This is a genomic window from Cupriavidus sp. HE11 (assembly GCF_056097175.1).
In genome coordinates this window covers 57,672-114,653 of sequence record NZ_CP184466.1, presented here as the reverse complement: position 1 = coordinate 114,653, position 56,982 = coordinate 57,672, and the positions used below count along the sequence as shown (strand labels likewise).

Here is a 56,982-nt window from a genome sequence, read left to right as displayed (position 1 = left end):
GGCCGTCGCGGCGGCCGAGCGCCGGGTTGCCGAGCTTGAAGCGAGCGTTGGCAAGGCCGTCGAAGTCGCACTCGACGAGATTACCGAAGTCCCCGGGCGTCGGCGCAAGCTCACGCCGGAACAGTACGCTGAGCTGCGGGAGAACCTGCGCAATAACAAGCTGGTTCACCCGATCACGCTCGTCGTACGAGGCGATGGCAAGAAGGAACTCGTAGCCGGTCACAACCGGTTTTACGTCTTCAAGGAACTCGGCCGGGACGCGATCCCGGCGGTGTTCGCCGATCTGGCGGACGTCGAGCAGATCGAGGAAGCGGCGTTCTATTCGAACCTGCTCTCCCCGTCGCTGCCCGACTTCGAGAAGTACCTGGGGTTCCAGAAACACGTCGACCGCACTGGGCAGTCGCAGCAGGATATTGCGGCGGCCGCAGGCATTTCGGCCGGGCACCTGAGCAAGCTGTTCTCGTATGCGCGTTTACCCGAACAAGCCATCGCGGTGGTGGAAGCCGCAAGCGATCGCGGTCGCTTGGGCGTAAACGCGGCTTACGAGATGGCAACGTTTTTGGGGGAGCACCCGGACCAGGAAGCCGCGGTCACGGAGGTCGTGGAGAAGCTGCTGAGCGATGAGAAGGTCACGCAAAAGCAAGCCATCGCCCTCCTCCACGCGCGCGTGCGGCAAAAAGCTGCTGCGCCGGCGGCTGCGGAAACGCATCGGATCAAAGTGGGAACGCGTGAACTGTGTGCGGTGACGACTCGTAATGGGACGGTCACGCTGAAGTTCAAGAAGGCCGAAGACGCACAAGCCTGGGAAAAGCTGGTGCGGGAGTTCATTGAGACCAGCGTCGAGACGAACAACTAAAAAGCAGGATTTCTGCCTTTTACAACACACGAGAGAGTGAAGCGAATGAACTAAAGCGCGCTTTTGACACATCCCTCACCACAAAGACAAAGGCCTGGGCGGGAACCCAGGCCTCTGCTGAGATTCGGACGGGAATCCGAAACTCGATTTGGTGGAGTTTGAACAGATCAAAGCTCAACCTACACGTATCTACGGCGGGAACCGTGAACACGAGTCGCAACGAGTGTTCAGTGTAGCGAGAGATTTTGCCTAGTCAAGCTCCGGAGGGCGTTCGTCCTTAAAAATCGGAGTCAGTATGACTATTGCGCAACGCTACGCGCCGGGCGAGGCTATTGCTCGCCCTTCTCCTCTACCACTCGCGCTTATTGAAGCCCGAGCTGCCGTATTCGACCCGCTGAATTGCCTGGACCTCGGGACTACCGCCCGTCGGGTCCTTTTTGGCATTCTGCGATTCTTCAATTTGTCTCGCCCCTCGTCGTCCATCTGGCCCCGCCGGGATTTGCTACGCGCTGAATCTTTGCTCACCAGCGAGTCGTCCCTCTATCGCGGCCTGGCGGATTTGCAACGGCATGGTTACGTCGTCCGTGAACAGATCCGCATTGCGCGCTCCGGGCGATTCCACGTCTCTCCGGTTCGACTCACAGAAAAGGCGCAAATTCTTCTCGGTCTCGTCGGGCGGTCATCAAGAGAAGATAAGCGTCGAAAAGTTATCCACAAGGAACCGTCTCTCACAGTGGAAGACGGCCAATATAAGGAACATACCAACGGACGGAAGTCTTTACAGAATTCATTCGCAAGCGAGCCGCCCGGAGATATGGGCTCAGCTTCCAAGGTCCCGCTCCCGCTGATCTGGTTACTCAAGCTCGGATTGACTGCCCGTGCTGTGTTCTCGCTCATGGGCATCGCCAAACGTCATGGCAAGCGACTGGAGGACATTGCTACGGCATTCCGTGAACGCCTGTCGACGCTTTCCAGCCGGGAGGCATACGCTTACATCCGATCGCTTGCCGGAAAAGACCTGGACTTTGCTGCGATCGCTTCGAGCAAGGAAGGAGCTATCCGTGCCGCCACCGAAGTGCAGAGTGCGAAGAACCTCTTGAGTTCGATTCTCGCGAAGTCGCATGGGTTGGCGGTCGTGAAGCGTGACGGGACCAGCTTGGGACGAATTGATGCGCATGCCCAGGTCGTCATGGGGCAGGGCGGCTCGTTCCCAGTGAACCTGCGCTTCGCGCTGGCTGTGCAGAGGGGGCAGGTAACCATTCGGCGCTCTTCGCTTGGCTAGCTTGCGCCACAGGTCCGGCCACCGCGGGTAGCCCAAGCTTGACTCTGGGGAGGCGTCACGTCCGGGTTATCACGGGATTCGCTCGGGTAGGAATACCGGAGGCGGGGGCGGAAAGCTGCGTGCGCTTCCGTCCAGTGTGTTTTGCTTGCGGTTTCAGGCTACGTCGGCGAGAAGTCCGCGCTGATGCTTCACTACGAAACTTGGCGGTCCAGCGTGGTCAACGAATGGGCGATGCGGGGGTGCCTGCCGGATGGCGAGGGACGACAGGGCAGGGCGCCCCATCGATGCGAAGCGCTCCGTTCGTGATTAGGTCAATGAGACGTTGCGCATCTAGGAATTGCCTCTAATCAGCGGAAGCGGTGACTCCAAAGCCTCAATGACCGATTTCTAGTAGAAACCCAATGAAATCAATGGGTTATGAAACCAGCGGTTTTTTGACGTCAGGAATGTGATTTGGTGAAATCCTCATTCGAAATTCCTAAGTATTTGATTTTTAAGGATTTCTATTAGAAAGTGGCTTGTTGTGCTTCGGGTTTGGGGTGTTCGCGAGTCGAAAGAGTCGCCGCAGGAATGATAGGACTGGGCCTTGGGGCGGCAGTTTGGCGGTCCGGGATATGGATCTAAGTGCGCGGTGCTGTGAACGAGCTTTGCGGCGTCGTAAGTCCGAGTATTGCTATCCCTTTCGAACCGATTGCTCCTTGGGTTCGCATTGCTGGGTGGCGATGGAGGAACGGTGTTCGGGTAATCAAAGAGTTGACGCCGAACTCTGACCGTCTAGCAGGGCGGCAGAGATTTGGAAACGCGTCAGGGCGGATCGTCCCGTTTGGAAAAGGGTAGGGCAGTCCAACGTACGTGCGGAGATCATTCAAGGTTAGGCTGGAAGAACTGCGCATGCGGTCCGTTCAAATTTGTCGCGATGAGCCAACGGCACGGTCAGACGACGTAGGGGCGGATGCTATCCATTCCCGTACCTCTACGGTCATCCCAGGTCCATATGCCTGAGTATGTGGGGTGAGGCTTGGGGTGAGCGCGACACAGCGCCTGTTGACCCAGTTGGGCGGCCGTTGCCTGCGATCCACAGCGGCCGCGGATGCATCCTGGACCATGCGCACACTTTGCATCGGCAGCGGAAAGCAACATGGTTAAGTCGCTAGAGAAACCCAGGGGAGGCTGGCCTGCCAGGCCAGCCAGTCGAGGCGATGGATGTCGGTTTCTTGGCGGCGGGGCTTACGCCAGCATTTCCGACAATCCGGTGGGTGCGCTACTCGCTAACCGGTGGGCGTGAAAGCTTGCATGTCTGGGTCCTGGCGTCGGGCGCGTCTTCTGCGTGTTTGCGTGCCCGCCATCAGCTCCCGCGCCGCCAGACGTCGAGAGCAACACCGGTGAGAGTTGTTGTGAAGGAAGATCCAATCCTTTGTCGACCGAAATTACGACGGTCGTCGACGAAGGGTGATCGTTGGAAGCTAGCACTGATTGGGAACAACGATATCGATGCCTTCCGGTCTCCTCGCAAGGCGGAGGAACGCATCCGTGTGGAGCGAAGGCAGGCTGGGTCAAACCGCGCGAGAAAGGCTGAGGCGCAGGCTTTGGTGGGGAAGGGGACGCCTTGGGTAAGAGATGTGTGGCGCCGTGGGAGCGCAGGATTCTTCCGCTGCGCGGATTGTTGCTCGCGGCGGGTGGTTTTGTGGACTTTTCCTGTTGGGTGCGGATGGGAAGGCCGCGATGCTGGTGTCGACACGAAGAGACGGTGAAGACATTACGACTACGGCTCAATCAAGGTGGATCTGGCGTGGAACGTTGCGAGCAGTACCGCCGAACAAGCTTTCGCAGGAAAGCCTTTGCCGTCGGCCCCGTGCGTGGAGCGTAGACGTCCCATTCTAGGTCCTCACCCAACTGGGCCGCTGGCGCGTAGGGGCGATACGGAGCCGAGCCGACGTGGGCGAGCTTGTTGCGTACTCAGAAGGAGGTATGGATGATCTGAGGCGTTGTCCGCTCGCGCCTAGGAGTGCATTGGCTCGTCCTCTCTAGGGGGGACTTCCGAACCCTCGCGTCAGTTGACCGGTAAGTCCACAAACTCAGTGCGAAGGACTATGTGCACGTCGCGCGTTGGTGAGCAGGAGACTCCGTCGGCCAGGCCATGAAGCTTGACCATCAGTCTGGGCGAGCGCTCGAGGGCGCTGATCGTCGCGTGGTTTGCTGTCGTGCGCGGAGGCGTTGTGCTAGGGATACCGCGACCACAGCTATGCTCGCTGCATTCCTCGGCAATGCGTCCATCAGCGATCGAGGTATCCGCTCAATGAACATTGGCAGCCGAAGTGCGTCTGTTTGATCAGCTTATGTGTAACAACATGTAACCGACGGGGGATGCTGCGGAGGAATATTGGACATCGCTGTTGGACCCAATGCGCCGGTCCTCTAAAGAAGACAGCTGGAGCAGCTTGCTGGCAATGTGCTTCGACGTTGCCGTCGTTGGCTGTAGCATCCGTAGGCGTGGAAAAGCCCTTACGCTACCCAACGGGCCGATACTCTCGCGACCGAGAGGGTCGAAGCGGTAATGTTGAGAAGCACTTAGAAGATAAGACGTACGCCATACATCAGGTAAACGACTTAAGTCATTGTTTTTATTAAGAAAGGCACTGTTTCAAAAATCTGCAGGTCACTTTTGCACACATAAATGCAATGTAAATTATTTTAATGCGCGGTTTCTGGGCGCCACACTCAGGTCTCTTGGGCACGACCTTGCATGTCTCGACGAACTCGCTATCCCGAGCGAAGCGAACTGCAGTGCCAAAGCTGATGCGCGCCTTATTGCGCTGGACTGGGGGACATCCTCGCTAGGAGCGATGCCCCTTGGCGAGGAAACCGCCTTGCTCGACGCCCGCGTTGCGCCACTGGGGATCAGCAGATCGTCGAGGGCGGTTTTGAAGCAGTCTACCGTTCGGTAGTCGCAGACTGGCTGGTTGAAGCAAAGCTTCCGGCCATTGCTGCCGGGATGGTGGGTAGCACGCAAGGTTGGCTAGAGGCGCCGTATTGCCAAGGGACGGCCGGCCCGCGCGAACTCGCCGGTCGATTGGCCAAAGTCGCGTTAGCTGATGGCGGGGTCTTGCATCTGGTGCCGGGTGTTTCGCTGACTGCTGATTTGCGCCGAATCCTGACCCACCGGGGGTGCGGATTCGGTGCAAATCAATATTCAAGTGGCTTCCTCGGCTGAGCTAGGTGCATCTTTGGGTGTGGCTGCCAGCAACTCGTGGAATCGCTCGTGAGCGACATGCCGCTGGACTTCGTTCTTGAAGCTGTCTTTGAGTTCGCGGTCCAGTATGTGATACCGGCGAGACGCTTCGTTCCAACCACATTGCGAAGCGCTGTTCCGATTGCGCCGTCCCAGGGCTCTTCTCATTCTTCGTCGCCGAGCCAAGCTAACTCCGCTTGCTGTAGTGGAATCTCGAAAAGACTCTCAGCCTAAGGTGAAGCGGCGGAAGTAAATGAGCCGGGCCTCAGGGCAACATTCGCGTCCCATCCAGGAGGGCATGGCACATCCATGTCCTCTTGGCACTTCGCAAATCTGCCGTGGTTTCCGGCCCGCGAGGTGTCCTAGCTCACGATTATCCATTTTTAGCCACATTTCGTTACGGTTTGGACTTTCTATAGTGGACGGATACCCTCCCGGCCCCATATAAGAAGAAGCGCCTTACCGTGAATCAGGAATCACCCAGCGACTCGGAGCCCGGAAGTTTCGACGCCAGTACCCAGCAAGACCTTTACCGGAAAGTCGGCTACTACGACTTGAGCGCATATACCCAACTCACCTCCACTGGCACTAGCCAAGGTTTCGTTCTTGTCCGCCACCATACCCTTGTCGGTACCATTCAGACGACGTTCCGCGCTGGCAAGGCCCAGGCGAGGAGCTTAGATGCAATCGCGTTGGCGCTCGAGAAACTGGACCACCTTGCCGAGATTGCGCCGGAACGCGGCTTGTCGCTAGGGGAGGCCGAACAGTCTCTGTGATAGGAATGCGGCTAATCCGTTGACCTGCTCAAGTGCTCAACTAGGAGTGCCACGGAGCCAGACAGGGCTCGGGCTGCGCTTGTTGCGATGAGAAGTCTCCAGTCTGCCCCGCATCTGAAATCCGTATGGCCTTCAGGCCCATTGGCTCAAATGTGCGACCCATGTGGTCGCACTTCTCGTGCGGTGTACTCGGTCTCCATCAATCCCACTGCCAGCGCCCACGAGACCAAGTGGAACTCAGGCGAACGACGGCTTCGACTCATCCTCGTCTTACCGCCACGCATTTGATCTCGACGAGCAGGCCGGGATGGGCAAGCTCGGAGACGCCTATCGACGTCCATGCGCACGTGCCACGGGGAAAGACTCGATTCTTTACTTCTCGGAATACTGGCATGTGCTTGACCATCTCGACGTGATACGTCGTCATATCAACAACGTCGTCGAACGAACATCCCGCCGCCTCGAGCACCAGGCGCAAGTTCTCCCAGCAGGCTAGGAATTGCGCTTCTGGGTCAGTGATAACTTCGAGTTCTGCAGTGCGTCCGACCTGTCCGGCGCAATAGACGATGGCACCGACTCTCACTGCGGGCACATAGCCGGCGCGGTCTACGATGCGCTGCATCGAAGGGGGAATTACCAGTTCGCGATCTGTCATTTGGATCTGTTCTTTCAAGAGCTAAAAAGCCCTCCCGGAGGGGAGGGCTCGACATCAGCTTGTCAGGCGACGGTACATTTCGTGAAAAAATATCGGTTCAGTCCAGCGAAATCTTGCCGTGGTCGATGACCTCACTCCAGCGCTTGCTCTCCTTGTCCATCAGCCGCGCCATATCCGCGCTGGAGCCTGGATACGGTCGTGCGCCTTGCTCTGCCAGTTGCGTAATGAAGCGCTTGTCTTTGGACGCGACAAGGAGGGCGTCCTGAAGTTTCTTCACGATTTCAGGCTTCGTCCCAGCAGGGGCCATGAGGCCGTACCAGGACTCGACAACCGCATCCTTCACCCCCGCCTCGGCGAAGGTTGGTACGTTGGGAATTGCTGGGTCACGCTTCTCGCTGGCGACGGCCAAGATGCGGACCTTCCCGGACTTTGCATAAGGCAGCACGTTTGGGAGATTCGCAAAGATCAATTGCACTTGGCCTGATAGCAAATCCACTCCTGCGGGGCCGGCGCCCTTGTACGGTACGTGTACAAAGTCGGCGCCCGTTTTGGACATGAACAATTCGCCGATGAGATGATTCATCGAGCCCATTCCGGCCGAGGCCATGTTCAACTTGCCAGGATTCGCTTTCGAGTAGCTGACGAGCTCCGAGACGCTCTTGGCAGGCGCATTGTTCGATACGGCCAGTACGTTAGAGACGGTCGCGAAGGTCGCTACTGGAATGAGCTGTTTGGGATCGTAAGACAATCGCTTGGTAAGCAGAGGCTGCACAGCTTGCCCCATCGAGCCTAGCAAGAGGGTATAGCCATCGGGGGCCGCTTTGGCAACAACCCCAGCGCCAATTGCGCCTCCTGCGCCTGCCTTGTTGTCGACGACGACTGGCTGCCCCAATTGTTCACCTATATGCTCCGCAACGATGCGTCCCATTAGGTTGACGGTGCCGCCAGCTGCAAAGGGCACGACCAGCATGATGGGCTTCGTAGGGTAGGTCTCCGCATGCGCGCCTACGGACAATGCTGTAGCGGACAGGAGTAATGCAATAGACTTCAACATACTAGTGTCTCCTTGGTAGCCGGTTTTAGGCAACCAGTCTGGCAACGGCTTCGTTGAGAGCAAACTGTGCGCAAATCAAGCGGCTGCGCGCTTCACTTGCCCATTGTTGATCCGCAGCGCGCTCCTCTGCGGCACGCTCCAGCAACCGAGAGACATGTTGTGGTCCAACACTGCCCTCGGTAACTCGGGTCTCCACAAAGCGGAGCGGATCGAGTGCTTCCCTGACAGCAGCATCGCCCAAGTTCAGTGCGATACCGGTAGTTTCGACCGCTGCCTCGTCGAGACGAGCGCTGGTAAGTTGATCGGGCGTCAATCCTTGAGCAACGGAATTGCGGATTGCCCGGGCGACAATGTGGTGTACCTGCCGGAATGACAAGCCACGGTCGCGCACGATGACGTCCGCCAAGTTGCTTGCGGTGCACCAGCTTCCCTTGAGTGATTCCGCCATGTGGTCTTTGTGCACGATGAGCGTCTCAATGACCCCCGTGAACAAATCGAGCATTCCCTCGGTCGTGGCGAGGGCGTCGTCGATATGAGAGACGGTACGCATGGCCTGGTCGCCTGTCCCTTCTGCTCGGAACGTTGCCAGTGCGGAGCTTAGCCAATTCACTGCAGGCCCGGCTGCCTTCCTGATGGTCTCCAACGCAACGGGGTTCTTCTTCTGCGGGAAGATACTGCTCGTGCCACAGTAGCTGTCATCGCACTCCACCAACCCGAATTCCGTGCTCGACCAAAGGTGAAGATCGGTAGCCAGGTCGTTCAGATCAGCCATGATGAAAGAGAGCGCACAAATGGCATCGGCCGCATCGAACGCCTCGCGACCGAGTTTCGAATTTTCCACTTGACCATCGAATCCAAGCAACTCCGTCGTGCGCGCTCGGTTGAGCGGCCACGATGTGCCGGCAAGGCCCACCGTTCCAAGTGGATTGCGGTTGACGCGACCGTACGCTTGGGCTAGCCGCACAAAGCTGTCGTGTAGCCGGGAGCTGAAGCTGAGGAGATAGTGCCCAAAAACCCAAGGTTGAGCCTGCTGCATATGGGTGTAGCCAGGCATGATTGTGGCCGCGTGACGGCGCGCCTGATCCGCGATGGCGCCTTGGAATTCGAGCAACCTGTCCATTACGTCCAGAATCCGGTTGCGCTTGTACAGCCGGCGTACGGTGGAACCCTGGTCGATACGACTACGGCCGGTGTGCATTTGGCCGCCGACGTCTTCCCCGATTGCCGAGAAAAGATACGACTCAATTTGCAGGAGGAAACTTCCTTTGCGTGCGTCGACAGGAAAGTCCGATGGCTCGATATTTCGAATCTTCAGCAACTGCTGGAGGATGGCACGACCGGTTTCCGCCGACAGAATGCCTTCTTCCACAAGCATCGTGGTATGTGCGAGATCCACGGCGACGAACTCGTGAAACTGTTTGCGTTCGCGATCGAGCCCGGGCAGGGCGTAGTGCTTAGTTAGGCGTGAGGCCGGAGGCGAACTTAGCCGCGCTTCGGCAAGTAGCGTTTCGTGGGAAGTCGAGGATGTCATGGTATTGAATGAGGGGAGCGGGCCTGCTCAGTAGCGGCCCTACTCGACCCTGCAAAGTCGAATCGGACGACCCCTCATCTGGTGCGTAGAAGCAAGTCGCACCGGGAGAAAGGCTGGAATGAATCTCCGCAGAAGACCATGTGCGGTCGCCTTGCGAGTCCAATTCCATGACGGGATGATGAATTTACGGTGGGGAAGACACAACTACAGGTGCGGTTGGACGCGCATAAGGAAATCTTCTGCTGCACACCGGCGGCAGCGCGTTTGCAATGAGTCGGATCGAAACCTACGGCGCCACGCTGGCCAGGAAGAGAGACTTGATCACCTTTATGAAGTCCTCAACAACCTTCGATCGCGGTTGATGGGAAGGAAGGACAATCGAGAAGTGGAACTGAACGAGGGGGGACAGTGGGCGCCAAACCACACCTGGATCACACGCTCTGCGCGCGGTAAACGGATCCACTACAGTCAAACCGAGCCCGCCTGCTACAAGGCTGCAGGCCACGTGCCCGAGAGAGGTGACAACCGAACGCTTGCATGTCACTCCCGCGGCGGCAAGTTCAGCCTCCAGTCGCATCCTCACCGTACTGTTGGCGCTGAGCGAGATAAGCGGCTGGTCTTGGAGATCCGATATTTTTAATGACTTCTTGCGAGCCAACGCATGGCCCCGAGGGAGCACGCAGACTGCCGCGACGCTTGGTAGCGGAAAGACGTCTACGCCGGGGTATTCGTCTCCGGCCATCTGAACGAAGCCAATATCGATTTGGTGTGCTGCGGCCAGCTCCAATACGCCCAGGGAGTTTCGAATGTCCAATGAGATAGAGACTTCGGGGCGGGAGAGTGCGAACTGCTTGACTCCCTCGCTGAGTAGACTCAGCCCCAGTGTATGCATAGACGCAACTCGCAGGGTGCCGACGCGCGCGGATTTGAGGTCCAGCGCCACCCGCTCGATCTGCTCCATGCCCTGATAGAACCGGTCTACTTCACGGAAGAGGCGCAGGGCTTCCGCCCCGGGGATAAGGCGATTGCCTTCCCGACGAAAGAGGCGAATCTCTAATCTCTTCTCAAGGTCCCTGATGAGCGCGCTTACCGCAGGCTGGCTGATTTTCAGCCGCTCGGCGGCAACGGTCATGCTGCCGGACACCATGACACTACGAAAAGCTTCGATTTGGCGGGGATTTAGTGACATTGATGGCGAGGCGAGCGATTTTTGGCAAGGGTAATCAACCTCGCACCTTGCTGCAAGCGCCATGGCCAGTTCGGCCCTCGCTTCCCGCTGTCTTTTGGGCGGGCAGCCAGGAGCTGCGTTCTTGCAGAACGTCGGCGCGCGAGTAGCCTCGCACGCGGCGCCAACGGTCCATCCTGGTGGCTCAACACGAGTCGATCGCAGTACGCTGAGTGCGATTGCCGCTCAGCTTTACTCAGCCTCTTTCGTGCATACGTGTCGGACACATCGCGTTGCCCTCGGTGCTCCACTGTCACAGCGATGCTGGCGGATGGAATCGGATATTTCTCGCCGAACGCCGACTGAAGCTGATACCAGGTGTAGCTGTGCGCCTCATCGAACGAGTACGCGCCGGAATCCAGCGCTAGAAGGCTGGCCTGGGCGTTCAAGTATTGCGCCAGTGGTTCGACTTCCTTCCAGTTCGCATCCCCGGTGTAGAGATGCATTGCCGCCTCCCGCGCGTTCCTGCCGATAACCGGCAAAACGCCTGCAAAAGCAGTTGAGGTGTTGCGGGTCGAGCTAACGCGCCGAAGAGTGGAACGAGGTATGGAGCCGATTGAGCAAGTCGCCTACTCGGTTGGATTCTCTGATCCGGAGCGTATGCGCCGGGGCGTTCATACGGGTCGTGGGTCACCCTCCGCAGAGCCGGTCGTCGGATGGCCGCTTGAAGAGAGAAAGCAGGGGAATAGCGGCGGAGCACTGACGTGCCGTACTTGCGTTCCAACCTGACGGCTTTGTTGCATTCGCGCTGACGGCAAATAGCCGCACGATCGTGGGTTTCCGGCTCGATGCCACCACCGGCGCACTATCCAGGGTCCCTGGTGCGGCTTATTTTGCGGGTTGGGTGGCACCCAAGTCCATTGCAGTCCATCCGAATGGAAACTATGTCGTCGTGGGCACTGACACCTACGCGTACGACTTCAAAATCGACCGCACCACGTCGTCTTTGAACCCTATGTACGGTACTGGCTGGGACGGCGCGGATCATTCTGCCATCGTGTTTTCTCCGGGCGGCGAATTTGCGTACACGGCCAACAAGGGTAATGGCACCATCGGTATGTTCGGCTTCAACGACGCAATGGGTTCTCTTACTGCCATCGGGAAACTGGTGACCTACGCTGGCCCCAATGCGCTTGCGATCTCGCCTGACGGACGGATGTTGCTCTTTACGAATGCCGCCAATGCGCTCGGCGTGGCGCATGTTGATCCGGCCAATGGCCGGGTTTCGGGCACATTTTTGACGCCTTTGCCTGGGGCATTGCTGGATGGCATCGATGTCGTCACCACCCCGTCGGGGCAGTTCGCTTACGTGCTAGGAAAAAACAGCGGATTGATTGGCGGCTACCAACTGTCAACCGGTACTACAAGCGTTAGCCCGATGCCAGTCACGTGGCCGAGTGGAAGCAATGGTGGGAAGATGCGCGTCGATTCGAGTGGACGCTTTCTCTATGCAGCGACGCTCGATGGCATGCTGAACGGCTATGCCATCGACGCCAGCACTGGATGGCTGACGGCGCTTCCCGGCAGCCCTTTCCCTTCGAGTCAAGGCAATACCGCCATCGCGATCGCCGCGCCGTAGCCCTGAGGAAATGGCGGCCCGTCCGGGCCGCCGGCGTTTACGCCAGGGCTTCGGGCGAACCCTGGCTTTCTCTGGTTGCCCAGACGGAGCTGGGCAATAAAACGATGTAAACGGTGCTGTCGCACCTTGAAAACACCATAGTGAGCTCGATCGCGACCAACCGCGCCCTGGGAAGAGTGTAATCCGAATGAATATCGCGGGAACGCCGTCGTAGGACCGGCCGGGCGCTGTGGCGACAGCGCGTATGCCCGCCCCGACCTTCGTGGGGTAATGAGAAGTGACGCAAACGCCGAAATTCATGTGATCATGCGAACCCGGTAGCGGGCGGGAGTTGCTACCGCTCCCCGAGTCTTTTTACCCGTTGGCCCTGAAGCGGATTATCTGAGAATGGCAAGGAAGTTATTGAGCGCGGCGCCGACTCCAACAGTGTCGACGCTTGCATCGGCTCGCCCGTCGCCCGGCGTTGGGTTATCCGGAGCGAAGCTTGAGGCGCGACTGCGTATGAGGCGGTCAACCGGGTATATCGAGGCAATTCGCACGCTTGATGCCGGTGGTCATACGCATGACCGCCAGGCAGTGGAAGCCGTTGTGGCGGCCATCCGTGATGAATTACCAGATATCACCATCGACCAGTTGCCGGTTGGCATCGTTTCCCAGTGTTTCCTGGGCGAGCCATACGAGGTCCATACCCTCGACCGGGTCGGCAATATTGTCCATCACTACACGCGTTTCGAATCGCTCCCACCGTTGCTCGGTCGTGGCAGGGTGCTGGCTGCCAGCGGAAAGTACGCGTTTGTAGAGATCTACACCGATAAAGTAATCGCCGTCTCTGATAGCGGCGACGTATCCATTGTCAGGGATTGACCATGAGTGCTGGCGAAAGAATTATTCAGGTTGCTGATCTCACGCTTATCACTCGGGGTCTGCAGAGCATCAATCGTGACATCGAGGCGGTATCGACACAGGTTTCCGCGGTTGGCAACGAGTTAAGCGATACGAGATCGGAACTGGCCCGCTTGGAAGAGGCGTTCATGCGCTTCGTCGAAGCCGACGTGAAAGCGAAGGAGTTGGCGCTCGCCGAAACGCGTCAGGTGAAAGTCCGTCAGGCGCTGGAGACGACCTATGGCTACTACGCCGACGTGCGTCGCCAGGCCACAGGGATCCTGCAGGCGGCAGACCTGAGCGTGGTACGCGGTGAGACAATGAAATCCGCGACCGAGGAGTTGATGCTGCAGGCGCCTCGGTACTGGCTGGCGCCGGCGTTGGTGGCCCTGGCTGCCTGGCTCAACGATCAGGAGGACCTGGCGCGTCGCGCCCTGGCCGAAGCACTCAGGCGGGATGACGAGAAGACGTCGTTGCTCTTCGCACTCGTATGCCGCCGAGCCGGTCGTGTCGAAGCATGCAGGGCATGGCTGGAGCGTTATTTCGGCATGCAGAACCCTGCAAGCCTAGATCGCCAGACCGTGGTGTTGGTTGACGCGTTGGCAAGCGGGGTGTTCGGCGGCGAGATCCGGATGCATTGCACCAGGCAGGTCGAGCAATGGGTCGAAGAATTGAGCGAGGCCGTCGGTTTCGTTGAAACGCAGCGCGCGCAATGGGAAACGGGCTTGCGCGTGAAGCTCAAGGAAACGGATCATGCCGCCAAGTACTCGCATCTTTCGCGCTTCAGCCCGACATGGCCGCGCCTGAACCAGTCGCTCAATGAAGCGGCCTTGCACAAGGACGTCCTTGAGCATTTCCGGAGCATCTTCGAGGGCGCGCTGGAAACGGCGCGCAGCGTGGAAGCGGCAGTGGATGGGCTTCTGGACAAGCTGGTGGCGCGATTCGACGATGAAGAACTTCCGCTGCGCCGCGAAGACCATCTGAACCAGCTCATCATTAACCATTCCGGGGATCGGCCGGCGGCGGAGCGCAAGCACGCGCTGGAGACGGCAGCGCTCGAAGAGACGGTCAGCTTCACGCAGTTGTTGACGAACGCGGCGATGAATCCGGAACTTAGCCATGCCACGCGTGCGACCCAGCGATACGCCATCGCGCTTTCCCGCGCATGGGTGCGAAACGCGCATGACGACCTGACCGCATCGTTCCGCAACCAGGTGCCCACAGACATCCAGATTGCGATCGAAGGCTGGGAGGGTATCACCCGCAATGGCGACAACGAGGCCCCCTTGCTCAGCGCGCTCAGCCAGCATCTCGATAACGAGCGTGACAGTGCACTGGCCGCACTCAAGCTCGGCTTCAAGCACTATGCCGCACTGGTCGTGGGTGTGATTGCTATCCTGATGACACTCAGCGCTGGCTGGTTCTCTCTGCTCGTTGGCGTTGTGGCCATCGGCTGGTTCTTCATGGCCAAATCAGAGATTGCCAAGGCGAAGGCGAAGATCATCGAGGAAGCTGCCAAGAAGAAGGAGCAGTGCTCGGCGGCACTCATGGCGGCACTCGCGGAAGTCGTGGAGTGGCGCCGTGATGTGGCGGCGCGCGATGCCTTCGCGGCCCACGTTGGTCATCTGCTGGACAGCATTTCCCCGGAACAATACACGTCGAGCACACACGAAAATACCCGTCGCGTGATGACGCAAGCTGCATAGGAGCCCGCACCCATGGCCCGTAATTTGATGACCGACGCTAGCGCCACGCACGCCGCTTCCGTCGAAGTTCCCAACGTGGATGCCGGGGCAACGCCCCCGGCGCAAGTTGCCTACCCCGTGCCGATTCCGGCCAGCGAGGTACTGGCTGGCGCGTTTCCACAGTGGGATCTTCTCCCCGCAACGCCGTTTTTGCGCCGCGTTCGGTAGAGGGAACGATGACGCCTCCGGATACCTACGCAAGCTGGTCATCCTGTCTCGAACTGTTCGAGGGTGCAAACCAGGACGAAGCGGCGATGCAGGCGATGAACGCCGGCTCGCTGAGCTGGACTGGCGGCGTGGCGCCCTTGTTCGCGGAGCGGGTGAGCGGTGTGGTCAACCAACGTTTGACGCGTATCGCCAACGACATCTCGCGTGACCTGAAATTTGCCGGGGACCACGGGTTGCTGGCGAATGCGCTGCTCAACGCGCGCAACAAGCTCGCGGTGCTTTACCGGTTCTCGCTTTGCGCTCCGTTTCCGAAGGAGTTGGCAGAATTGGTGCAGACGCTGGTTCGCAACTATGCGGAACAGGCGCAGCAGTCGCTGGAGGACTCGGCGCGCACGGACCGGAGTGGTCAGCTAGGTTACATCCTCCGCAACAACAGCCTGCTGCGCTATGCCGAGCAGGTGCCAAACATGCCGTCTTCGGCCAGCCCCGTCGCTGGCCAGGAAAATTCCCCGTTGGTTTCTACCGGCGTCCGCCGACGCAGAACCATTCTCGCCTGACGCTTTGCTTTGCCAGCCCCTCCATGAGTGATACCAAGGAATTCCGCAGCACCCTGACGCGCTACCTGAAGGCCCGTGTCCCGTTTATCTCCATTCGTAGCGCCGAGCGGGCCCGCGTGCTCGATATCCTCAAGGATATCTCCCAGGGTCTGAGCAATGCGCCAATGTATGTGCACACGCTTTCACAAGGTATGCGGGAGCTCGTGAGCAGTCGGTCGGCCAATGATGACCGCTCCGTGCATGGGGCGCTTGATTTCGCCAGTCAGCAGATCGCACAGCGTCAGAACCTGACATTTGTTCTGACGGAAGTCGACGACATTGAGGCGGATTCTGCCTTTGCGCGGCAATTGCAGGATGCCGTGATGCTCGCGGCTGAAAATGGCGGTGCCATTGCGGTGATCACCACCAAGCCCGTCTGGAGCCAACTGCAACGGCTCGGTATGTCGCTCGTCCTTTCGGCGCCAAACGAAGACGAGATGCTCGAGATTATTCAGGAGCAGATCGGCGCCTATCGTGCGGACTATCACATTGAATGGGACGAGGCCGACGAGCGGGAGGCCGCGGCTATCCTGACCGGCGTATCTCGGATCGAGGCCGAGAATATCATCGCCACGCTACTGGCCAATGGCAGTATCGTGAAGTCCGACCTGACCCAATTGACGCATGCCAAGGATCGGATCTTCGCCGACATTTCCGGTATCGAGCGGGTCCAGGTGCGTGGCGCGGAGCTCGACGTGGGCGGTCTGGGTGGGCTGAAGCGATGGCTCGACAAAGAGCGTCCACTATTGACTGCGGACCTTCGCGAGCGCGGCATCCGGCCCCCGCGAGGGGTACTGCTCGTAGGCGTTCCCGGCTGCGGGAAATCGCTTTCGGCAAAGGCCATTGCACACAATTGGAAGATGCCACTGTACCGGCTGGATCTATCTACCATTCACGGTCAGTACCTGGGCCAGAGTGAAGGACGGCTCAAGGACGCGTTGAGCACGGCTGACCACGTGTCGCCATGTGTGCTCTGGATCGACGAAATTGAGAAGGGCCTCGCGGGTGCCATGCAGGGAGCAGGCGACGGCGGGACCTCTACGCGGCTTGTTGGCCAGTTCCTGTACTGGTTGCAGGAGGCACGGTCGCGCGTATTTGTGGTGGCGACCGCCAATGACGTGTCCCGTTTGCCTCCAGAGTTGCTGCGTCGCGGCCGATTCGACGAACTGTTCTTCGTGGATTTACCCACGCCGGAGGAAAGGCGCGAAATCATCAGTATCTACGTCCAGCGAGGCCTGAAGCGTGACGTGGACACCGATTTGATGAGCGAGTTGGTTGACCTGTCGGAAGGCTTTGCGGGTTCGGATCTGGAATCGGCTGTGCGCGAAGTCGTCAAGGAGGCTTATTTGAACGGCGATGCGGCGGTGTCGAACGAGTTGTTCCGCCGTAGTTTCCAGAACGTCGTGCCGCTGTCCAAAACGAGCCCCGAGCAGATCGAGTCCATCAGGGCTTGGGGTCGGGACCGCGCGGTTCCCGCATCTGGCAATCCCATCGGGGGAGCGAGCAATCCGGCACGGGCCCGCCGCGCTGTGCTGGCGTAGTTGGATTCGGGAAAACCCGACGGTGACAAGGCGTCATGGGCTCTGCGGTTACCTCTACGTGTAACCCAGTAAGCGTCGAACCCCCGTTTAGTGGGGCGGGTGTGCGGTACAACACGGGGTTTGCCCATGGTGTCCCAAGCGATCAAACACAAGTCCCGGAATGTCAAACGACGGGTCGCGTTATCGCTGATACTGCCGCGCGCGCCGAAATGAGGTATCTCGGCGGCAAGTAAGTATCCAAATGCCACGCCAGATCACGTCTCTCGGAAGCGGTACCTCCGACCCAGTAGTGGTCGAGTGGCCGTTTGAGTGGCGCTCCACGAGTCGCCCTTACTGCTTTCCCGTAAGAGGCAGCATCCTGCCGCTTATGGGCGAATATCCTGATAAGCGGCGCCACCTGGTATCAGCCGCACTACGTTGGCACTGCGGTCCAGTACGCCGTGGTCGCGGCGCCGAGGTGAGACGCGGGGAGCGCAAGCACGAGAGCCGCTGACGCGGCTCTTTCTCATTGGACGGCTGGTACCTCTATCCGAGCAACAGGTTCCCCGGCGTGGAGGGCGCCCATCGTGCCGTCCTTCAGATGTCGACGTTGTTTGTCGGCTGGGGCGTTGGGGTCACCATCGACTTCAGATCTGGGGGCGAGTATGGAGAGTTGCCCTTTGGAGACCCTGCTCCCCTCACGGCATTAGCCATTCCTGCTATGGCTCCTTCCACGATGGCTTCACCAATGGACCCACCATGAATGGAGCCCATCTGCGCATCGGGAAGGACCTCGCAAGCCGAGAGATCTCGAATCAGTAAGGTCGAAGACATTGTTGGCCTCGCTTCGTTGTTGTTCATGTGCGAACGGACTGGTGGGCGCGCTCAAGGTCCTAGTCATCCTTGCAGGCGCCACCGTCAGCGGCTCAGAGCGGCCCGGTTTCGACGACAACAGCCTTGCCGCTGTCTGAGATCGACGTATTGCCGTCGGAGATGCTCTTCAGCAATTTGAGTGTGTCGGCGATGGCCTCGTTGACCGTTTTCCGGGCGCCAGCGCCTCCGAAAACTTTGCCCATGTCCTTCATGGACAGGACGCGCTCGATCTTCAGTTCGTTGATGTGGATAGTCATGATGAAGCTCCTTTGTTCAGTTCGTCTTCGTGAGCTTTGGTCTAGCGGTTGCTGTGTCCTTGCTCGCTAGGGTATTCGCATAGTGCGTGCCAGCGATCTTGTGTGCGTGCCTGGCCGCAAGTCAGCACGGAAAGTTGGCAACTGGCTACGAGTTGAGCGTCTGAGGTTCGTAGCGACCCAACGGGTCTGCTCAACTGTGTTGGATCGCTGCGGACTTTCGTTCGCCCGCCGTCAAACCCACGTAGTGGCTGTTGCCTTCTTTTCCGACTTCTCCAATCGTGTGCCTCACATATGCCACGCACGCCTGCGGCTGAGCGCCCGCCGGCGGTCTCGACGGATGGTTGAGCAAGCGATGTCTTGAGGTAAGCGGTGACGAAATCCAGGGCCAGCGCCGTCGCGGTCGTCCACGGTAGTGGAGCCGCTGGCGGCCCGGCACGGCTGGACGCTGGAGCTTGGCACCCGCGGCAAGTGGGACCGATCATCCGCAGCGGCGGGCGGTGTGGTGCTGGTTGTCGTCGGAATCATCATCCTGATTGAGCATCTCAGTCAGGCTGGTACGTAGCATGCGTTACGCTACGCACAACGTCGGTGTCGTGGGTCTGGCTTACCGCTCCTCGCTTACTCCGACTCAGATTGCAGTCGCGCTTCCTCCGCTGAGGTTCGCCTGGAAGCGGTTTATGAAGCGTGGACCGAACAGGGGAACGCAGCGAATATCTGCGCGAGTTGGACACCCTGCGAGGCTTCCCGGAGCATGAACACGCGAGGGCTGGTGGTACGTGTGGGCGCAGCTAGGGTATGGCAATCGGGCGCGCCATCAGTGGTGAATCGTCACGCCGCATTCTTCCGCCACCCCTAACAACGTCTGCAGGTCCGGGGGGCCTGGGGGGATAGCCTCGTCGATCCGAGCAAACAGGCGCGATGCGTTTCCGCCATGGCTGGTCACGGAAATCATTTCGCCGCCGCCTATGCCAAACCGAAAGTAGTGAATTGTCCCGGCCGGTACATGGACAAACGTTCCAGCGCCGGCGGTCATCGCTGTGTCACCGTATCCGATTTCTACAACGCCCTTGGTGACGTAAAACGATTCGTCCCAATCGTGGCAGTGCGGTGGTGGTCCGCTGCCTTCCTGACCTTGCTGCAGGAAGACTTCGTAACTCTGCGTGGTGGCACTTGAAGCCAAGACCGTTATTCTCTCGCCTACGACGTTGAGAGCACGAGCGTACTCGGCAGGGACGACCGCAAATGGCTCTGGCTTCATACTTTGCCTCCAGTCAGGTTTCACTGCCCCGGTTGAGTCGAGCCCGCGTACGAACAAGTGTTGAATGACGCGGGCTGGCATTTGCTTTTGCGGTCGGCGTCGGAATTGCTACCGATATATCCCAATCTTCTTCGCACACGGGTTCGTACAGCCAGACTGCATGACTGAGTGTAGGTGACACCCATTCCCATGGACAGGGCGCGAGCGCCGCCTCGCTCAATGCGCCTGAAACACCTGCCTGCGTGGCATGGGCATCTAAGGGACTGCTTTCGGCACAGGACGACGCGATGTAATCCATAGCCGCGATACGCGTGATGCAGGCGTCGCTGCAGAGATCGGAGCTGGCGACGGGGCAGGCAGGAGCGACGACGTCACGCGCCAGATCTGTCGAAGAGAGGCTAGATGCAAATCCTCATTGTGGCGTCCTCGATCCTTCTTGGCGGCCGGGACAGCCGTCTGCACGGCAGCGATGGTTTTTTTGCGCAGTGGCACCGTTTGACTGGCCGCGGCTTGGAGGGCTGCATTTGCGCAGGAGATGGCTGCAACGCCAATATGTCCCATGAGCCGCGTACTTTGTGTAGGGTTAGCTGACGTGGAGGGGAGGTGGCCCGCCTCGCCTGTAGCGTCACGCTACGTCTGCACATCAGTTAGGACGAACCATCCCGCGAGCCGTCGGATAGCCTTCGCAAAGACCCGATCAAAGGGTCGTTTCGAAAAACTTGGATCTTTTCAATACTTGGTTTCCCGCTTTTCCTGGCGCCCCTCTTGCTTTGTGTCGCGCTTGTCCTGCCTGCACTCGGCATTGCTCTTCTGGTTTTCAGCCCTGCAGTCGACCTTGCCAGAGCGTGCCTCCTGTTTGGCAGCCTGGTTTGCGTCCCGGCCTTGTTGACGCTGCTGCGATTGCTCGGTAGCGAGGGTAGCGCCGGCCATCACCAGCGGCACGGCAAATCCGGCCAGCATCTTGCCTGCCCAACTCCAACGTCTAGATTTGACCATTTTCACGCTCCCTTGCTTAGTGAAAACGACGTTCCGCGAACGCCCGGTTCGCGTGGCGCTGGGCGTAGTTCCCAGCAGCCGCTGCGATCGAAGCGGACATTTAGCATGCAAGCATTCATGATGGCACGAATGAACATTGACGAGAACGCAATTCTGTTGCCGAAGCCTCGGCTATGCGCTCGATCGGATTGATCCGATCACGCGGGGAATGGAAACAAGGCGTCAGCTAGTCCGGGAAGATTATTGGACGCAACGCCACCAGCGGCTTGTGGTCGTTATCGCCCTCGCGGCGTTTCTGGCCGCCCCGAGCGCCCGCGCAGCGGGCATCGGGCCGGCGACAGGCCTGCACACCAACATTCCTACCCCTCGTACTGCTTCCTGCACGAGAGTTCATACCCGTCGCGATCCCGGGCATGCAAGTCATCAACATGTTTGCCGAGATCAATGCCGAGCAAGGTGATTTCGCTCGTGACGGCTCCTCCGGAAAGTGACGCCTCCAGCCTAGGCGATGCATCAGGGGATCGGGTTGACCAATTCTTCAGGTCGGCCAACCTGTACGCCGGCTCAGGCCCAAGTCGAATCGAGCTCCTGCAGGAGATGTCCGGCAAGGATGTAGTCCCCGAGCCTGGCGGCCTTCTCTTCCAGGACCTCAAGTTCCTGCACGGGTAACGTTTTAAAGTCGAATTGACAGAAGAGATTCCGCTGCCGAACCGTCAGTTTGGGGCGCCTCAAGCCTGCTGCGAGCGCCTCAGGGGATTTGACGGCAATGCTTTCGTGTCCGCGATACTCCACGCGGATTCCCGCCTCTTCGCCCAGGCGCTTGAGCTCGGAGGTGTCTTGCCAACCCGTCTCATAGTCGAGCTGAATGAGTCCAACCTCGGCAGCTTCGAGAAGATGAATGGCCTCGCCTTTCGTTGTCGCACGCGCTGTTGTCATGCTCTGTCCCCGGAATAAATCTCTGCATTGGCCCGTTAAAAATGTTTGCCGTCTTATGCTGCGGCCTGTATGTATTTTTTGCCATACCTCCCCATGACTGCCCATCCGTCTTTTGGATGATCGGGCCGATGCGAATGCACTTCTTATTCGCAGTTCGCTTGCAGCACGCTCACCGTGAGATCTCCCACCTAAGGGCGTTGGCCATACCAAGCTGGCAGCCATAAACGTGATGTTATAGGCGCTAAATTGTGGCGTTCGACACGAAACGTCTCTCGGGAATTCGCAAAAGTGTGATCTTTGCCGGTCTCAAGTGCCGGGACGCGAGTAACATTTCGGATGTCCTGACAACCAGACGTTCTCCGTATGTCCGCAGATCCCTGGTACCAACTGGCAACTATCAACGGCTGGGACGTTGCGACGAAGCTCGCGCTGGCGGAGTCGTTCCTAAGATCCACGGGCCAAACTATCCAGTTGGCCAAATTTGCCGCTGACCGCGCGCGAGTTCTTGAAACCCCGCACGAGATTGACCGCGCGGAACTCCAAAAGCTTGGGTTTGACACCATCAAGCTCGGAACGGGATTCAAATGGATGTGCACACAGCGCGGAATTACCGTCGTCGGTCAGTGGCCCTACGAAACCGTCGACATGGCGTGGCGCGCGGCGTACGCGGCGGCCAAGCTTCGTGGTGAGGTGGGCGCTGAAATGATCAACCCGGAGCCAGAGGCGAGAATCGCCTGACCGCCGATCCGGGCCGTCGCCTACATTGGGTGATTGTCACTGATCGGCGACCTCATCCCCGCAGGGCCCGTCCCAACGCATGGGTCCACCGCGGACCATCGCTGCGACATATCCTGGCCCGTTACCGGGCAAATGACAGTCGTCATGAATTCCAGCCTGGAAATTTCAGTAGGCGCCAGAAACGCGTCGAACGAGACCAGTAAGCGACTTAAAGATCTTTGTCCGTAAGCCGCATCGACTTAGTCGCGAACATCTCGAAAATCCAGCCCCACGCCGGCGCCCCAATGACAAACCATGCCAAGAGGCAGCCAAATATCAGCGCAGCCTTGTTGTCGCGGAAGAGCAAGGAAGGTATCAGCATGATTGCGGCGCCCGAAACATTCAAACAAAGCACCATCAACCATGCCCACCAACCTCGCTTCCAGAACGACCAAATTTTCAGCATTTTGATTCCTTCAAGTTCAATATCGCTGCACCAAGAATTCCCCGGGGCGTCAGTTGATTATTACGGAGAGCGTGCAGGGGTCCTTTAGTGCTACGACATTGTGTTGTGGGAATTTCTTGATCTGTATCGGCGCAGAATTTCGCCGTCTGCGTGTTGAGCAACGAGAGTCCCGGCAAGTTCATCACCAGGTCTTGCTTTCCGTGAGGTTGACGGATCAGATCGCGTCAAACGCTGCGATCAGCGCGCAACATTGCGGTCGTGACCGGTCGCGGGATCACGGCGAGGTTGTTGGCGGCGTGCAGCACGAGCCGAACGGAGACTGGGGGAGTGCCCGGGGTAGAATGTTACCTAGCCTAGGCGCACGCATCCGGCGCGCCCGATTGAGCCGGCGCATCTCCAGATAACCATGAACGGAAGAACTACGTCAGCCCTTGGCGCGGCAACCCGCGCCGAGGCGGCAACCGAAGAACTCAGGCGACGGATCCTAGAAGGCGAGCTTGTGGAGGGCTTTCAGCTCAAGCAGGATCTCCTCGCCGAGGAATTCGGCATCAGCCGCATCCCGGTTCGGGAGGCGCTTGTCCAGCTTGAGAACGAAGGGCTGGTGAAGATCGTTCCGCACAAGGGCGCCATAGTCGCCGAATTGTCGACCAAGGACATCGAGGAATTGTTCTCGTTGCGCGCGCTGCTGGAATCCCACCTGCTCCGGCATTCCGTCCCGCGTCTCACCAAGTCCGATTTCGAGCGCCTCGACGAGATCCTGGAGCAGTATGCGATCGAACTCGCCGCCGGTAATCGGCATCGGTGGGGCGAACTCAACACGGAATTGCACGAGATCCTGCTGGCGCGTGCGAACCGTCCCCGTACCCAGGAACTTGTCGAATCGCTGCTGCGGCAGACCGATCGCTACACGCGGGTACAACTGTCGATCAACGACGCGGCCGTGCAGCGCGCCAAGGCGGAGCACGAGGAGCTGGTCAGGCTCTGCAGGCGTGGCGAGGCCAGGGAGGCGGGCGCCTTGCTCAAGCGCCATATCGAACATGCAGGCGAGGAACTTATTCTCTTTCTTCAGGAGCGCCGCCGGCCATAAGCCGCGCCGAGGCCTGTTGTAGAATGTAGAAAATATGCAAAATGGCGCGAACAGCGCCATCCTCGACCATTCTTCACTCTCAATGATCGTCAAAAAACCTGGTCTTCGCCATCTGACGCGAGCCGAGGCCGCCGCTGATGAAATTCGACGCCGGATCCTCTCGGGCCAGTATCTGGACGGTCATCCGCTGCGGCAAGACGCCCTGGCGACAGAGCTTGGGATCAGCCGAATCCCGCTGCGCGAGGCGCTGGTGCAACTGGAGAGCGAAGGGCTGGTGAAGATCCTTCCGCACAAGGGCGCAGTCGTCACGGAGCTCTCCATCGATGAGCTTACCGAGTTGTTCGAACTGCGCGCGTTGCTGGAGCCCACGTTGATTCGCCGCTCGGTGAAGAAGCTGTCTGTAGATGACTTCCGGGAGCTTGACGCGATTCTTGCCGAGTTCAGCGGCGAACTGAAGGCGCAGGCCCAGGACCGCTGGGGCGACCTGAATACCCGGCTGCACGAGGTGTTGTTGTCAAAGGCGGATCAGCCCAAGACGGCCAGCATGGTGATCTCGCTGCTCCAGCAGACCGACCGCTACACGCGCCTGCAGCTTTCGTTGTCTTCGGCTAGCCGTGACATTGCGGAAGCCGAGCATCGGCAACTCGTGGACCTGTGCCGCAAGGGTGATGGACGGGGCGCGGCCGCGCTCCTGAAGCGGCATATCGAGCATGCCGGTGAAGAACTGAAGAACTTCCTGATCTCCCGTCGTCGCAGCATGGGCTAGCGTCGGTTTTGGCGCGCAGGGGTAAAACCGATCCCCCAAGCAAATAGGGCCGCCCGAAGTGGGCGACCCTGTTTGCTGGAGACAGCGCGGATCAGCCGGTCACGCGCGCCTTCGCTTCGGCGTCGACGTCACGCAGCGACTTGCCACGGGTTTCTTTCGCCGCCGCCACACTGATGATCGAAATTACGGCGGCAACCACCAGGTACAGCGCGATTGGCGTGGAGGAGTGGTACTTCTCCAGCAGCGTCAGCGCGATGAGCGGTGCCAGCGAGCCAGCCATCAGGGGAGCGATCTGATAGCACAGCGACAGGGCCGTGTACCGGACGTTGGTCGGGAACATCTCGGTCATCAGCGCGGAGTACGGCGAGTAGGTCATCGATTCGATCGCCAGGCCCAGCACGATGGCCGCCATGATGATCCAGTCATTGCCGGTGTCCATCATCGGGAAGCCGACGAAGCCCCAGCACGCCGTGAGCACCGCGCCCGTCAGGTACACCGGCTTGCGGCCGATGATGTCCGACAGGTACCCCATGAACGGAATGATCATGAAGTGCAGGGCGTTCGCGAAGAACATCAACTTGAGAATCCGCGTGGTGTCCGCCCCGACCACGAGCTTCAGGTAGGTGATGGAGAACGTCACCACCATGTAGTACAGGATGTTCTCGGCAAAGCGGGCGCCGATGCCAATCAGCACTTCTTTCCAGTGATAGCGCAGGACGTAGCGCACGCCTTGCTGGGTGGCATGTTCCTTTTCCCGGCGTTCCTGCGACTCCTTGAAGATCGGCGCATCATCCACCTTCCGGCGAATCCAGAAGCCGATAAGCACCACCACAGCCGAGAACCAGAAGGCCACGCGCCAGCCCCAGGACAGGAAATCTTGCTCCGACAGCGTGCTTGAGAGCGCCAGGAGGATCAACGTGGCGACGAGATTGCCCGCGGGCACGCCGGCCTGCGGCCAGCTGGCCCAGTAGCCGCGCCGGTTGTCTGGACTGTGTTCGCTGACCAGCAGCACTGCGCCACCCCATTCGCCACCAAAGGCGAAACCCTGAATCAGGCGCAACGTCACCAGCAGGATGGGTGCCCAGTAACCGATGACATCGAACGTGGGCAGGCAGCCCATGAGGAATGTGGTGATCCCCACCGCCACCAGGCTGACCTGGAGCAGATACTTGCGGCCGAATTTGTCGCCGTAGTAGCCAAAGACGATGCCACCGATAGGACGAGCGGCAAAGCCGACGGCGTAGAGCGCGAAGGCCGCCAACAGTCCATCGATCGGGTTGCCGGTCTTCTTGAAGAAGTGCGTGCCGAATACCAGCGCTGACGCCGTGCCGTACAGGAAAAACTCATACCACTCCGCTACGGAGCCCACCATTGCCGCCGCCACCACGCGGCGCAGGTCCTTTGTGTTTGTGTCGCGGTGCTGTCCCGCGCTGACGGGGACTGCCTCGCTGAGTTGGTTTGCCATCGTTCTCTCGTCCTATTGATCAGCTGTCGGCCAGCGGGTGAATTCCCGTCGCGCCCACAGCGTTGCTCGCGAACGGATTTTATACAACATGCAATATGCGAGAAGGAGGGGTTTACCCTTCATGGCGGCAAGAGGGCGACGCGAGGCATGCCACGAGTGCGCCCGTCAGGTGCACGGAAACCGGCTAGAATGCTTGGATGCGAGGGTAGAGGTGACGGATAGGCCAAAGGGAATTGCGGGTAAACACCGACCAATTCCTTTTTGCCTTCGCTCGGCCTTATTTTATACAATATGCACAAGCGACGTTCATCGAACCGACTCGCCGGCACGGCTGATGCCGGCCCCGAACGGACCGGTGATGCCGTCTTGTTCAATCCATTCTGACTTTCCAGGACCGTGTGATGTCTTCCAAGATCTTCGAGGGTACTATCCCCGCACTCATGACCCCTTGCACGCCGGAGCGCAAGCCCGACTTCGACGCGCTCGTTGCCAAGGGGCAGCAGCTTGTTGAACTCGGCATGAGCGCCGTCGTGTACTGCGGGTCGATGGGCGACTGGCCGCTGCTGACCGAGCAGCAGCGTCAGGAGGGTGTGGCCCGCCTGGTCGCCGCGGGCATTCCCACCATCGTGGGTACGGGTGCGGTCAATTCGAAGGAAGCCGTATCGCACGCAGCGCACGCCGCGAAGGTTGGCGCACAGGGCCTGATGGTCATTCCGCGCGTACTGTCGCGCGGCAGCTCGCCGGCTGCCCAGAAGGCCCACTTCTCCGCAATCCTGGCAGCGGCCCCGGGCCTGCCGGCGGTGATCTATAACAGCCCCTACTATGGCTTTGCTACGCGCGCGGACCTGTTCTTCGAACTGCGCCGCCAGTTCCCGAACCTGATCGGCTTCAAGGAGTTTGGCGGTGCGGCGGACATGCGCTATGCGGCCGAGAACATCACGTCGCAGGACGAAAACGTGATCCTGATGGCCGGCGTAGACACCCAGGTGTTCCACGGTTTCGTGAACTGCGGTGCCACGGGCGCCATCACCGGCATCGGCAATGCACTGCCGCGCGAAGTGCTGCAACTGGTCAAGCTGAGCAAGCAGGCGGCCAAGGGCGACGTGAAGGCCCGCCGCCTGGCCCGCGAACTGGACGCCGCCCTGAATGTCCTGTCGTCTTTCGACGAAGGCACGGACCTGGTCCTGTTCTACAAGCACCTGATGGTCCTGAATGGCGACAAGGAATACACGCTGCACTTCAATGAAACCGACGCGCTGAGCGACGCGCAGCGCAACTATGCCGAGAAGCAGTACGCGCTGTTCTGCGACTGGTATCGCGCGTGGTCCGAAAGCCTCGATGCCTGACCCTGTCTGACTTCTGTCTGATTCCAGTCGGACCCCTGGGCGGCTGACCTGGTCGCCCAGGGGCGCGTTTACTGGTACATCCCTTTTCCTGCGTTGGCAGGACACCGCCCCAAGCGGATCCGTCCGGATCAACTGTCCAGTCTTCCTCGTCCTCCCAGTCTTCTCCATGCATTCTTCCGAACAGAACCCCGCTTTTTCGACCATCGACCAGCACGCGGCGCGGGCCCTCAAGGCCAGCGCTACCTGGGCACATTCGAGTCCCACGTTCCGCAGCGCACTGCTGCGCGCCCTGGCCGACGCGCTCGATGCGCGCGCGGGTGAGCTTGCCGTGCTGGCTGATGAAGAAACAGGCCTCGGTAATGCTCGGCTGACGGGCGAGATCGCGCGCACGTCGTTCCAGCTGCGCGGCTTCGCGGACGAAGTCATTGCCGGCGTGCCATACGCCAGGGTGGACGATGAAGGGGTGGCGGGGCCGCCGCCGGCGGGGCGGCCCCGTCTGACGCGAGTGCTGGTGCCGCTCGGGCCGATCGCCGTGTTTGCCGCCAGCAATTTTCCGTTTGCGTTTTCCGTGCTTGGCGGCGATACGGCCTCGGCGCTGGCGGCCGGTTGCCCGGTCATCGTGAAGCCGCATGCCGGACATCCCCGCACGTCCATCGCCGTCGCGCAACTCGCGGCCGAGGTGCTGCGGCACCAGGGAGTGGAAGAGGGGGTCTTCTCCATGCTCGATGGCGAGATGTCGCGTGAGGACAATATCTATCTGGTGCAGCATCCTGCCGTGGCGGGTGTTGCCTTCACCGGTTCCTATCAGGGCGGCGTGGCGTTGTGGCGCGCCGCCAATGAACGGGACACGCCGGTTCCCTTCTTTGGCGAACTGGGTTCGATCAATCCGGTGGTGGTGCTGCCGACCGCGCTACAGACTGACCCGGTGGCTCCGGCACGCACGCTCGCGGCGTCGATGCTGCAAGGCTGCGGCCAATTCTGTACCAGTCCCGGCGTCGTCATCGTTGTCGAGGATCTGCGTGGCAGCGAATTCGTGGCCGCGCTGGGCGACGCGCTGGCGGGGCAGCCGACGCACCGGATGCTCAATGTCGGCATTCGGAATGGTTTCGAAGACGCCGTCGCGCGCCTGCGAGTCAATGCCAACGTCAAGGTGGTGGTCGAAGGGGAGGCAACGGGCGCAGGGCCGGCCCCACGCCTGTTCAGAACCACCCACGATGCGTTCATCGCGGATCCGGACCTCCACGAGGAGATGTTTGGGCCGGCCGCCGTGTTAGTGACGGTGCCATCGGTCGATGCCATTCCCCAGGTACTCGCCGCCATCAAGGGCACCCTCACCGTGACGATCTGGGGCGCGGACGAGGACACCCGCGAGCATCGGGACATCGTGCGGGTGGCGCAGGACATTGGTGGACGTGTACTGTTTTGGGGTGTGCCGACCGGCGTGGCGGTCACGCACGCGCAGCAGCACGGTGGCCCGTGGCCGGCGTCCACCGATCCGAAGACGACCTCGGTCGGGTTTGCGGCATTGCATCGCTTTCTGCGCCCCGTGGCGCTGCAGGACGCGCCAGACTGGCTGCTCCGGGCTGCGTGACCGAAGTACCCCGCGAAGTACCCCGAGATCCATTTGCAAGGAGGCAACGCCCATCCATGTCGGACACAGTTCAACTTTCGCTCGCCGAGGTTCGCGAGCTGGCGCTCGCCGTCCTGCAGACGAACGGGTATTCGGAAGCCCACAGCCATGCCATCGCCGAAGTCATCGTGGCGGGCCAGCGCGATGAATGCCAGTCCCATGGGTTGTATCGGCTGCTGGTGTGTGTTCATACCATTCGCCACGGCAAGGTCGATGGGCACGCGGTGCCGGAAATCGTCGATCAGGCGCGAGCCATCGTGCGGGTGGATGCCCGCCTCGGCAATTCGCTGTTGGCGTTCGAGACCGGCCTGCCGCACTTCATCCGGAAGACCCGGGAGTGCGGCGTGGCGGCCATGGCCATCAACAACTGCTTTCACTTTTCAGCGCTGTGGCCCGAAGTGGAACGGCTCGCGGGCGAAGGCCTGGTCGCATTGGCCATGACGCCCAGTCATGCATGGGTGGCGCCAGCGGGAGGCACCCGGCCGGTATTCGGCACCAATCCGCTTGCGTTCGCATGGCCACGCCCCGGGCAGATGCCCTTTGTGTTCGATTTCGCGACCAGCGCGATCGCCAGAGGTGACATCGAACTCCATCGCCGGCAAGGCAAGGCGCTGGAAGCGGGCTGGGCCATCGACGCCGACGGGCAGCCGACCACCGATCCGCTTGCGGCCCTGAAAGGCGCAATGCTGACGTTTGGCGGCCACAAGGGGTCGGCATTGTCCGCCATGATCGAGTTGATGGCCGGCCCCCTGATAGGCGACCTGACCAGTGCGGAGTCCATGGCGTTCGATGCCGGGGCCGGGGCTACCCCGTGCCACGGTGAGCTGCTGGTGGCCTTCGATCCGGCGGCGTTCCTCGGGGAGCGCGCCGGCGAATACCTCGAACGTGCCGAGACCCTGTTCGGGGCGATCACCGGCCAGGGGGCGCGCTTGCCATCGCAGCGGCGCTATGCCGCGCGCGCCCGCAGCGATGAGCGCGGCGTGACGGTGCCACGCGCGTTATACGAGGATGTGCGTAAGCTGCTGGCACCCTGATAGCTTCGTGTCTTTGCCGAAAGTGCCGCCGCGATCCCAGTTCACCCAGCACCGGGTGCCCGGAGCTTGTACGCAGTGGCGGCGAAGGTCACTTCCCGTTGCAGTCGCATGGATCATGCGCTTCAGCAAAGGCAGCTTGCAAGCTAACAGCGGCTACCTTTCGTAGTACACCTTGATAGAGTAGCTGTACCCACGTCCCAGTACGGCGCACCATTCCGGAAAGGGGCGGGAGGATTCTCCGAATACGCTCGCCAATCTGCGATGAGACAGTTGAAATACCGTTCGTCAGAATAATGGTGCGCAACCGTCTCTGGAACGAGGGCGTCCGCCGGCAAGCTCCAGAGCCGAATAGGCGTTCGTTAGTAACTAACAAAGCACGACGTTCACAGCCAGGCCGCCCAGGGACGTCTCCTTGTACTTGGCTGCCATATCGGCGCCGGTAGCGCGCATCGTTCGAATGACTGCATCCAGTGAAACTTTGTGTCCACCGTCACTGCGCACGGCCATGCGCGCTGCATTGATCGCCTTGACCGACGCGATCGCATTCCGCTCGATGCAGGGTATCTGCACAAGTCCGCCGACCGGATCGCACGTCAGCCCCAGGTTATGCTCCATGCCGATCTCTGCCGCATGTTCAACTTGCTCCGGGGTCCCTCCGAGTACCGCGGCCAAGGCGGCCGCGGCCATGGAGCAGGCGACACCGACTTCTCCCTGACAGCCTACTTCCGCGCCAGAAATCGACGCATTCAGCTTGTAAAGCATGCCAATTGCGGCTGCGGTCAGCAGAAAGTCGCATATTCCATTCGTATGTGCGCCTGGGACGAAACGAACATAGTAATGAAGCACCGCTGGCACGATTCCGGCCGCGCCGTTCGTCGGGGCAGTTACCACCCGCCCTCCCGCGGCGTTTTCCTCATTGACCGCCATGGCGAACAGATTCACCCAGTCCATCGATGTGAGGAAGTCATCGGACTTGGCCGTATCGGCCTGCAAGCGCCGGAGCAGGCCGGGCGCCCGACGGCGAAGGCCTGATGCGAGCGGCGTGTTGTCTGCCATGCATCCTCGGCGCACGCAGTCCCCCATGACCTTCCAAATGTGGAGGAGCCGGGCCCGAACCGAATCCTCATTGGCCCATGTCACCTCGTTGGCCAGCACAAGCTCTGGAACACTCAGGCCGGCCCGGCGGCACTGGGTCAGGAGTGATTCGCCGGAGACAAAGGGATACGGCGGCGCTGCGCGATCGGTGCAGGGCGCCGTGGTGACATCGGTCGTGATGAATCCTCCGCCGACCGAATAGAAGGTCTGGGCGGACAGCGATACACCGTCGATATCCAGGGCCGTCAGTGTCAGTGCGTTAGGGTGGTCGGGCAGAGGTGTTTGGAGATAGCGAATGTCTTCCGCAGCGTTGAACGCCACCGGATGGCTTCCCATCAGGGAAAGGGTGCCGTGGCGACGCAACATCTCCAGCTTTTCCGTGACGGAGTCCGGCTCGATCGTGTCGGGCTGCTCCCCCATCAATCCGAGCATGACGCCGCGGTCCGTGGCATGGCCCCGGCCGGTGGCGCCCAGTGATCCGTGCAGATCAACTTGAATCCTGTGCGTAAGCGGGAGAAGCCCTCGTTCGGCAAGCTCTCGCGCAAACGTGAGCGCTGCCAACATCGGCCCGACCGTATGGGAGCTCGATGGTCCAATGCCAACCTTGAATAGGTCGAAAGTACTAAGATACATGGCGTTCGTGACGTCTTGGGGCGTACGGGTTTTCAATCAGTTCGCGGCCTTGCGCTCGCGGAAGGCCAGCAGGGCGACGAAACTTGCGATGCAGCAGGCCTGAACGTACCAGCCAGCCGACAGCGGATTGCCGGTCCGGTCGATGAGCCACGTCACCACGAACTGCGCAGTGCCGCCGAAGAACGTCACAGCGATGGCGTAGGGAAGCGCCATTCCGGTCGCGCGCATGGCAGGCGGGAACGCCTCGAGCAGCATCAGGACCATGGCTGCGCCGCCCACGGTCATGACGGCCGTGAACGCCGCCACGGCTGCGACAACCAGGAGCGCGCTTTCCGGCGTCGCGTGGACGACGATGAGAAAGACCGGCATGACAAGTGCGGTCATGGCGCCATACGTACACAGCAGCAGCGGCTTGCGGGTCTTCAGTCGGTCGGCGAGAACGCCGGAAAGCGGAGAGACGATGAGCAATACCAATGCCGATACGGTCGCCGACATGAATCCCGTCTGAGGCGGCATGTGCATGACGCGAGTCAGATAGCTGGGCATGTAGTAGACGAGGGTGTAAAGGGAGACTGTTCCGCCCATGATGAGCAACGCACCGAGCACCACGACAGCGCCTTGCTCGCGAAGCAGTGCAATGACCGGCAATGCTTCCTGCGTGCCAGAGTGGGTTTGCCCAACGTGCGTGTCGTGCAGTGCGCGACGGATGTAGATCCCAACAGGCGCCACGAGTAGGCCCACAAGGAAGGGGATGCGCCAGCCCCAGCTATAGAGCGCATCCTGCGCAAGGGATTGACTCAGGATCATGCCGAATCCTGCGCCGACCAGTGCTGCGGCCGCCTGACTGGTCGTTTGCCAGCTTACGTAGAAGCCGCGGCGCGAAGCGGGACCCGATTCCATGAGGTATGTCGTGGCAGCACCAACTTCTCCGCCAGCCGCAAATCCCTGAAGCAGGCGTCCGAGCAGGACAATGATAGGTGCGAACACCCCGATCGATGCATAGGGCGGGCACAGGCCAATCAGGGCCGTGCCAAGTGCCATCAGCCAGATGGTCATGGTCATTGCGGCGCGCCGCCCGACGCGGTCTGCATAGCCACCCAGCAGCACGGCACCAAGCGGCCGCATAAGAAAGCCCAAGCCAAACGTACCAACGGAGAACAACAACGACGTGATCGGGTCGCCAGACGGGAAGAACTGGGCGCCAATCATGGCGGCAAAGAAGCTATAGACCGTAAAGTCAAAGATTTCTAGTCCGTTGCCAATCGAGGTGGCGACAATGAGTCGCGCCTGGCTTGGCTTGGCACGCACCTCGTTGGCGCGCTGGCTGGGAACTGCAGTGGTAGGCATCATGATTGCGATTGCTTGATGAATTGCACGTCAACGCGTGGATTGCCGAAAGACGAGGCGCCAGGAAAACCGCTGGTCGCCCCGTGTCTTTGTCGGGTAGGCCCTGTCAGGCCGCCAATGCCACCGGAGTCTTGTCCACTGGAGGTTGTACTTCTGCCGGAATCGGACACTCGTAAGACTTGCCATCAATCCGTTCGACCAGTTCTTCCCGCGCCTGGGCCAACAGTTCTGGGCGAGCGAAGAGTTCCAACGCCGTGGCGGCGATCGTCTTGGCAGCCAGCAGCATGCCCTTGTGTGCGATAGGACTCTTGCCTTGGGAAACCCATTGCCACGAATGCGGCGAGCTACCGAACGTGAAGCAGGCGGTCATGCATTGAGCGGTTGGTGTGACCCAACTGACATCTCCAACGTCTGTAGAGCCATGCATGCGTTGGGGGCGGGTCGAATCGAGAGGCTCAACGCCGTCGAACAGCGGCTTCGGGTTTCGCCAGGCAGCGGTGAGCATGCGTCCGGCCATCTCGATTTCGTCCTTACGCAGCGTCTCGTGAATCGACGCGGCGAAGTCGAGCTCGTTTGCTTCATAGCGCGGCGCCCCCAACTCACTGAGCTTCGCGTGCATCAACTGGTTCAGCACTGTGTTCAGGACGATGTTGGAGCAGGCCGAATGCACCTCGACCTCTACTTGGCATCCCGTCATCAGCGCGGCACCTTCTGCGATCGCACACACGCGCTCGTAGAGTTCCTGCACCTGGTGATTGTGGGGGGCTCTTACCATGTAGAGCGCTTCGGCGCGCGGTTGTACGACGTTGGGCGCCACCCCTCCTGCGTCCGTGATGGCGTAGTGGACGCGCGCGTCGGGAAGCATATGTTCACGCAGGAAATTCACACCCACGTTCATCAGCTCTAGTGCATCGAGCGCGCTGCGGCCCAGATGCGGCGAGGCACCTGCATGTGCGGACACCCCGGTAAAGCGGAAGTACGCCTGTTTCACGGCGAGGGCTTCGAGATTCATCACACCGTTGAAGACCCCAGGGTGCCAGGTCAGTGCCGCGTCCAGGTCGTCGAAGAGTCCTGCCCGGGCCATGTACGTCTTGCCGTAGCCGCCTTCTTCCGCGGGGCATCCATAGAACCGAACCGTGCCTGGCAGGCCATGTGCCTTCAGGTATTGGTGGACGGCCACTGCCGCGTAGTGGGCGCTGGTGCCAAGCAGATGGTGGCCGCAACCGTGTCCGTTACCGTTGATGATCTCGGACGATGGTTGGCACGACGTGGCCATGCTTTGCTGGCTCAGGCCAGACAATGCATCGAATTCGCCCAGGATGCCGATGACGGGGCCGCCGCTGCCGGCCTCCGCCACGAACGCAGTAGGGATGCCGGAAACGCCTTCCTGCAGTGTGAATCCAGCCTCCTTCAGATAGGCAATGTGGGCGGCAGACGATTGCCATTCCTGGTAGCCAAGCTCCGCCTGGTTCCAGATGGCGTCGGACAGTCTGACGTAGTGGTCACGGTGATTCTCGATGAACTCGTCAACAAAGTGGGTGGATTCGGATGTTGTCATTAGTGCCTCCTGTTTGAGAGTGAGCGGCAGGACGCCGTTAGAAGTTGTGATACATGCCGATGGAAGCGTCGGACACCGTGTTGCCGGCGGCCACGGGCACGTTTGTCGTGTCGTAGTTGTAGATCAGGTTCGACTTCGGGCCGTTCTTCAGCACACTGATCCGGGCATAGAGGGCCGTCCGCTTTGACAGAAAGTGATCGACGCCGACGGTGCCGCCATAGGCATAGTTCTGGTCTGCCGTGGTGTGCCGGTAGGCCAGGCCAATGCGAAAGAAGTTGCGGCCAACCATGCGCTGCGCGCCGACGGTGTAGAGGTCGGCCGTGTGGGCGCCGGGGGCCTTGGGGTCGAAACGCAGCCAGGCCGCTTGTCCGACGAATGCGCCGAAGTCATGGAGTGCACTGACAATCCAGGTGTCCGTGCGCAAGGTCGGTGCGGCCGCGTCAGTACTGGTGCAACTCCCGGTAATGGCGGGGTCGCAATAGCTTTGACCATAACCAACGCCGACCATGGTGGCCCCGTCGCTGTAGTTGGCGGACACCGTCTTGGCGTGAATCGACGTGCCGGCGCTGCGATCTCCCTTGAAAGAAAGGCTGGCATCGATCGAGACGTTCAGGATGCGTGGCGAGATGTAGCGGACGGTCTGGTTCAGGCGCGCCACGGCATCGGTGTTGGCCGCGCCACCCAGGCCAGAGGTGGTCAGCAGGTACGTGTAGACCGATTCATGACCGTTCGCCAGAAAGGGGTCCGCACCAATGGCAGCAGAACCGATGGACGTGTACTGGCGACCCAGCACAAGCTGCCCATAGCTTCGGCTGTGCATGCCGATGTAGGACGCGCGATTGAAGAACGACTTGGAGTCCTGGACCGCCCCGGTATCGGCGGCGAAACCGGATTCCAGACGGAAGAACGTTGTCCAACCCTGGCCAAGGTCCTCCTGGCCATAGATGCCAAACTTCGATGTCCAGACGTTGCCGCTTTGCATGCGCATCTGGGACTGCGATCCAGCGCGAATGTAGTTGATGGCCATGTCCACCGTACCGTAGAGCGACACGATGTTGCGGCCCGGCGCGATGCCTAGCGCTTGCGCACCGAAGCCCGTCCCATTTGATGCGTAGATGCTGCCGAGTTGACTGTCTTGTGCCAGCACCGGAACGGATACCGCTATCGCGGCAACCGCAGTCGACAACCGAATGAGATGTCTCATGAATCGATTCAGGGGGAGGAATCAAACGTTGAAGGCAGGCGATTTGGTCGTCGCCGCCGACCTGATTGGGGCCATTTCTTCGATGACTTCCCGGACTCGTTGCCTGATTGGTCCGGTGTTGTGCGAGACGTAGTGTGTGGATTTTCTTCGCATAGCGCCCGCGACATTTTTTCAAAGCGATCACTTTTGCTCATCACGTGTACTGCCTGATGGAATGTGGGCGTGGGCCTGGAACTTGCTCACGCCATTCGTCAATTGGCCAACGCAGACCCGGGTAGGCCCGGAGTGCAAGGCTGGTGCACGGTTGGCAGAATTCCGCACAGTTTTGATGCAAAGGTTCTCGAGCGAATCGCTGGGGACATAGAGAAGGCAGGCGATGAAATTCAATCAACTCAAGGCATTGCTGGCGATTGCGGACGCCGGCAGCATTCATGAGGCCGCTCGGCTGCTCCACCTGACGCAATCCGCCCTCAGCAAGTCCATCAAGGAGTTGGAACGGGAAGTTGGCACCGAGCTGCTTGTCAGGTCCGCGAAGGGTGCAACGCTGACCGAATGCGGGCTGATGATGATCCGTCGGTCCCGTTCCATCGAAAAGGAAATGGGGCGGATGTGGGAGGAAATCGGCAGCTACCGGGGGGAGGTTGGCGGACGACTGACCATCGGTCACACCGGACCCGCCGCGACGCTCGCACTGGCTGAGGCCGTCGCTGAATTTGTCAGGAAGCGCCCGATGGTGAAGGTGTCCGTCCTAGAGATGCGCGGCGGACAGATCGCGGAAGGCCTGCGCAACGGCACGCTGGACCTCGGGCTTGTCAGTCAGTACGGTGAGCCGGATACCGACCTGTGCTGGAGGAAGATGCTGAGCCACGAAACAATGCTGGTCTCTGGCCCGCGGGAGAACCCCGAGACGACGCTTGAGGCGCTGATTGACGAGCCATGGTTGACGCTGGACCCCGAGGACGACGCCGAGAGCTGTATCTCCACGCTCTTCGCGCATTATGGCTTGACGCCGCCGTCGCGCATCGTGCGAAGTTCGTCGGTGACGCTGTACATCCAGCTGGCGGTTCGCATCAACGCGGTGATGCATTGGATGGACGCGGTGCGTCCAAGTTTCGAGCGCTATTTTGAGCAAGGCTCGATGACTCGCCTGGTACTTCCGCACGATATGCCCAAGCTGAACGTCTTCCTCCAGTACCGCGATCAGGATCTTCTTACCGCATCCGCGGTCGAATTCGTCGACCTGTATGAGCGCGGTTGCGCACGCTGGTCCGGTCGAACGGCGGAGTCCTTCCTGAAGGTGGAGATGGCCTCGTGACAGAAAACCAAAAGGGCCTGCGCCTTAGGTAACAGGTCGCTTATCTCGGGGCGCAGACGGGTGCCACGCAACACATAGTTGACTTCGACCTTGACGGCCGAACCGGCGGAGATCGCGGTCAGCTTGGCGTCATTCCCCTTGATCTTGCCCTTTGCGCCCACCTTGGTGAAATGCGCCCTCGTCGCGCTGCATCGTGTGATCGGTGAACACGACGGCGATATCGACCGGACAGGCGGGGCAGATCCTGGAGGAAAGGGTTGATCGCTTTGCCCCCATTCATCGCGAACTTGTCGGTGTCAAAAGACGGAAGGTGCAATATCGATCAGCATACGGACGGTGTCGAGGTAGTTGCTATTCATGGCGCTTGGGTGGTGCTGGCATCCAGTGCCGCTTGTTTAGCTTCCACGCGCAGTTGGACATGCTCTTGCAGGTTCTGTCCCCAGGCGAAGCCGCTTTCTTCGCCCAGCGTCTTCACCAGTTTGAGCACCTTCAGTCGTGTGCAATGCTCCAGGAAGTAGCGGAGGACGGGAGGTCGAAGGTTTCGCATCGTTTGGGTGTAAATGCAACGTTGTTGCATTAGTGGCTATGCCGGTCGCGGCCTGAAAATGAGGTTGCAATGCAACACGGTTGCATTTAAGATGTTTTGCAACATTGTTGCATTAGAGTTGCGCCGGCACTTTTCGGCGCTTCATTGAAGGCAAAACCGACTCCTCAAATGCTCCCAACCAAGCTCCCTGTCACCGTGCTCTCGGGCTTCCTAGGCGCGGGTAAGACCACCTTGCTGAATCACATCCTCAACAACCGAGAGGGTCGTCGGGTGGCGGTCATTGTCAATGACATGTCCGACGTGAACATCGACGCGGCGCTTGTCCGTGATAGGGGTGCGAATCTCTCCCGGACGGAAGAGAAGCTCGTGGAGATGAGCAATGGATGCATCTGCTGCACCCTGCGGGAAGACCTGCTCCTGGAGGTTGATCGGCTGGCCAAGGAAGGGCGTTTCGATCAACTGGTCATCGAATCCACGGGCATATCGGAGCCTCTACCAGTGGCGGAAACCTTTACCTTCGAAGGTGAAGACGGTCGTAGCCTCAACGAGGTGGCCCACCTGGACACCATGGTCACGGTGGTCGATGGCTTCAACTTCCTCCGGGACTACGGCTCGCGCGACAGCCTGCAGGCGCGCGGCGAGTCACTGGGCGACGAAGATGCCCGCACGGTCGTGGATCTGCTGATCAACCAGGTCGAGTTCTGTGACGTCATTGTGCTCAACAAGATTGACCTGATTGCCGAGGGGGATCGTGAGCGTCTCCTGGGAATTCTTCGCTCGCTCAATCCCAGGGCGCGTATCGAGATCTCCGAGTTCGGCCGCGTGCCACTGGAGCGGGTGCTCGGTACTGGGCTGTTCGACTTCGAGGAAGCCTCGAAAGCCCCCGGCTGGCTGCAAGAAATGCGCGGCACCCACGTCCCGGAGACCGAGGAATTCGGCATTCGCAGCTTTGTCTATAGCGCGCGCCGCCCGTTTCACCCTGAGCGCTTCCATGAACTGGTCGGCGCCGAGTGGCCCGGTGTGGTGCGCTCCAAGGGCTTCTTCTGGCTGGCGAGCCATCCGACGTTGGCGGGGACGTGGTCTCAGGCTGGGGCCATAGCCAGACACGGCCCGGCGGGCTACTGGTGGGCTGCGGTGCCGCCCGGACGCTGGCCGGAAGACCCTGAGTCTGTCGCCCTGATTCGCGCTAAATGGAATGACAACGTCGGCGATGCCCGCCAGGAGATCGTCATGATTGGCATGGATATGGACGAACCCGAACTTCGGCGATGTCTGGACGCCTGCCTGTTGACGGACGACGAGATGGCCCAGGGGCCGGATGCGTGGACCACCTGGCGCAACCCTTTTCCTGACTGGCCCTGAAAGTTTGGGCTCCCCATGCGTATCGGACTGTGGGGATGCCCCCAAAAATCCGAACCTGAGCATGAGCGCAGCCCTTCCCGACGTCTCCCTGACCGAACTCTCGCTGACGTTCACTCCGCTGGAGTGGCTCGGCATGCAGGGCATTGACCTGCGCAGCTCTGACCCACGGCCTGCGGTGGGGCCGAGCGTGATCGTCGAAGAACGGCACCTTCAAGGCCTGGAGGGTGCTAGTCAGCCGTTTTTCACTGCGTACGATTGAGTCAACATGGATTGCATGAGGACGACATCTTCGAAGTCTGGACCTGACTGCGCCGGACGTGAAGGGGATTTTAGGTCGAACCAGCGACCAAGTGAATCGCGGGTAGATGCAGAGGAGTGAGGCAGCTTGCGCGCGGTCCCAGCAACTTGGCCGCTCCATCGAGCAGATTTTTCTCATCACGCATGACTGCGTCGAGTTACCCAGTACCGCTCGGCGGGTTCGCCATCACCAATTTCCCGTGCATAACGTTCTACCGTTTCACGCGTGACCGAGCCATCCACGAAAATCTCCTCCAGCTGAGAAGCATAGGCGAGGATGCTCTCGACCTTCTTTCGCAAATCGATGGGCACGACTACGGCACGCTCGAAGTCGCACGCGCTTCTACTTTTTGCCGCGGCGAGGCTATCTGGATTGTGCTGAGGATACTGACCTAGAACATAGGGGAAGTCTTCGTATAGCCACACCTCAACGCCACTGACCTCAGCGGCTGCTTTCAGAACTGTCGATACGATTACGTGATCGACGTGTCCGCCAACGCCGATGGGACCGTACACGCGGTCCGGACGGAAACTCTCAAGCTGCTCGTCCAGAAGACGCCGAACATCACTCGGGAAACTATCCTGCGGGGCCGGATGGGCGCCAAACACGGCCGCGATGGATGGATACAGCGACGAGCCGTCCGGGCCTAAGCGGTAGATCGCATCGAGAAGTTCTTCGTGCCGATACTGTGCATCCAGAACTCGGCACGACGCGATGTCCTCCTTGCGTCTTTCCTTAAAAGGCATGTCTCCAAGACCCCAGTGCTTGTGGATCGCTTGAGTGAAATCGCTGCATGGCGCGTCGGCGCTTGCGTCCGCTGTGACGAACGTCTCGATCAACACCTCATCGCCCTGATTGCGCAGCAGAGCGATGTGGCCGCCCGCGCTCAACGACGCATCATCCGGATGCGGTGACAAGAATAAATGCCTCATCGTGATTCCTGATTTACCAGTTCACCTTGGTGGTATGGCGCAGCCCAGTGCGCCGATGCTTCGCGTAAGGGGCGCGGCGTAACCCAATCGGCGTCGCGCTCGATGTGGTGCGCGGTCTTGCGACTGCCACCTTCGGCGGATGCATTCCCGGCTCGCCGACAAGATGGCAGGAGTGGGGAAGCCACTTCATGGCGCGGCGGCGGGAGGCCGAGCCCGTGCAGCTGGCGAAAGTGCATGCGGTCGCTCCGCAATCTTTCCGGAGCCGGGAGATGCCGGTACTTCAGACCTTTACTGATCACCTTGATCCCCGGAGCTGCGTGCCGCCCGCTTTGAGCTTGCGCATTTCTACCCGATCGGAGACTTTCAAGTAAAGCCTTTGCTTAGTTGCGGCGCTTGGCGGGTGGCTGTTGCAGACCCCGGGCAACCAGCGGGGTCGACATCACAATTGAAGTGCGAGTTTCGCCATACAGGTTGATACGTTCAATGAGCCGTTCCAGATCGGCCAAGCTGACCGCCACCAATCGCATGACATAGGAGTCTGCCCCAGTTACGTGATGGCATTCGAGCACCTCGGGAATCGTGTCAAGCAACTTGAGGAACTTCGTCTTCGCGGGTTGCGGCACGGTAATGCCGATCAGCGCCGTCACCGCATAGCCTGCCGCGACGGGGCTGATCCGTGCTGAGTAGCCTTCGATGACCCCGGACTCTTCCAGGCGTTTGACGCGCTCCGTTACAGCCGGCACCGACAACTGGACCTGGCGGCCCAGATCGGTATAGCTCATGCGTCCGTTCTGCTGTAGCAAGGAAAGCACTTTCCAATCCAGTTCGTCCATGGCGCCGTAATTTTTAAGGAGAAATCGCTATCTTCTATTAAAAACTAGCTTCGCGCACGCGCAAAGGCCGCCTACGATGCGTCTCCATATCAACGCTGTTCGTCGGAGAAGGTCGTGCTGTTCGTCAAGTCAATGGTGATAGGTCTTTGCATTGCCGCGCCGGTTGGCCCCATCGGCATGTTGTGCATCCAGCGCAGTCTTACCCGTGGTTTTCGCTCCGGCTTCGCAACGGGCATCGGCGCAGCAAGCGCGGATGGCATTTACGGATTGCTCGGTGCGCTCGGTATTGCTGGTGTAGCAGCGGCGCTGCCGGTGCTAAGCATGGCCCTGAAAATTGGTGGTGGCATGTTTCTGATCTGGCTCGCCTGCGGCATCGCTCGTGAAGCGCCTGCGGCCCCTGGCCTTTCCAAAGGGGCACCGCGCGCAACTGTCGCTCGCGATTTCCTCACGACATTTGCCCTTACGCTGTCCAGCCCCATGACCATTCTGTCATTCATCGGGATATTTGCAGCGCTCGGGCCACTGTCAGATTCGCACGATGGCGCTGGATGGACCACGGTAGCGCTTATGGTCAGCGGGGTATTCGCCGGCTCTGCCATCTAGTGGTTGTGCTTGAGTACTGCGACCGCCACGTTACGCAAAGCGATGCCGGTCTCGTTGATGCGCGGCTTTTCGCGCATGTCGGCCATCGTGGTAGGTGTGTTTGGGTGCGTCCAGATGGTCTCTGGAGTATCTAATCTAATCTCGGTCGTCTGATGCGCGGGAATTCACTGACGACTGGCCGCAACGCCTTGTGGATTCAACCGATCGATGCAACACCTGGAATCTGTGTGAGCAGTGGAGGTGCTGCAAATGAAACAAAGGCGCCAGATCTACTACACCGAGACTCAGAAGGCACTAATGTGGGAACGAGGGGCGGCGGAGCTTATGCGCTGGATTCGCGCTGTCATCGTACCTGCGCGCAGTAGAGTAGGTCGAGGCTAGGCAACCATGTGAAAGCCTGCGCGGATGTCTGGGAGCGCTATGCCCGGTCCAGTGTCTTAAGCGTGCGTCTGCTCGAGCGTTTGGCAAACTGGCGAAGGTCGGCCGCGGTTGTGACTGGGCCCGAAGACGTGTGTGTCTTGTCGATGGCGTCGGGCGCTTCGAGCATTTGCCAGAACTCGAGTAGCGTCACGTTACTCGTACTGACTGGTCGATATGCACGGATCTCGAAGGCTGCTTCCCAGGAAGCATCTCCGGCGCGAACTAGCTTCCCGCTTTCGAGGGCGTCAGTCGTGGCGCTTAGCGGCAGCCAGGTCAGTCCGTGACCTTCAATCGCCATCTTTTGCAGCAACATGGCCATGTCCGCCTCGTAGCAGCACACCAGTTGCCGATGCGCACCATGCTGTTCGAGCACGGTATCGAGGAGTCTTCCAAGCGTGGTGTCGGGTGTGTACGAAAGGAATGGCACTGACATGCCGCCGCTTGGCACAGTAAACAGAGGCGTTCCTCGAGATGAGGGCGCCGATACCGGGATCAGCGTGTCCGTACCGACCGTGACGCTGGCGAAGCGATCCCCGTCGAGCATCACGGGGACGCGCGGGTGATTGAACCCAATCATGAGATCGCAGCGCCCCTCTGTCAGTGCTACGACCGCATCGAGCACATTTGCTGCGACGACACGCGCGTGAAAATGCCCGAATCGTTGGCGACACTGCTTTAGCCAGGCCGGCAAGAACGCGAGCGAAAGCGCATGGCCGGCAACAATGTCTATCGTTCGGTCCGGCAAGGTGGCCTCCCTGCGCAATGCAGTTCGAGCCTCAACCAGAAGGTCTGCGGCTTGTCGAGCGATCTCGCAGAATCCGATTCCAGCTGGCGTCAATGCCAACGGAAACATATTGCGGTCGACCAGGTCGGCGCCGGCCCACTCCTCTAACGAGCGAATACGGCGAGACAAGGCTGACTGCGTAATGTGACGCAGTTCAGCGGCCCTGGAAAAGCTGCGCGTTTGCTCAAGCACGAGCAAGTCTTCAATCCATTTCAACTGCATGCGGCGACCTTGGTATTGGCTGGCCTGCGCTGACATATCGACGTCGACAGCAGGATCGGTATTCCACTTCGGTATACCGTCATGGCCATTTTGCATCTTCTCTTGCACGGACCATGCCTAGAATCGATTCCACTTTCCCAATCAGCGCTACTACAGATAAATGGTGGCCCAGCATGGCGGGACGCAAAAGCGCCGCAATATAGCGGCGGGCGTCCGATGTTCCGCAACCCATGCCTGCCGAGTCCGGAGTTGTCCTGCGATGACACTGGCGCGCCATGGCAGTATCTCGGAGTCATCCCGACATGTTGAAAAAGTCGAGTCGCACCAAAGCGGCGCAAGTTCGCACCATTTCAGGCCGGGCGCTGTGGCGTAGTGCGTTCCCTGCGGTGTTGGTCGCTACTGTAGGTCTGTCTGCAACCTTCGTCTCGCCGGCGGCGCTTGCTGAATACCCGGAACGACCCATTCAGATGGTCCTGTCGTTTCCCCCAGCCGGCGCGACTGACGTGTTGGCGCGCGCCATTGGGCAGCGGCTCTCCCAGGTGCTCAAGCAACCCGTCGTGGTGGAGAATCGTCCGGGTGCCGGCGGTGCGATTGGAATGGGGTACGCAGCCAAGGCGTCCCCCGATGGATATACGCTCTACATGGCTGCCGTCAGCAATGTGGCCATCGCGGCGGCTACCTATTCAAACCAGCCTGCAAACCTGGCCAAGGATTTCGTACCTATCGCAGGCGTTGCCAACGTTCCTCATATTCTCGTGGTGCCTGCAACGCTGCCCGTGAAGACTGTGCCGGAGCTGGTGAAGTATCTGAAGGCTGCCCCGGGCCAATACAACTTTGCTTCGCAGGGATCAGGCACCCTGTCGCATCTCGAGTCCGAACTCTTCCGCCTGCGAACAGGCGTCGATGTTATCCATGTTCCATACAAGGGCAGTAGTTTCGCGCTGCCCGACTTGATGGCCGGGCGTTCTGCAATGATGTTCGATAGCATCCCGTCCGCCTTGCCTCATGTGAAATCCGGGAAGCTGCGGTTGCTGGCGGTGGCATCGGAGCACCGTGTGAAGTCGTTGCCCGACGCGCAGACGCTGGGGGAAGCGGGTATTCCTGACTTCCGCGTCAACAACCTATTCGGACTGGTTGCGCCAAAGGGCACGCCACAAGCCGTTATTGAAAAGCTTGTGGCGGCAACGAAGACCGTGCTGGCCCAGCCCGAACTGGTTGAGGCGATGGATGCTCAGGGGGTACAGATTGTCTTTACCCCGACTGACAAGTTCGGTCGGCTGGTCCAGCAGGAAATGCGGGACTGGGCGAAGGTTGCACAGGCCGCGAACGTCAAGGTGGACTGATGCAAGGGTTCTGGGATTTCCCTTACGCATCCCGGCGAGTGCCGGTATTGGCGGACAACGTGGTGTCAACGTCGCAGCCGCTGGCCGCAGCCGCCGGCTTGCGGATGTTGGCGCGTGGCGGTAACGCAGTAGACGCCGCGTTGGCCACTGCTATCGCTCTTACCGTCGTCGAGCCCTGCATGAATGGGATCGGCGGCGACGCATTCGCCTTGATTTGGGACGGCAGCAAGCTTCATGGGCTTAACGCGTCAGGGCGAGCCCCACGCGCGTGGACCCCGGAGTCGTTCTCCAAGTACGACTCGATGCCAAATATTGGCTGGGATGCCGTCACCGTTCCTGGTGCTGTCTCCGGCTGGCGATCGACCTGGGAGCGTTTCGGGTCCTTGCGGTTTGAAGACCTCTTTGAACCCGCCATCGAATATGCGCGAAATGGGTTTGTTGTCTCTCACACCGTGCATCGACAGTGGCAAGCCCAGGTCTCCGTATTGAATGGCCAGCCAGGATTCACCGAGTCCTTTGCCCCGCGAGGTCGCGCGCCGTTGCCAGGCGAGCGGTTTGTTTGCCCGGGTCAGGCCGAGACGCTGGAGCGCATTGCGCGGACAGGTGGCGACGACTTCTACCACGGGGAACTCGCCCGCAAGATCGCGGGGCATGCGCGTGTCACTGGAGGTCGTCTGGATGAGGCCGACCTTGCTGCGCATCAAGCGGACTGGGTGGACCCGATTGGCATGAAGTATCGGGATCTCACGCTCTATGAAATCGGACCGAATGGGCAGGGAATTGGGGCGCTGATGGCGCTTGGCATGCTCGAGCATTGGGACATCGCGGACTCTGGCCGGGATTCTGCCCGCACGATGCACCTGCAGATCGAAGCGATGAAACTCGCCTTTGCGGACTTGCATGCCTACGTGGGCGACATCGATGCAATGCGTCAACCGGGAGGTGTTGGTCCGGAGGATCTTCTTGATTCAGCGTATCTCGCTGACCGTGCCAAGGCGATTCGCCCGGACAGAGCGTCGTACCCGGGGCCGGGAAAGCCTCACAGCGGAGGCACGGTGTACCTTACGGCAGCAGACCGTAATGGCATGATGGTTTCGTACATACAGTCGAACTTCAAGGGGTTTGGCTCGGGTGTCGTCGTGCCGGGGACCGGGATTGCCTTGCACAATAGGGGCTGGGGCTTCAATCTGAAGCCTGGACATCCAAACCAGGTGGCGCCCGGCAAGCGGCCGTTCCATACCATCATCCCGGGATTCCTGATGCGAGGCGATGCGCCGCTTGCATCGTTTGGCGTCATGGGCGGGTCGATGCAGGCCCAGGGCCACGTGCAAATGACGAGCCGTATCGCTGACTTCAACCAGAATCCGCAAGTTGCGAACGATGCGCCTCGGTGGCGTGTGCTGGACGACAACGTCGGTGTTGCGGTGGAAGCGCATTGCCCTGCGTCCACGGTGGAAGGGCTTAGGTCGCTCGGGCATCAGGTAGAGGTCTCGCCAGTCGATAGCCTTGAGTATGGCGGTGCCCAGATGGCGATGAAGGCTCAGCATGGCTATGTTGCCGCATCGGACTATCGGAAGGATGGATATCCGCTGGGATTCTGAGCGCGGCCGCGATGCGTGAGAGGGCAATCAGGCTGTACCCTGGTTGCCCTCTTTATATTCTTACGGATCCACACGCTTGTCTGGCTTCCACTCCCGGTGTCAACCAGTTCGGGAACTGCGCTCCACTGCTCAGGGCACGGCAGCCGGTTGTGCCAGGCCTTCTAAGGGAGCCAGTGACGGTTGCATCGCGATGCACGCTTCAATGGACTGCTTCATTGTCGTAGCGGATAGCCACGGGTAAGGCAGGGGGGCTTGTAGTGCAGCGAGTGCAGCGCCCTCGACGTCGGGGAGACTGTCCATTCGCTCGATATGGATATGGAACTGGGAAACCTCGTAGTCACCGTCGATCGTCTCGCGGAATCCCCATCTATAAAATCCCTTGCCCGCGCGCAACGCACCTGTGGCGGTCTCCCGCATCAGCACCAGCCAGGGAACGACCAGAAGGCCGCCCTGACTTGTGAGCTCACCCACGTAGTATGTACGGCAGCGTTCGAACTTCGTTGCGAATTCGGAAACCAGCGTGGCGGCAATCTCGTCCGGACCCTCCGACTTGGCGGGAAAAGTGATGGAGTCAGTGGCGATCGAGAAGGTCAGCACCGAATCTGCAGAAAAAGCCTCATGAATCAGCAACGGACGATTGTTGTCCTTGGCTTCCACATACTTCTCGAGTAGTTCTTTGGCTTGAGCGACTGAAATGTTCGACATGACGGGGTGAGAGGTTGGTTGCTCCGCGGTTCCTGGCCCAATTTGTCGCCAAGAATCCATTTGTTGTTAAGATTTCAAACAAAGCTTGGTGCAACTACGTGTGGAAAGGACATGGCGATGGCAAAGACAGCGGCGGCAAAGACAAGAACACTCACGATCACGCATCCCGCATGCCTGGTCGACGGCTCCGACGTTGAATTTCGCCATCTGGTCAACGGGCTCCTGCCGTTTGCCGCCCGGCTTTTGTCCGTGCGGGACGGATTCGGCGGTCTTATTGGACTCACCGGCGTGCAGTATTCGCTCATCCGATCGATCGCCCACCTGTCCCAGCAAGGCGAGGTGACAGTGAACCGACTGGGGGAACATCTCCACCTTAGCGGCGCATTCGTTACCATTGAGACCAACAAGCTCAAGAAGCTCGGGCTGATCGACAAGAAATCCCACCCCGACGACAAACGCAAGATGCTGTTGACGGTGTCGCCGGCAGGAACGCGTTTGCTAGGCGAACTACTGCCGGTTCAGCAGCGCATCAACGATGTCCTGTTCGAAGGCGTCACCAAAACCGAGTTCAAAGTGCTGTGTTCCATTGTGGATCGCCTGGTCGATAACGGCGATAGAGCCGTTCTGGATCTGGCCCATCTCCAGGCTCGCCAGCAGAAGGAGTAGGCCGCCGGCCCGCGGAGACCGGGGGCGCCCATTTCCACTAGTGTGCTGCCCACTGGACAGTGCTGATGTCGATGCCTTCCTTGTGCATGTCCCACAGCGGACTCATCGACCGCAATTTCTCGACGGTGCGGCTTACCATCTCGATCACTTCTTCGACCTCCGTGTCAGTCGTGTAGCGGCCAAGTGTGAATCGGACGGAGCTATGTGCGAGCTCGTCGCTGCGGCCAAGCGCGCGTAGCACGAACGATGGCTCGAGCGAGGCAGAGGTGCACGCAGAGCCGGAGGACACGGCGATGTCTTTCATGCCCATGATCAGCGACTCGCCTTCCACAAAGTTGAAGCTGATGTTCAGGTTGTGAGGAATCCGGTGTTCCAGGCTGCCATTCACGTAGACCTCGTCCATCTTCTTCAGGCCGGACATCAGCCGGTCGCGCAGTGCACCAACGCGCCGCGCCTCTTCCGCGAGTTCCAGCTTCGCCAGGCGAAACGCCTCGCCCATGCCAACAATCTGGTGCGTGGGCAATGTGCCTGAGCGCATGCCACGCTCGTGCCCACCACCGTGGATCTGCGCCTCCAGGCGGATGCGCGGCTTGCGCCGGACGTAGAGCGCGCCAATTCCCTTCGGCCCGTAGACCTTGTGTGCCGTTACTGTCAGCAGATCGATCTTGAGCGATTCGAGATCGATGGCAATCTTCCCGGCCGCCTGCACGGCGTCGCAGTGGAACACGATGCCCGAAGCGCGGCAGAGCTCGCCGATCTTCGCAACAGGCTGAATGACGCCAATTTCGTTGTTGACCATCATCACCGATACCAGGATGGTGTCAGGCCGCAGCGCGGCACGCAACGCATCCAGATCGACCAGCCCATCCTCGCGAACATCCAGGTACGTCACCTCAAATCCCTGACGCTCCAACTCGCGGCAGGTATCGAGCACCGCCTTGTGCTCTGTCTTGACGGTGATGATGTGCTTGCCCTTGCCTGAGTAGAAATGCGCGGCACCTTTGATTGCAAGGTTGTTACCCTCTGTCGCACCCGAGGTCCAGACGATCTCCCGCGGGTCTGCGTTCAATAGCGCGGCCACATGTCCGCGCGCTGCTTCCACGGCGGACTCGGCATCCCATCCAAAACTGTGGCTACGCGAGGCGGGGTTGCCGAAATGTTGATGCAGGAAGGGCACCATCTTGTCGACGACGCGGATATCCACCGGTGTCGTCGCGCTGTAGTCCATATAGATGGGGACGTCACGCGCTTCAGATTGCATAGCTACTTTTATATATGGCGTTGGGGACGCTCCATGGGACAGCGTGTGCTTTTCCCATGGAGATTGGCGCCGAGTCTAGCACCGGCGCCGCCCATTTCAACGAGGTGCCATGCGACCAATAGGGTTGTTCGGCATCTATTTTGACGCGCTTCGCAAGCTCCTTCCGCGCGCCGAAATCATCCGGAAACACTTATCCATCAACGGTTTCCGGGAAATCCACCTTTGCCTGTGTGCGCCGTACCCAAGGGTTTTCACTCCCTTGCATTACTTTGTTTGTTGGCATTGAATACTATCTAAGTTACAAAGCTAAATAACTAAGTAACAAAGAACGGATGCAACGTGCGTAGGAGGCATGATGGCTGAAACAGCGACTCACAACGGCAGCGCTCAACTTGACGTCGACGCGCAGCGCCAATTCAGGAACACCCTCGGGATGTTTGCCACGGGCGTGGCAGTCATTACCGCGCCGCGCGATGCAGGCGCGCCGGTCGGCATCACGGTGGCGTCGTTCAACGCCGTGTCCTTGGACCCCCCACTGGTTCTGTTCTCGGTAGACCGGCGCTGCCTGAGCCTGGACGACCTTTGCACTGCGCCGCGATACGCCGTGAACGTGCTTGATGAGGCGCAGCAGGATATTTCCAACCGCTTCGCCAAGGCCAACTCTGGCAAGTGGGATGGCGTGGATCTTTCGAATCAAAGGGGGGACCGGCAGGTTCTGCTGCCGGATTAGCTCTGGCGAGCCCTTGTCAGAGCGTGATGCTCACGATATCGACTTTCTTTCCTTCGATCTAGCGAGCGTGTCGCGGAACTGTTTTCCGTCTGGACGCACAATCAGCGCGCGCGCCACGTTGCGAGAGCAAGCTCGGGACGAAGTCTGGTGCGATTGGGCAGGTGCGGGAGTCGTGCGCGATGCGAAGCCCGTGAGCGATCGTGCCGAAGGGATCTGAGGATGGGAAGGCGTCGGGCCAAACAACCAGCTTTCGATAAACAAGGTCACCACGCCAATAGTGAGCGCGGCGCCGCCAAGTGTCGCCGCAAACAGTACGGCCGGGTCGGCGAGGATATCGACGCCAGGTGAGATGGTTTGCTCGACGCACAGGCCGATCAGGGCGATCAGCGTGCCAAGACCAAAACCGCCGGCCGCAGCCTGCAGCAGCAACATGGCGCTTCGCAGCAATGCGACTCTTCGCCCGGCGCGGAGTCGCCGGCGCGTCGTGGCGGGATCATCCTCGGTGCGGCGCCCAGATGCTTGCGTACTGCGGCGCTGCCGATCGAGGGCAATACCGAGTCGATTGGTGGCGCCCAGCAGGAGCACGGTAGAGGCGTTGGTCAGCAGGGCGGGCCCCGTGATCAGCGACAGTGTGGAGGCGAGGTTTGCTGACATGATGGCTGCCTTTGTCACGGCCTTATCGCTGCCTGTTTGGCTCCCGGAGCGAGGGCTCCGGGGTGCCGGCCGAGGGAGTGATCAGGCGGCTGCCTTGATGGCGTCGTGCTGGGCGACCATATCGGCTTCGTCCTTGAGTGCCTTCTTCACCGAAGCGCGCGCTTCGATACGGCCGATGTAGTCGAACAAGTTCTTCAGATGCGTGATCGGTGCACCCGAGCGCTCATGCCAGAGGGTGGCCCAGACGTAGGCATCGGCAACCGTGAATTTGTCGCCGGTCAGGTAGGCACGGCCATCCGCCAGTTGCGCGTCGAGCCTTGAGTAGGCGGCGACCAGCTTGTCACGGGTCCACTGGGTGCCAAACTCCGTTTGCAGCTTGCGCATCAGGGGGATGTGCTTCTGTGCAATTTCGGTGGCCAGGAACGTCAGCAACTGATCGAACTTCACGCGCTCCAGCGTGCCATGCGGCGGGATCAGGCCAGCAGCCAGATGCTGGTCAGCCAGGTACGACGTGATGATCGTCGTCTCGGTGAGATGTGTCTTGTCTTCATCATCAAGGACAAGCACCGGCACGTAGGAGAGCGGGTTGACCTGGCTGAAGTCGTCGTTGGCGGAAGTGCTCTTGCCGAAAACGTCGTAGTGAATTAGCTCGGGCTCCAGGCCCAGTTCGTTGGCAATGACCTGTACGGCGAGCGAGCAAGTGGCGTGGGCGATATAGAGTTTCATAGCGAGGGTCCCTATGGGTTGAGTAACTGGGTGTGGCCGGCTAATCGGTGATTGGTGTCGGTGTCACGGTTCCACTTTACTAACGGCACGTAGGGCGATAAAGGTGGCTGAAGGAGTCACACTGTGGCCGCAAGAGCGACAATGAGAGGCCCTTCTCGGATTTCCATTTTTGATGTTTCCAACTCCACTTGCCTATAGCTGGTGCAAGCCCGGCGGGGAGAGCAACCCTCGCAATTGCCCGGAAATCCCCGCCAGTCACAGGACCAGTGACCGCATCCGTGGCGTTACGCCGTAGCCTGGCGCAGGCGGTCCAGCGTGGGCAACAGTTCACTTGGGTCGGGGCGCTGCGTGTAGTCGGGATTCACCTCGGCGTAAGCGATGAGGCCGTCCTGACCAATGATGTATCGCGCAGGCATGGGCAGCGTCCACGATGGGTCGTCGTTGATGACGGCCAAGTCGGTCTTGAAGGCATTTTTGTAGATGTCGATGAGGTAATCGGGCAGGGAGAATCGCAAGCCGAATGCGTGGGCCACCTCGCCACGCGGGTCGTTGAGGATCGGAAACCCCAATTTGTTCTGTGTGACGGCCTTTCGACTGTTGACGGCCGATTGCATCGAGATTGCGACCATTGTTGCACCGCGCGCCTCGATCTCCGGGCGAGCCGCCTCGAGCGCCTGCAGATCCATATTGCAGTACGGGCACCAGACACCGCGATAGAACGTCACGACGACAGGCCCCTTGTCGAGCGAGTCTGCCAGGTCGACGGTGTTGCCATTGGCGTCTTTCAATGCGAACACGGGAGCTTGGTCGCCAGCCTTGCGGGCACGGCCGGCCTGGCCGCTTGCAATCAGTTCATCGGTTTGCTTGTGAATGGCGTCCACGACAAAGCGCGGGACGTTGTAGGGCGGCGCGCCAGATTCCAGCGCGGTTTTGAATGCATCGAGTTTGGCTTGCAGGGACATGATTGACTCCAGGTCTTGGGGTGAAGCGTCTGGCGATGTGCGCCGCTTCGTTGAAGACACTGTCGTTCATTTGCAGGCCATGCGGTAGGTGGCAGATTCAACTAGGATATATCCATTATCTAGATGAATGCGTGATACCTGCGAGGCACTATGAGTGACCGGCTTTTTGCCCTGCGCCTGTTTGTGCGCGTGGCGCGTGGTGGCAGCTTTTCCGTTGCAGGGCGTGCGATGCAGCTCTCCCAACCTTCCGTGTCCCGCATCATTTCTGGGCTGGAGGCCGAAGTTGGCGCGGCATTATTGACACGTACGACGCGGGCTGTCTCGCTGACCGAGGCGGGATCCGACTACCTGGCGCGCATCGAGCCCATCCTGGATGCCCTCGATGAAGCCGATCATGCCGCGCGAGGCACTGGGGAACTGCGCGGCATCCTGCGCGTAGGCGTGCCGGCGAGCCTGGCGATGCGACAGATCATTCCGCGGCTGCCCGGTTTCATGGACCTGCATCCCGGACTGCGCGTCGACATGACGATGACCGATCAGCGGCAAAACCTGGTGGTGGAGGGTGTCGATATTGCCCTGCGCTTCGGGGCGTTGCCGGATTCTTCGGCGACCGCCAAGAGAATTGGCACCTCTCACCGGATTCTGGTCGCTGCGCCTGCCTACCTGAAACGTGCCGGTGTCCCGGTCTCGCCAGCAGAACTGCCTTCCCATTCCATCATCGTCGGCCCGGCGGCGATGGCCGGATGGACCTTCCAGCGCGAAGGCCGCGAAACATCGGTGGACCTCGATGGCCGGCTGGTGGTCAATGTCAACGAAGCTGCGGCGACGGCAGCAGTCTCCGGACTGGGCATTGCATGTCTCGGTCGCTGGGGGTGTCAGGAGGAAATATCGCGAGGGTCTCTCGTTCATGTCCTCTCTGAGTGGGCACTCGAGCCGATGGAGGTCAATGCGGTATTCGCAGCCGGCCGCGCAGCCAAGCCGTCGGCACGCGCATTCGCCGACTATCTGGCGAAGAATCTGGTAGACCTTTGACACGCGCTGGCAGGCGGTTGAAGAACCGCTAAGCGCCGGTCATCACTTGCGTACCGGGGTCGCGTGGATGCATTGGACCTTGCATTCCCTAACTCAGCGCAGCTAGGAGGGATTGGGGGTGGGCTGAAGCGGCACTTGCTCGTGCTGACTGGCGTCGCCCTCCTGGCGATGCCAATCGGCACGGGGCTTCATGAGTGACTAGATGTGAAGGTCAATGAGGAATGGAGCAGGACGCGCGAAGCTCGCCGTCAGAAGCACGCCGAGCTGTTCCAAAGAGGTGGCCGTTGCAGCCTCCACGCCCATCCCTTCGGCGAGCTTGACCCAGTCAAGTTGCGGGTTAGAGAGATCCAGCATCCGCATAGCCGTCTCTCCCGGCGTGGCACCGACACTCTTGTACTCGTTGATCAGGATGTTGTACTTGCTGTTGTTGAGAATAATAGTTGTGCAAGGGAGCTTTTCGCGTGCTTGCGTCCACAGGGATTGCAGCGAGTACATCGCCGACCCATCGGCCTGAAGGCTGATGACGCGACGCTTCCCGCCTGCCGCGATGGCCGCACCCGTTGCAACCGGCAAACCGTCGCCAATGGCACCGCCTGCCAGATGAAGCCAATCGTGCGCGGGGGCTGCGTGCGTGAACTGATAGAAGCTTCTACCGTAGCTGATGCTTTCGTCGGAAACGATGCTGTCGGGCGGCATCAGTGCCGCGAGCGTCTGCGCCAGTCCTTCGGAGGTGGGCGCGCCGGTGCCTGGTTGCGGCCGTTCTCCGGGGTCCGGTACGGGAAGAAACGGTGCGTTGACTGCCTCGGCGAGCATCGCCAAAGCGGTGACCGCGTCCTGATCCGGGCGGCAGAGCACATGAAGCTGCGTGTTGGCAGCGTATTGCACCGACGGCTTGCCGGGATAGGCAAAGAATGCCACCGGCGGTTTGGCCGATACCAGGATGATGTGCTCGAAATTCTTCAGGAACTCGACAGCTTGATCGGTGTTATACGGAATGCGCTGAAGTTGCATGCACCCCCGCCCACGACGCAAATGCGACGTGACGAAATCCGCTCGGACCGTCGCGCCAGTCGCCTGGGCAATTCTCCAGGCAAGGGTCTGGCCGTCCCCCAACACTGCATTACCTGCCAGCAGAATGAGAACATTCTTCTTGGATCGGAGAACGCGCGCAGCATTCTCAACGGCATGGGGGTCTAGCGGAGGCGGCGCGATTGTGGGCAGAGGATCAGCGGTCATCGCACCCTCGTCCCAGCAGGTGTCCGAGGGGAGAATCAACGTGGCGATGTTGCCAGGGTAGGCATTCGCGGCCTGTACCGCGGCGGCACCATCGCGAGCAACGTTCTGTGCGTTGGCAGAAGTCCTTACCCAGCTCGATACCGACCTTGCCAGGCTGTCTGTATCGCTCGTCAATGGTGCGTCATGTTGACGGTGATAGGTGGCCTGGTCGCCGACAAGATTGACGATCCCGCTGCGAGCCCGACGCGCATTGTGCAGGTTTCCCAGGCCGTTCGCCAGACCGGGGCCGCAGTGGAGCAGGGTACACGCTGGCTTCCGGGCGATCCGGAAATAGCCATCGGCCATGCCCGTGACGACGTTCTCCTGCAAGCCGAGCACGCATTGCATTCCTGGTGTTTCGTCCAACGCGGCAACAAAGTGCATTTCGCTTGTGCCTGGGTTGGCGAAACAGGTATCGACACCGGAAGCGAGCAGCGTTTTGACGAGGCTCTTGGCGCCGTTGGTGGATGTACGTGTAGTCATATGCGACGCGACTTTAGATGCGCAGTTGGGTGACAAACTTCGTGTTCATGTAGGGCTCCATCGCTTCCGATCCGCCTTCGGAACCATATCCGGAATCCTTCACGCCGCCGAAGGGGACTTCAGGCAGTGCCAATCCGTGATGGTTGATGGAGAGCATGCCGCATTCCAACGCCACGCTCAGATCTCCGGCGATCTTTGCCGATCCGGTAAAGGCATACGCTGCAAGGCCGAACGGCAAGCGATTCGCCTCTGCAACGACGTCGTCGAAATCTTCGAACCGTACGATGGGAGCGATCGGACCAAAGGGCTCTTCATGGAGGATGGCCGCGTCCGCTGGCACATCGATCAGCACGGTTGGCTCGAAGAAGTTGCCGTCTCTGGCAATACGTTTTCCTCCGACAGCGACCTTTGCGCCTTTTGATACGGCATCGTTCACTAGCCGCTCCATGGCGGCTACACGACGGGTATTGGCCAGAGGCCCCATCGTCGTGCCTTTTTCCAGCCCATTGCCGACTTTGATCTTGTGCGTTTCAGCCACAAACACTTCCACGAACTTGTCGAAGCTCTCGTTCTGGACCAGGAACCGGGTCGGTGAAACACAAACCTGGCCGGCGTTCCGGAATTTCGAGGCGCAGAGCAATTTGGCTGCGCGCTCGACATCCGCATCAGCGAAGACGATGGCAGGTGCATGGCCGCCCAACTCCATCGTGACGCGCTTCATGTGCGTACCGGCTTGCGAAGCCAGGAGCTTGCCGACCTCCGTGGACCCGGTGAACGTAACCTTGCGGACCGAAGGATGACTGATCAGGTACGACGAGATCTCTGCGGGATTGCCGAAGACCAGGTTGAGCACGCCGGCTGGCACGCCGGCATCGACGTAAGCGCGGACGAGCTCGGCGCAGCTCGCCGGCGTTTCCTCGGGGCCCTTGAGGACGACCGAGCAGCCGGATGCGAGCGCAGCGGATACCTTGCGGACGGCCTGATTGATAGGAAAATTCCAAGGCGTAAAGGCGGCGACCACGCCTACCGGCTCCCTGACGACGAGTTGGGTCACATCGCGTGAACGCGATGGAATAACCCGGCCGTAGGTGCGCTTGCCTTCCTCGGCGAACCACTCAATGAGGTCCACGGCGGCCAGCGTTTCGGCCTGGGCTTCGGCGAGTGGCTTGCCTTGCTCAAGCGTCATAAGCCGGGCGATTTCCGGGGCCCGCTCACGTATGAGAGCGGCAGCCTTGCGCAGAATCTTCCCTCGCTCGTGGGGGGAAACCTCGCGCCACAAACGAAAGCCTGCTTCCGCCGCCGTGATGGCTTCCGCGAGGTCCGCGACGTGTGCGTGGGCGACGCTTCCCAGTGTTTCCGCCGTTGCAGGGTTCACCACAGGCAGGGCGACGCCACGGCCGTCTCGCCATTGGCCGTTAATGAGCAGCTTGATATCGGGGTACATGTTGTACATGTTGTACATGGGTTCGGGTCGTACGGGTCTTCTCGACGTTCAGGCTGCCTGGCAGGTCTCGTGCATCGATTCTTCCAGGAGTGCCAGGCCTTCCTGGAATAGGGTGTCCGCCACGGTCAGCGGAAAGAGGAAGCGGATAACGTTGCCATTGACGCCGCAGGTCAGCAGAAGCAGGCCTTTCTCGAGAGCACGCCGCTGGATACGCTTCACGAGATCCGCGGCAGGCTCTCCGGTTTCGGGATCGGCGAATTCAATGGCGACCATGGCGCCGAGGGAGCGAATCTCCTGGATCTGGGGAATGGTCTTCTGCATGCGTTGCAGTCGTGCCACCATGGTCTCTCCAAGCGCCTGGGCACGGTCCACAAGCTGCTCTTCCTGAATCACGTCGATGACGGCCAGTGCGGCGGCGACGGCAAGCGGGCTACCAGCGTAAGTACCGCCCAAGCCGCCCGGCGCCGCAGCGTTCATCAACGCCGCGCGGCCAGTCAGCGCCGAAAGAGGAAAGCCACCCGCCAGGCTCTTGGCCATGGTCATGAGATCGGCCTCCACCGGATAGTGCTCAAGCGCAAACAGTCGACCAGTGCGGGCGAAGCCCGTCTGGACTTCGTCGATAATCAGCAGAATTCCATGTTCGTCGCAGATCTTGCGCAGTCGTACCAGCAACTCCTTTGGCGCCACATAGAATCCACCCTCACCCTGCACCAGTTCGATGATGATCCCGGCTACGCGTTGGGGATCAACGTCTGCCTTGAAGAGGTGCTCCAGGGCTTTGATGCTGTCCTCGACTGTTACGCCAAGCGTCGGGGCCGGAAAAGGCACGTGCCAGACCTCGCTGGGGACAGGCCCGAAGCCAGCTTTATAGGGCTTGACCTTGCCGGTCAGCGCCATGCCCATCATCGTGCGTCCGTGAAATGCGCCGGAAAACGCAATCATTGCGGACCGCCCCGTCGCCGCGCGAGCGACCTTTACTGCGTTCTCGACGGCCTCGGCACCGGTGGTGAACAATGCC

At 60.1% G+C, this 56,982-nt stretch carries 48 protein-coding genes and 4 pseudogenes (2 of these 52 running past the window's edge); 25 read left to right on the top strand and 27 right to left on the bottom strand.

The window, feature by feature from the left end:
* The 4 genes from ACOABP_RS28500 to ACOABP_RS28485 all read left to right on the top strand — a co-directional run.
* Positions 1-856 carry the 3' portion of a ParB/RepB/Spo0J family partition protein gene (locus tag ACOABP_RS28500; protein ID WP_474231115.1) on the top strand. 119 nt of this gene lie to the left of the window's left edge, so the window shows 856 of its 975 coding nt (coding positions 120-975); the start codon falls outside the window, past its left edge; its stop codon occupies positions 854-856.
* A gap of 295 nt (positions 857-1,151) precedes the next feature.
* Entirely contained in the window at positions 1,152-2,138 is a 987-nt protein-coding gene (locus ACOABP_RS28495; protein ID WP_474231114.1) for a hypothetical protein, read from the top strand.
* Positions 2,139-4,956: 2,818 nt separating this feature from the next.
* Positions 4,957-5,349, top strand: coding sequence for a 2-dehydro-3-deoxygalactonokinase (locus ACOABP_RS28490; RefSeq protein WP_474231390.1), 393 nt, complete (start codon positions 4,957-4,959; stop codon positions 5,347-5,349).
* Between the two features lie 482 nt (positions 5,350-5,831).
* On the top strand, positions 5,832-6,143 hold the full coding sequence (locus ACOABP_RS28485; protein WP_474231112.1) for a hypothetical protein: 312 nt from the start codon (positions 5,832-5,834) through the stop codon (positions 6,141-6,143).
* A 259-nt stretch (positions 6,144-6,402) separates the two neighbouring features.
* Here ACOABP_RS28485 and ACOABP_RS28480 read toward each other — a convergent pair whose 3' ends face one another.
* The 5 genes and pseudogenes from ACOABP_RS28480 to ACOABP_RS28460 all read right to left on the bottom strand — a co-directional run.
* Positions 6,403-6,798 carry a RidA family protein gene (locus tag ACOABP_RS28480; protein ID WP_474231111.1) on the bottom strand — a complete coding sequence of 132 codons (396 nt, stop codon included), beginning with the start codon at positions 6,796-6,798 and terminating at the stop codon, positions 6,403-6,405.
* A 97-nt stretch (positions 6,799-6,895) separates the two neighbouring features.
* Complete coding sequence (locus ACOABP_RS28475; protein WP_474231109.1) at positions 6,896-7,852, bottom strand: Bug family tripartite tricarboxylate transporter substrate binding protein; 957 nt, start codon at positions 7,850-7,852, stop codon at positions 6,896-6,898.
* 25 nt (positions 7,853-7,877) lie between these two features.
* Positions 7,878-9,383, bottom strand: a complete 1,506-nt coding sequence (argH, locus tag ACOABP_RS28470) for an argininosuccinate lyase (RefSeq protein WP_474231107.1) — start codon at positions 9,381-9,383, stop codon at positions 7,878-7,880.
* A gap of 286 nt (positions 9,384-9,669) precedes the next feature.
* Complete coding sequence (locus ACOABP_RS28465; RefSeq protein ID WP_474231389.1) at positions 9,670-10,572, bottom strand: LysR substrate-binding domain-containing protein; 903 nt, start codon at positions 10,570-10,572, stop codon at positions 9,670-9,672.
* A gap of 245 nt (positions 10,573-10,817) precedes the next feature.
* Positions 10,818-11,063, bottom strand: a pseudogene (locus ACOABP_RS28460) (succinylglutamate desuccinylase); the annotation flags it as partial.
* A gap of 1 nt (position 11,064) precedes the next feature.
* Between ACOABP_RS28460 and ACOABP_RS28455 the strand changes: the two are divergent.
* From ACOABP_RS28455 to ACOABP_RS28430, 6 genes and pseudogenes are all read left to right on the top strand, one after another.
* Positions 11,065-11,311: pseudogene (locus tag ACOABP_RS28455) on the top strand (helix-turn-helix domain-containing protein); the annotation flags it as partial.
* A gap of 69 nt (positions 11,312-11,380) precedes the next feature.
* The gene (locus ACOABP_RS28450; RefSeq protein ID WP_474231105.1) at positions 11,381-12,187 is read left to right on the top strand and encodes a lactonase family protein; all 807 of its coding nucleotides are present in this window, start codon (positions 11,381-11,383) and stop codon (positions 12,185-12,187) included.
* A 426-nt stretch (positions 12,188-12,613) separates the two neighbouring features.
* The gene (locus ACOABP_RS28445; RefSeq protein WP_474231103.1) at positions 12,614-13,051 is read left to right on the top strand and encodes a hypothetical protein; all 438 of its coding nucleotides are present in this window, start codon (positions 12,614-12,616) and stop codon (positions 13,049-13,051) included.
* 2 nt (positions 13,052-13,053) lie between these two features.
* Positions 13,054-14,775 carry a hypothetical protein gene (locus ACOABP_RS28440; protein WP_474231101.1) on the top strand — a complete coding sequence of 574 codons (1,722 nt, stop codon included), beginning with the start codon at positions 13,054-13,056 and terminating at the stop codon, positions 14,773-14,775.
* Between the two features lie 215 nt (positions 14,776-14,990).
* A complete protein-coding gene (locus tag ACOABP_RS28435; RefSeq protein WP_474231100.1) occupies positions 14,991-15,539 on the top strand; it encodes a hypothetical protein in 549 nt (182 codons plus the stop codon).
* Positions 15,540-15,562: 23 nt separating this feature from the next.
* The gene (locus tag ACOABP_RS28430) at positions 15,563-17,119 is read left to right on the top strand and encodes an AAA family ATPase (protein ID WP_474231098.1); all 1,557 of its coding nucleotides are present in this window, start codon (positions 15,563-15,565) and stop codon (positions 17,117-17,119) included.
* Between the two features lie 905 nt (positions 17,120-18,024).
* Here the strand turns inward: ACOABP_RS28430 and ACOABP_RS28425 are convergent.
* The 4 genes from ACOABP_RS28425 to ACOABP_RS28410 form a co-directional block, all read right to left on the bottom strand.
* Positions 18,025-18,228: a hypothetical protein gene (locus tag ACOABP_RS28425; RefSeq protein ID WP_474231096.1), complete on the bottom strand. Its 204-nt coding sequence runs from the start codon at positions 18,226-18,228 to the stop codon at positions 18,025-18,027.
* 814 nt (positions 18,229-19,042) lie between these two features.
* On the bottom strand, positions 19,043-19,486 hold the full coding sequence (locus tag ACOABP_RS28420) for a cupin domain-containing protein (protein ID WP_474231094.1): 444 nt from the start codon (positions 19,484-19,486) through the stop codon (positions 19,043-19,045).
* 729 nt (positions 19,487-20,215) lie between these two features.
* Positions 20,216-20,482, bottom strand: a complete 267-nt coding sequence (locus ACOABP_RS28415) for a hypothetical protein (protein ID WP_474231388.1) — start codon at positions 20,480-20,482, stop codon at positions 20,216-20,218.
* A gap of 564 nt (positions 20,483-21,046) precedes the next feature.
* Complete coding sequence (locus ACOABP_RS28410) at positions 21,047-21,418, bottom strand: PHA-granule associated protein 4 (protein ID WP_474231092.1); 372 nt, start codon at positions 21,416-21,418, stop codon at positions 21,047-21,049.
* Between the two features lie 363 nt (positions 21,419-21,781).
* On the opposite strand from ACOABP_RS28410, the gene ACOABP_RS28405 reads away from it, so the two are divergent.
* Positions 21,782-22,156: a hypothetical protein gene (locus ACOABP_RS28405; RefSeq protein WP_474231091.1), complete on the top strand. Its 375-nt coding sequence runs from the start codon at positions 21,782-21,784 to the stop codon at positions 22,154-22,156.
* Between the two features lie 208 nt (positions 22,157-22,364).
* Here the strand turns inward: ACOABP_RS28405 and ACOABP_RS28400 are convergent, their stop codons facing one another.
* A complete protein-coding gene (locus tag ACOABP_RS28400; RefSeq protein WP_474231089.1) occupies positions 22,365-22,601 on the bottom strand; it encodes a hypothetical protein in 237 nt (78 codons plus the stop codon).
* Positions 22,602-23,007: 406 nt separating this feature from the next.
* On the opposite strand from ACOABP_RS28400, the gene ACOABP_RS28395 reads away from it, so the two are divergent.
* Together ACOABP_RS28395 and ACOABP_RS28390 are read left to right on the top strand one after the other, a co-directional pair.
* The gene (locus ACOABP_RS28395; RefSeq protein ID WP_474231087.1) at positions 23,008-23,688 is read left to right on the top strand and encodes a GntR family transcriptional regulator; all 681 of its coding nucleotides are present in this window, start codon (positions 23,008-23,010) and stop codon (positions 23,686-23,688) included.
* 82 nt (positions 23,689-23,770) lie between these two features.
* Positions 23,771-24,454: a GntR family transcriptional regulator gene (locus ACOABP_RS28390; protein ID WP_474231387.1), complete on the top strand. Its 684-nt coding sequence runs from the start codon at positions 23,771-23,773 to the stop codon at positions 24,452-24,454.
* A 91-nt stretch (positions 24,455-24,545) separates the two neighbouring features.
* Here the strand turns inward: ACOABP_RS28390 and abaF are convergent, their stop codons facing one another.
* Positions 24,546-25,919 (bottom strand): fosfomycin efflux MFS transporter AbaF, encoded by a 1,374-nt coding sequence (abaF, locus tag ACOABP_RS28385; protein ID WP_474231085.1) that lies wholly within the window; start codon positions 25,917-25,919, stop codon positions 24,546-24,548.
* 401 nt (positions 25,920-26,320) lie between these two features.
* On the opposite strand from abaF, the gene ACOABP_RS28380 reads away from it, so the two are divergent.
* The 3 genes from ACOABP_RS28380 to ACOABP_RS28370 all read left to right on the top strand — a co-directional run bounded on the left by ACOABP_RS28380 (position 26,321) and on the right by ACOABP_RS28370 (position 29,929).
* The gene (locus ACOABP_RS28380; protein ID WP_474231083.1) at positions 26,321-27,265 is read left to right on the top strand and encodes a dihydrodipicolinate synthase family protein; all 945 of its coding nucleotides are present in this window, start codon (positions 26,321-26,323) and stop codon (positions 27,263-27,265) included.
* A gap of 166 nt (positions 27,266-27,431) precedes the next feature.
* Positions 27,432-28,856 carry an aldehyde dehydrogenase (NADP(+)) gene (locus tag ACOABP_RS28375; RefSeq protein ID WP_474231081.1) on the top strand — a complete coding sequence of 475 codons (1,425 nt, stop codon included), beginning with the start codon at positions 27,432-27,434 and terminating at the stop codon, positions 28,854-28,856.
* 56 nt (positions 28,857-28,912) lie between these two features.
* Positions 28,913-29,929: an Ldh family oxidoreductase gene (locus tag ACOABP_RS28370; protein ID WP_474231080.1), complete on the top strand. Its 1,017-nt coding sequence runs from the start codon at positions 28,913-28,915 to the stop codon at positions 29,927-29,929.
* A gap of 366 nt (positions 29,930-30,295) precedes the next feature.
* Here the strand turns inward: ACOABP_RS28370 and ACOABP_RS28365 are convergent, their stop codons facing one another.
* The 4 genes from ACOABP_RS28365 to ACOABP_RS28350 all read right to left on the bottom strand — a co-directional run bounded on the left by ACOABP_RS28365 (position 30,296) and on the right by ACOABP_RS28350 (position 35,766).
* Positions 30,296-31,657: an L-serine ammonia-lyase gene (locus tag ACOABP_RS28365; RefSeq protein ID WP_474231386.1), complete on the bottom strand. Its 1,362-nt coding sequence runs from the start codon at positions 31,655-31,657 to the stop codon at positions 30,296-30,298.
* A 36-nt stretch (positions 31,658-31,693) separates the two neighbouring features.
* Positions 31,694-33,007, bottom strand: a complete 1,314-nt coding sequence (locus ACOABP_RS28360; RefSeq protein ID WP_474231079.1) for an MFS transporter — start codon at positions 33,005-33,007, stop codon at positions 31,694-31,696.
* A gap of 103 nt (positions 33,008-33,110) precedes the next feature.
* On the bottom strand, positions 33,111-34,562 hold the full coding sequence (locus ACOABP_RS28355; RefSeq protein ID WP_474231078.1) for a M20 family metallopeptidase: 1,452 nt from the start codon (positions 34,560-34,562) through the stop codon (positions 33,111-33,113).
* 37 nt (positions 34,563-34,599) lie between these two features.
* A complete protein-coding gene (locus tag ACOABP_RS28350; protein ID WP_474231076.1) occupies positions 34,600-35,766 on the bottom strand; it encodes a porin in 1,167 nt (388 codons plus the stop codon).
* A 376-nt stretch (positions 35,767-36,142) separates the two neighbouring features.
* On the opposite strand from ACOABP_RS28350, the gene ACOABP_RS28345 reads away from it, so the two are divergent.
* Positions 36,143-37,081, top strand: coding sequence for a LysR family transcriptional regulator (locus ACOABP_RS28345; RefSeq protein WP_474231074.1), 939 nt, complete (start codon positions 36,143-36,145; stop codon positions 37,079-37,081).
* A 355-nt stretch (positions 37,082-37,436) separates the two neighbouring features.
* Here the strand turns inward: ACOABP_RS28345 and ACOABP_RS28340 are convergent, their stop codons facing one another.
* A complete protein-coding gene (locus ACOABP_RS28340; protein ID WP_474231385.1) occupies positions 37,437-37,628 on the bottom strand; it encodes a type IV toxin-antitoxin system AbiEi family antitoxin domain-containing protein in 192 nt (63 codons plus the stop codon).
* A gap of 168 nt (positions 37,629-37,796) precedes the next feature.
* On the opposite strand from ACOABP_RS28340, the gene zigA reads away from it, so the two are divergent.
* Complete coding sequence (zigA, locus tag ACOABP_RS28335) at positions 37,797-38,990, top strand: zinc metallochaperone GTPase ZigA (protein WP_474231072.1); 1,194 nt, start codon at positions 37,797-37,799, stop codon at positions 38,988-38,990.
* Positions 38,991-39,051: 61 nt separating this feature from the next.
* Positions 39,052-39,141, top strand: a pseudogene (locus ACOABP_RS28330) (GTP cyclohydrolase FolE2); the annotation flags it as partial.
* A gap of 284 nt (positions 39,142-39,425) precedes the next feature.
* Here the strand turns inward: ACOABP_RS28330 and ACOABP_RS28325 are convergent.
* Positions 39,426-40,220: a PIG-L deacetylase family protein gene (locus ACOABP_RS28325; RefSeq protein ID WP_474231070.1), complete on the bottom strand. Its 795-nt coding sequence runs from the start codon at positions 40,218-40,220 to the stop codon at positions 39,426-39,428.
* A 380-nt stretch (positions 40,221-40,600) separates the two neighbouring features.
* Positions 40,601-41,053 carry an Lrp/AsnC family transcriptional regulator gene (locus tag ACOABP_RS28320; RefSeq protein ID WP_474231068.1) on the bottom strand — a complete coding sequence of 151 codons (453 nt, stop codon included), beginning with the start codon at positions 41,051-41,053 and terminating at the stop codon, positions 40,601-40,603.
* Between the two features lie 114 nt (positions 41,054-41,167).
* On the opposite strand from ACOABP_RS28320, the pseudogene ACOABP_RS28315 reads away from it, so the two are divergent.
* Positions 41,168-41,809 (top strand): annotated as a pseudogene (locus ACOABP_RS28315) (LysE family translocator).
* A 265-nt stretch (positions 41,810-42,074) separates the two neighbouring features.
* Here ACOABP_RS28315 and ACOABP_RS28310 read toward each other — a convergent pair.
* The gene (locus ACOABP_RS28310) at positions 42,075-43,190 is read right to left on the bottom strand and encodes a LysR substrate-binding domain-containing protein (protein WP_474231067.1); all 1,116 of its coding nucleotides are present in this window, start codon (positions 43,188-43,190) and stop codon (positions 42,075-42,077) included.
* Between the two features lie 194 nt (positions 43,191-43,384).
* On the opposite strand from ACOABP_RS28310, the gene ACOABP_RS28305 reads away from it, so the two are divergent.
* On the top strand, positions 43,385-44,425 hold the full coding sequence (locus ACOABP_RS28305; protein WP_474231066.1) for a Bug family tripartite tricarboxylate transporter substrate binding protein: 1,041 nt from the start codon (positions 43,385-43,387) through the stop codon (positions 44,423-44,425).
* Positions 44,425-46,026: a gamma-glutamyltransferase family protein gene (locus ACOABP_RS28300; protein WP_474231065.1), complete on the top strand. Its 1,602-nt coding sequence runs from the start codon at positions 44,425-44,427 to the stop codon at positions 46,024-46,026. Before ACOABP_RS28305 ends, ACOABP_RS28300 begins: the two co-directional genes overlap by 1 nt.
* A gap of 129 nt (positions 46,027-46,155) precedes the next feature.
* Here ACOABP_RS28300 and ACOABP_RS28295 read toward each other — a convergent pair whose 3' ends face one another.
* Positions 46,156-46,683: a hypothetical protein gene (locus ACOABP_RS28295; RefSeq protein ID WP_474231064.1), complete on the bottom strand. Its 528-nt coding sequence runs from the start codon at positions 46,681-46,683 to the stop codon at positions 46,156-46,158.
* A 165-nt stretch (positions 46,684-46,848) separates the two neighbouring features.
* Between ACOABP_RS28295 and ACOABP_RS28290 the strand changes: the two genes are divergently transcribed.
* Positions 46,849-47,397 (top strand): MarR family winged helix-turn-helix transcriptional regulator, encoded by a 549-nt coding sequence (locus ACOABP_RS28290; RefSeq protein WP_474231384.1) that lies wholly within the window; start codon positions 46,849-46,851, stop codon positions 47,395-47,397.
* Positions 47,398-47,434: 37 nt separating this feature from the next.
* On the opposite strand, the gene ACOABP_RS28285 is transcribed toward ACOABP_RS28290, so the two are convergent.
* Positions 47,435-48,658: an IscS subfamily cysteine desulfurase gene (locus tag ACOABP_RS28285; protein WP_474231063.1), complete on the bottom strand. Its 1,224-nt coding sequence runs from the start codon at positions 48,656-48,658 to the stop codon at positions 47,435-47,437.
* A 352-nt stretch (positions 48,659-49,010) separates the two neighbouring features.
* On the opposite strand from ACOABP_RS28285, the gene ACOABP_RS28280 reads away from it, so the two are divergent.
* Complete coding sequence (locus ACOABP_RS28280) at positions 49,011-49,388, top strand: flavin reductase family protein (protein ID WP_474231061.1); 378 nt, start codon at positions 49,011-49,013, stop codon at positions 49,386-49,388.
* A 30-nt stretch (positions 49,389-49,418) separates the two neighbouring features.
* On the opposite strand, the gene ACOABP_RS28275 is transcribed toward ACOABP_RS28280, so the two are convergent.
* From ACOABP_RS28275 to ACOABP_RS28265, 3 genes are all read right to left on the bottom strand, one after another.
* Entirely contained in the window at positions 49,419-50,042 is a 624-nt protein-coding gene (locus ACOABP_RS28275) for a DUF2721 domain-containing protein (protein ID WP_474231059.1), read from the bottom strand.
* Between the two features lie 81 nt (positions 50,043-50,123).
* Positions 50,124-50,768 (bottom strand): glutathione S-transferase family protein, encoded by a 645-nt coding sequence (locus tag ACOABP_RS28270; protein ID WP_474231058.1) that lies wholly within the window; start codon positions 50,766-50,768, stop codon positions 50,124-50,126.
* 284 nt (positions 50,769-51,052) lie between these two features.
* A complete protein-coding gene (locus tag ACOABP_RS28265) occupies positions 51,053-51,730 on the bottom strand; it encodes a peroxiredoxin-like family protein (RefSeq protein ID WP_474231057.1) in 678 nt (225 codons plus the stop codon).
* A gap of 150 nt (positions 51,731-51,880) precedes the next feature.
* Between ACOABP_RS28265 and ACOABP_RS28260 the strand changes: the two genes are divergently transcribed.
* Positions 51,881-52,762 (top strand): LysR family transcriptional regulator, encoded by an 882-nt coding sequence (locus tag ACOABP_RS28260; RefSeq protein ID WP_474231056.1) that lies wholly within the window; start codon positions 51,881-51,883, stop codon positions 52,760-52,762.
* 198 nt (positions 52,763-52,960) lie between these two features.
* On the opposite strand, the gene ACOABP_RS28255 is transcribed toward ACOABP_RS28260, so the two are convergent.
* The 3 genes in view from ACOABP_RS28255 to gabT are tightly spaced (at most 30 nt apart) and all read right to left on the bottom strand, a layout consistent with a single transcriptional unit that may run on beyond the window.
* The gene (locus ACOABP_RS28255) at positions 52,961-54,520 is read right to left on the bottom strand and encodes an acetolactate synthase large subunit (RefSeq protein WP_474231054.1); all 1,560 of its coding nucleotides are present in this window, start codon (positions 54,518-54,520) and stop codon (positions 52,961-52,963) included.
* 13 nt (positions 54,521-54,533) lie between these two features.
* The gene (locus ACOABP_RS28250) at positions 54,534-55,982 is read right to left on the bottom strand and encodes an NAD-dependent succinate-semialdehyde dehydrogenase (RefSeq protein ID WP_474231053.1); all 1,449 of its coding nucleotides are present in this window, start codon (positions 55,980-55,982) and stop codon (positions 54,534-54,536) included.
* A 30-nt stretch (positions 55,983-56,012) separates the two neighbouring features.
* Positions 56,013-56,982, bottom strand: the 3' portion of a protein-coding gene (gene gabT / locus ACOABP_RS28245) for a 4-aminobutyrate--2-oxoglutarate transaminase (protein ID WP_474231383.1). Its footprint extends 311 nt past the window's final position; 970 of the gene's 1,281 nt are visible here — the last part of the coding sequence; its start codon lies off the right edge, out of view; it ends in the stop codon at positions 56,013-56,015.

What these genes read in the sequence shown, in the direction of transcription:
- ACOABP_RS28380 (WP_474231083.1), top strand. Translation starts at nt 26,321, where the DNA reads ATGTCTTCCAAGATCTTCGAGGGTACTATCCCCGCACTCATGACCCCT.
- ACOABP_RS28325 (WP_474231070.1), bottom strand. Translation starts at nt 40,220, where the DNA reads ATGAGGCATTTATTCTTGTCACCGCATCCGGATGATGCGTCGTTGAGC.
- zigA (WP_474231072.1), top strand. Translation starts at nt 37,797, where the DNA reads ATGCTCCCAACCAAGCTCCCTGTCACCGTGCTCTCGGGCTTCCTAGGC.
- abaF (WP_474231085.1), bottom strand. Translation starts at nt 25,919, where the DNA reads ATGGCAAACCAACTCAGCGAGGCAGTCCCCGTCAGCGCGGGACAGCAC.
- ACOABP_RS28350 (WP_474231076.1), bottom strand. Translation starts at nt 35,766, where the DNA reads ATGAGACATCTCATTCGGTTGTCGACTGCGGTTGCCGCGATAGCGGTA.
- ACOABP_RS28375 (WP_474231081.1), top strand. Translation starts at nt 27,432, where the DNA reads ATGCATTCTTCCGAACAGAACCCCGCTTTTTCGACCATCGACCAGCAC.
- ACOABP_RS28435 (WP_474231100.1), top strand. Translation starts at nt 14,991, where the DNA reads ATGACGCCTCCGGATACCTACGCAAGCTGGTCATCCTGTCTCGAACTG.
- ACOABP_RS28465 (WP_474231389.1), bottom strand. Translation starts at nt 10,572, where the DNA reads ATGTCACTAAATCCCCGCCAAATCGAAGCTTTTCGTAGTGTCATGGTG.
- ACOABP_RS28495 (WP_474231114.1), top strand. Translation starts at nt 1,152, where the DNA reads ATGACTATTGCGCAACGCTACGCGCCGGGCGAGGCTATTGCTCGCCCT.
- ACOABP_RS28395 (WP_474231087.1), top strand. Translation starts at nt 23,008, where the DNA reads ATGAACGGAAGAACTACGTCAGCCCTTGGCGCGGCAACCCGCGCCGAG.
- ACOABP_RS28290 (WP_474231384.1), top strand. Translation starts at nt 46,849, where the DNA reads ATGGCAAAGACAGCGGCGGCAAAGACAAGAACACTCACGATCACGCAT.
- ACOABP_RS28475 (WP_474231109.1), bottom strand. Translation starts at nt 7,852, where the DNA reads ATGTTGAAGTCTATTGCATTACTCCTGTCCGCTACAGCATTGTCCGTA.
- ACOABP_RS28425 (WP_474231096.1), bottom strand. Translation starts at nt 18,228, where the DNA reads ATGACTATCCACATCAACGAACTGAAGATCGAGCGCGTCCTGTCCATG.
- ACOABP_RS28360 (WP_474231079.1), bottom strand. Translation starts at nt 33,007, where the DNA reads ATGATGCCTACCACTGCAGTTCCCAGCCAGCGCGCCAACGAGGTGCGT.
- ACOABP_RS28440 (WP_474231101.1), top strand. Translation starts at nt 13,054, where the DNA reads ATGAGTGCTGGCGAAAGAATTATTCAGGTTGCTGATCTCACGCTTATC.
- argH (WP_474231107.1), bottom strand. Translation starts at nt 9,383, where the DNA reads ATGACATCCTCGACTTCCCACGAAACGCTACTTGCCGAAGCGCGGCTA.
- ACOABP_RS28480 (WP_474231111.1), bottom strand. Translation starts at nt 6,798, where the DNA reads ATGACAGATCGCGAACTGGTAATTCCCCCTTCGATGCAGCGCATCGTA.
- ACOABP_RS28405 (WP_474231091.1), top strand. Translation starts at nt 21,782, where the DNA reads ATGTCCGCAGATCCCTGGTACCAACTGGCAACTATCAACGGCTGGGAC.
- ACOABP_RS28320 (WP_474231068.1), bottom strand. Translation starts at nt 41,053, where the DNA reads ATGGACGAACTGGATTGGAAAGTGCTTTCCTTGCTACAGCAGAACGGA.
- ACOABP_RS28270 (WP_474231058.1), bottom strand. Translation starts at nt 50,768, where the DNA reads ATGAAACTCTATATCGCCCACGCCACTTGCTCGCTCGCCGTACAGGTC.
- ACOABP_RS28305 (WP_474231066.1), top strand. Translation starts at nt 43,385, where the DNA reads ATGTTGAAAAAGTCGAGTCGCACCAAAGCGGCGCAAGTTCGCACCATT.
- ACOABP_RS28340 (WP_474231385.1), bottom strand. Translation starts at nt 37,628, where the DNA reads ATGCGAAACCTTCGACCTCCCGTCCTCCGCTACTTCCTGGAGCATTGC.
- ACOABP_RS28355 (WP_474231078.1), bottom strand. Translation starts at nt 34,562, where the DNA reads ATGACAACATCCGAATCCACCCACTTTGTTGACGAGTTCATCGAGAAT.
- ACOABP_RS28275 (WP_474231059.1), bottom strand. Translation starts at nt 50,042, where the DNA reads ATGTCAGCAAACCTCGCCTCCACACTGTCGCTGATCACGGGGCCCGCC.
- ACOABP_RS28365 (WP_474231386.1), bottom strand. Translation starts at nt 31,657, where the DNA reads ATGTATCTTAGTACTTTCGACCTATTCAAGGTTGGCATTGGACCATCG.
- ACOABP_RS28260 (WP_474231056.1), top strand. Translation starts at nt 51,881, where the DNA reads ATGAGTGACCGGCTTTTTGCCCTGCGCCTGTTTGTGCGCGTGGCGCGT.
- ACOABP_RS28370 (WP_474231080.1), top strand. Translation starts at nt 28,913, where the DNA reads ATGTCGGACACAGTTCAACTTTCGCTCGCCGAGGTTCGCGAGCTGGCG.
- ACOABP_RS28300 (WP_474231065.1), top strand. Translation starts at nt 44,425, where the DNA reads ATGCAAGGGTTCTGGGATTTCCCTTACGCATCCCGGCGAGTGCCGGTA.
- ACOABP_RS28285 (WP_474231063.1), bottom strand. Translation starts at nt 48,658, where the DNA reads ATGCAATCTGAAGCGCGTGACGTCCCCATCTATATGGACTACAGCGCG.
- ACOABP_RS28400 (WP_474231089.1), bottom strand. Translation starts at nt 22,601, where the DNA reads ATGCTGAAAATTTGGTCGTTCTGGAAGCGAGGTTGGTGGGCATGGTTG.
- ACOABP_RS28265 (WP_474231057.1), bottom strand. Translation starts at nt 51,730, where the DNA reads ATGTCCCTGCAAGCCAAACTCGATGCATTCAAAACCGCGCTGGAATCT.
- ACOABP_RS28255 (WP_474231054.1), bottom strand. Translation starts at nt 54,520, where the DNA reads ATGACTACACGTACATCCACCAACGGCGCCAAGAGCCTCGTCAAAACG.
- ACOABP_RS28390 (WP_474231387.1), top strand. Translation starts at nt 23,771, where the DNA reads ATGATCGTCAAAAAACCTGGTCTTCGCCATCTGACGCGAGCCGAGGCC.
- ACOABP_RS28410 (WP_474231092.1), bottom strand. Translation starts at nt 21,418, where the DNA reads ATGACAACAGCGCGTGCGACAACGAAAGGCGAGGCCATTCATCTTCTC.
- ACOABP_RS28415 (WP_474231388.1), bottom strand. Translation starts at nt 20,482, where the DNA reads ATGGTCAAATCTAGACGTTGGAGTTGGGCAGGCAAGATGCTGGCCGGA.
- ACOABP_RS28420 (WP_474231094.1), bottom strand. Translation starts at nt 19,486, where the DNA reads ATGAAGCCAGAGCCATTTGCGGTCGTCCCTGCCGAGTACGCTCGTGCT.
- ACOABP_RS28430 (WP_474231098.1), top strand. Translation starts at nt 15,563, where the DNA reads ATGAGTGATACCAAGGAATTCCGCAGCACCCTGACGCGCTACCTGAAG.
- ACOABP_RS28250 (WP_474231053.1), bottom strand. Translation starts at nt 55,982, where the DNA reads ATGTACAACATGTACAACATGTACCCCGATATCAAGCTGCTCATTAAC.
- ACOABP_RS28345 (WP_474231074.1), top strand. Translation starts at nt 36,143, where the DNA reads ATGAAATTCAATCAACTCAAGGCATTGCTGGCGATTGCGGACGCCGGC.
- ACOABP_RS28280 (WP_474231061.1), top strand. Translation starts at nt 49,011, where the DNA reads ATGATGGCTGAAACAGCGACTCACAACGGCAGCGCTCAACTTGACGTC.